General features: G+C 35.2%; 53 protein-coding genes (1 of these 53 running past the window's edge). 27 read left to right on the top strand and 26 right to left on the bottom strand.

All coding sequences use genetic code 11. The features are described from left to right. The 5 genes from BUA89_RS21640 to BUA89_RS21625 all read right to left on the bottom strand — a co-directional run. A protein-coding gene (locus tag BUA89_RS21640; protein ID WP_143152419.1) for a hypothetical protein crosses the window boundary here: on the bottom strand, positions 1–459 show its 5' portion. The gene continues 72 nt to the left of window position 1, outside the view; only the first 459 of its 531 coding nucleotides appear in the window; it begins with the start codon at positions 457–459; the stop codon falls past the left edge of the window. 16 nt (positions 460–475) lie between these two features. Next, a complete protein-coding gene (locus BUA89_RS23240; RefSeq protein ID WP_178362491.1) occupies positions 476–649 on the bottom strand; it encodes a hypothetical protein in 174 nt (57 codons plus the stop codon). Positions 650–985: 336 nt separating this feature from the next. After that, positions 986–1312, bottom strand: coding sequence for a hypothetical protein (locus tag BUA89_RS21635; protein ID WP_072963915.1), 327 nt, complete (start codon positions 1310–1312; stop codon positions 986–988). 53 nt (positions 1313–1365) lie between these two features. Then, positions 1366–1509 carry an AAA family ATPase gene (locus BUA89_RS23540; RefSeq protein WP_083531758.1) on the bottom strand — a complete coding sequence of 48 codons (144 nt, stop codon included), beginning with the start codon at positions 1507–1509 and terminating at the stop codon, positions 1366–1368. A gap of 68 nt (positions 1510–1577) precedes the next feature. Then, on the bottom strand, positions 1578–2951 hold the full coding sequence (locus BUA89_RS21625; RefSeq protein WP_072963947.1) for an RtcB family protein: 1374 nt from the start codon (positions 2949–2951) through the stop codon (positions 1578–1580). 414 nt (positions 2952–3365) lie between these two features. Here BUA89_RS21625 and BUA89_RS21620 point away from each other — a divergent pair, with 414 nt between their 5' ends. The 5 genes from BUA89_RS21620 (at position 3366) to BUA89_RS23235 (ending at position 9380) form a co-directional block, all read left to right on the top strand. Next, positions 3366–7370, top strand: coding sequence for an AAA domain-containing protein (locus BUA89_RS21620; RefSeq protein WP_317043412.1), 4005 nt, complete (start codon positions 3366–3368; stop codon positions 7368–7370). Beyond that, positions 7364–7696: a HopJ type III effector protein gene (locus BUA89_RS21615; protein ID WP_072963913.1), complete on the top strand. Its 333-nt coding sequence runs from the start codon at positions 7364–7366 to the stop codon at positions 7694–7696. Before BUA89_RS21620 ends, BUA89_RS21615 begins: the two co-directional genes overlap by 7 nt. 45 nt (positions 7697–7741) lie before the next feature. Further along, on the top strand, positions 7742–8074 hold the full coding sequence (locus BUA89_RS21610) for a hypothetical protein (RefSeq protein WP_072963912.1): 333 nt from the start codon (positions 7742–7744) through the stop codon (positions 8072–8074). Positions 8075–8172: 98 nt separating this feature from the next. Beyond that, positions 8173–9192, top strand: a complete 1020-nt coding sequence (locus tag BUA89_RS21605; RefSeq protein WP_072963942.1) for a helix-turn-helix transcriptional regulator — start codon at positions 8173–8175, stop codon at positions 9190–9192. 50 nt (positions 9193–9242) lie between these two features. Beyond that, complete coding sequence (locus BUA89_RS23235) at positions 9243–9380, top strand: hypothetical protein (RefSeq protein ID WP_178362490.1); 138 nt, start codon at positions 9243–9245, stop codon at positions 9378–9380. 59 nt (positions 9381–9439) lie between these two features. Here the strand turns inward: BUA89_RS23235 and BUA89_RS21600 are convergent, their stop codons facing one another. Further along, entirely contained in the window at positions 9440–10624 is a 1185-nt protein-coding gene (locus tag BUA89_RS21600; RefSeq protein ID WP_072963910.1) for a DUF1501 domain-containing protein, read from the bottom strand. A 72-nt stretch (positions 10625–10696) separates the two neighbouring features. Beyond that, positions 10697–12079 carry a DUF1800 domain-containing protein gene (locus BUA89_RS21595; protein ID WP_072963908.1) on the bottom strand — a complete coding sequence of 461 codons (1383 nt, stop codon included), beginning with the start codon at positions 12077–12079 and terminating at the stop codon, positions 10697–10699. A 286-nt stretch (positions 12080–12365) separates the two neighbouring features. Here BUA89_RS21595 and BUA89_RS21590 point away from each other — a divergent pair, with 286 nt between their 5' ends. The 7 genes from BUA89_RS21590 to BUA89_RS21560 all read left to right on the top strand — a co-directional run bounded on the left by BUA89_RS21590 (position 12366) and on the right by BUA89_RS21560 (position 19305). After that, positions 12366–12929, top strand: a complete 564-nt coding sequence (locus BUA89_RS21590) for a hypothetical protein (RefSeq protein ID WP_072963906.1) — start codon at positions 12366–12368, stop codon at positions 12927–12929. 114 nt (positions 12930–13043) lie between these two features. Then, the gene (locus BUA89_RS21585; RefSeq protein WP_072963905.1) at positions 13044–14093 is read left to right on the top strand and encodes a glucokinase; all 1050 of its coding nucleotides are present in this window, start codon (positions 13044–13046) and stop codon (positions 14091–14093) included. Positions 14094–14244: 151 nt separating this feature from the next. Beyond that, complete coding sequence (locus BUA89_RS21580; RefSeq protein WP_072963903.1) at positions 14245–14811, top strand: YceI family protein; 567 nt, start codon at positions 14245–14247, stop codon at positions 14809–14811. A 78-nt stretch (positions 14812–14889) separates the two neighbouring features. Further along, the gene (locus BUA89_RS21575) at positions 14890–15525 is read left to right on the top strand and encodes a YceI family protein (RefSeq protein ID WP_072963901.1); all 636 of its coding nucleotides are present in this window, start codon (positions 14890–14892) and stop codon (positions 15523–15525) included. Positions 15526–15606: 81 nt separating this feature from the next. Then, positions 15607–16248, top strand: coding sequence for a hypothetical protein (locus BUA89_RS21570; protein ID WP_072963899.1), 642 nt, complete (start codon positions 15607–15609; stop codon positions 16246–16248). A gap of 109 nt (positions 16249–16357) precedes the next feature. Then, complete coding sequence (locus BUA89_RS21565) at positions 16358–17701, top strand: ammonium transporter (protein ID WP_072963897.1); 1344 nt, start codon at positions 16358–16360, stop codon at positions 17699–17701. A gap of 185 nt (positions 17702–17886) precedes the next feature. After that, on the top strand, positions 17887–19305 hold the full coding sequence (locus BUA89_RS21560) for an L-serine ammonia-lyase (protein WP_072963895.1): 1419 nt from the start codon (positions 17887–17889) through the stop codon (positions 19303–19305). Positions 19306–19366: 61 nt separating this feature from the next. On the opposite strand, the gene BUA89_RS21555 is transcribed toward BUA89_RS21560, so the two are convergent. From BUA89_RS21555 to BUA89_RS21495, 13 genes are all read right to left on the bottom strand, one after another. Next, on the bottom strand, positions 19367–21019 hold the full coding sequence (locus BUA89_RS21555) for a serine hydrolase domain-containing protein (protein WP_072963892.1): 1653 nt from the start codon (positions 21017–21019) through the stop codon (positions 19367–19369). A 3-nt stretch (positions 21020–21022) separates the two neighbouring features. Next, the gene (locus tag BUA89_RS21550; protein ID WP_072963890.1) at positions 21023–21598 is read right to left on the bottom strand and encodes a YIP1 family protein; all 576 of its coding nucleotides are present in this window, start codon (positions 21596–21598) and stop codon (positions 21023–21025) included. A 12-nt stretch (positions 21599–21610) separates the two neighbouring features. Continuing rightward, positions 21611–21877, bottom strand: a complete 267-nt coding sequence (locus BUA89_RS21545; protein ID WP_072963887.1) for a DUF2089 family protein — start codon at positions 21875–21877, stop codon at positions 21611–21613. Between the two features lie 131 nt (positions 21878–22008). Beyond that, positions 22009–22854, bottom strand: a complete 846-nt coding sequence (locus BUA89_RS21540) for a prephenate dehydrogenase (RefSeq protein WP_072963885.1) — start codon at positions 22852–22854, stop codon at positions 22009–22011. A 269-nt stretch (positions 22855–23123) separates the two neighbouring features. Continuing rightward, a complete protein-coding gene (locus BUA89_RS21535) occupies positions 23124–25415 on the bottom strand; it encodes a cation:proton antiporter (RefSeq protein WP_072963883.1) in 2292 nt (763 codons plus the stop codon). A 95-nt stretch (positions 25416–25510) separates the two neighbouring features. Next, entirely contained in the window at positions 25511–25900 is a 390-nt protein-coding gene (locus BUA89_RS21530) for a hypothetical protein (protein WP_072963881.1), read from the bottom strand. A 109-nt stretch (positions 25901–26009) separates the two neighbouring features. Then, positions 26010–26720, bottom strand: a complete 711-nt coding sequence (locus BUA89_RS21525; RefSeq protein ID WP_072963879.1) for a LytR/AlgR family response regulator transcription factor — start codon at positions 26718–26720, stop codon at positions 26010–26012. Beyond that, positions 26698–27468: a sensor histidine kinase gene (locus tag BUA89_RS21520; protein ID WP_083531757.1), complete on the bottom strand. Its 771-nt coding sequence runs from the start codon at positions 27466–27468 to the stop codon at positions 26698–26700. Before BUA89_RS21520 ends, BUA89_RS21525 begins: the two co-directional genes overlap by 23 nt. A gap of 240 nt (positions 27469–27708) precedes the next feature. Then, complete coding sequence (locus BUA89_RS21515) at positions 27709–28080, bottom strand: hypothetical protein (protein WP_072963877.1); 372 nt, start codon at positions 28078–28080, stop codon at positions 27709–27711. Then, on the bottom strand, positions 28080–29273 hold the full coding sequence (locus tag BUA89_RS21510) for an alanine dehydrogenase (protein WP_072963875.1): 1194 nt from the start codon (positions 29271–29273) through the stop codon (positions 28080–28082). The genes BUA89_RS21515 and BUA89_RS21510 overlap by 1 nt, the downstream gene beginning before the upstream one ends. A gap of 71 nt (positions 29274–29344) precedes the next feature. After that, a complete protein-coding gene (gene tsaE / locus BUA89_RS21505) occupies positions 29345–29752 on the bottom strand; it encodes a tRNA (adenosine(37)-N6)-threonylcarbamoyltransferase complex ATPase subunit type 1 TsaE (RefSeq protein WP_072963873.1) in 408 nt (135 codons plus the stop codon). 104 nt (positions 29753–29856) lie between these two features. Then, positions 29857–32799, bottom strand: a complete 2943-nt coding sequence (locus tag BUA89_RS21500) for a T9SS type A sorting domain-containing protein (RefSeq protein WP_178362489.1) — start codon at positions 32797–32799, stop codon at positions 29857–29859. Between the two features lie 214 nt (positions 32800–33013). Then, positions 33014–33625: a transglycosylase domain-containing protein gene (locus tag BUA89_RS21495; protein WP_072963870.1), complete on the bottom strand. Its 612-nt coding sequence runs from the start codon at positions 33623–33625 to the stop codon at positions 33014–33016. Between the two features lie 140 nt (positions 33626–33765). Here BUA89_RS21495 and dnaG point away from each other — a divergent pair, with 140 nt between their 5' ends. Next, entirely contained in the window at positions 33766–35733 is a 1968-nt protein-coding gene (gene dnaG, locus BUA89_RS21490; protein WP_072963868.1) for a DNA primase, read from the top strand. A gap of 150 nt (positions 35734–35883) precedes the next feature. After that, positions 35884–36567, top strand: a complete 684-nt coding sequence (gene clpP, locus BUA89_RS21485) for an ATP-dependent Clp endopeptidase proteolytic subunit ClpP (RefSeq protein ID WP_072963866.1) — start codon at positions 35884–35886, stop codon at positions 36565–36567. 124 nt (positions 36568–36691) lie between these two features. Here the strand turns inward: clpP and BUA89_RS21480 are convergent, their stop codons facing one another. After that, positions 36692–37459 (bottom strand): methyltransferase domain-containing protein, encoded by a 768-nt coding sequence (locus BUA89_RS21480; protein WP_072963864.1) that lies wholly within the window; start codon positions 37457–37459, stop codon positions 36692–36694. 109 nt (positions 37460–37568) lie between these two features. Beyond that, entirely contained in the window at positions 37569–38039 is a 471-nt protein-coding gene (locus BUA89_RS21475) for an Lrp/AsnC family transcriptional regulator (protein ID WP_072963861.1), read from the bottom strand. 143 nt (positions 38040–38182) lie between these two features. On the opposite strand from BUA89_RS21475, the gene BUA89_RS21470 reads away from it, so the two are divergent. From BUA89_RS21470 to BUA89_RS21455, 4 genes are all read left to right on the top strand, one after another. Next, the gene (locus BUA89_RS21470) at positions 38183–39565 is read left to right on the top strand and encodes an MFS transporter (protein WP_072963859.1); all 1383 of its coding nucleotides are present in this window, start codon (positions 38183–38185) and stop codon (positions 39563–39565) included. Positions 39566–39646: 81 nt separating this feature from the next. Beyond that, on the top strand, positions 39647–40393 hold the full coding sequence (locus BUA89_RS21465; RefSeq protein ID WP_072963857.1) for a metallophosphoesterase: 747 nt from the start codon (positions 39647–39649) through the stop codon (positions 40391–40393). 84 nt (positions 40394–40477) lie between these two features. After that, positions 40478–41047 (top strand): DUF2652 domain-containing protein, encoded by a 570-nt coding sequence (locus BUA89_RS21460; protein ID WP_072963856.1) that lies wholly within the window; start codon positions 40478–40480, stop codon positions 41045–41047. A 437-nt stretch (positions 41048–41484) separates the two neighbouring features. Continuing rightward, positions 41485–42120, top strand: coding sequence for a hypothetical protein (locus BUA89_RS21455; RefSeq protein ID WP_072963854.1), 636 nt, complete (start codon positions 41485–41487; stop codon positions 42118–42120). Between the two features lie 17 nt (positions 42121–42137). Here BUA89_RS21455 and BUA89_RS21450 read toward each other — a convergent pair whose 3' ends face one another. From BUA89_RS21450 to BUA89_RS21435, 4 genes are all read right to left on the bottom strand, one after another. Further along, positions 42138–44402, bottom strand: a complete 2265-nt coding sequence (locus BUA89_RS21450; RefSeq protein ID WP_072963851.1) for a glycoside hydrolase family 3 C-terminal domain-containing protein — start codon at positions 44400–44402, stop codon at positions 42138–42140. A 448-nt stretch (positions 44403–44850) separates the two neighbouring features. Next, entirely contained in the window at positions 44851–45663 is an 813-nt protein-coding gene (gene metQ, locus BUA89_RS21445; protein ID WP_072963850.1) for a methionine ABC transporter substrate-binding lipoprotein MetQ, read from the bottom strand. A 216-nt stretch (positions 45664–45879) separates the two neighbouring features. Next, positions 45880–46536, bottom strand: coding sequence for a methionine ABC transporter permease MetI (gene metI, locus BUA89_RS21440; protein WP_072963848.1), 657 nt, complete (start codon positions 46534–46536; stop codon positions 45880–45882). After that, entirely contained in the window at positions 46529–47557 is a 1029-nt protein-coding gene (locus tag BUA89_RS21435) for a methionine ABC transporter ATP-binding protein (RefSeq protein WP_072963846.1), read from the bottom strand. The genes metI and BUA89_RS21435 overlap by 8 nt, the downstream gene beginning before the upstream one ends. Positions 47558–48142: 585 nt before the next feature. Here BUA89_RS21435 and BUA89_RS21430 point away from each other — a divergent pair. The 9 genes from BUA89_RS21430 to BUA89_RS21390 all read left to right on the top strand — a co-directional run bounded on the left by BUA89_RS21430 (position 48143) and on the right by BUA89_RS21390 (position 55767). Beyond that, the gene (locus BUA89_RS21430; RefSeq protein WP_072963844.1) at positions 48143–49075 is read left to right on the top strand and encodes a ring-cleaving dioxygenase; all 933 of its coding nucleotides are present in this window, start codon (positions 48143–48145) and stop codon (positions 49073–49075) included. 61 nt (positions 49076–49136) lie between these two features. Beyond that, complete coding sequence (locus BUA89_RS21425) at positions 49137–49433, top strand: GNAT family N-acetyltransferase (RefSeq protein WP_072963842.1); 297 nt, start codon at positions 49137–49139, stop codon at positions 49431–49433. Between the two features lie 266 nt (positions 49434–49699). After that, positions 49700–50653: a VOC family protein gene (locus BUA89_RS21420; RefSeq protein ID WP_072963840.1), complete on the top strand. Its 954-nt coding sequence runs from the start codon at positions 49700–49702 to the stop codon at positions 50651–50653. Between the two features lie 3 nt (positions 50654–50656). Next, positions 50657–51277: an alpha/beta hydrolase gene (locus BUA89_RS21415; RefSeq protein ID WP_072963838.1), complete on the top strand. Its 621-nt coding sequence runs from the start codon at positions 50657–50659 to the stop codon at positions 51275–51277. Positions 51278–51345: 68 nt separating this feature from the next. Then, complete coding sequence (locus tag BUA89_RS21410; RefSeq protein ID WP_072963835.1) at positions 51346–51693, top strand: cupin domain-containing protein; 348 nt, start codon at positions 51346–51348, stop codon at positions 51691–51693. 70 nt (positions 51694–51763) lie between these two features. Continuing rightward, a complete protein-coding gene (locus BUA89_RS21405) occupies positions 51764–53374 on the top strand; it encodes a Na+/H+ antiporter (protein ID WP_072963833.1) in 1611 nt (536 codons plus the stop codon). 135 nt (positions 53375–53509) lie between these two features. Then, the gene (locus tag BUA89_RS21400; protein WP_072963831.1) at positions 53510–53821 is read left to right on the top strand and encodes a hypothetical protein; all 312 of its coding nucleotides are present in this window, start codon (positions 53510–53512) and stop codon (positions 53819–53821) included. 9 nt (positions 53822–53830) lie between these two features. After that, positions 53831–54415: a Crp/Fnr family transcriptional regulator gene (locus BUA89_RS21395; protein WP_072963829.1), complete on the top strand. Its 585-nt coding sequence runs from the start codon at positions 53831–53833 to the stop codon at positions 54413–54415. A gap of 476 nt (positions 54416–54891) precedes the next feature. Next, positions 54892–55767, top strand: coding sequence for a pirin family protein (locus BUA89_RS21390; protein WP_072963827.1), 876 nt, complete (start codon positions 54892–54894; stop codon positions 55765–55767). The last annotated feature ends 1904 nt before the right edge of the window (positions 55768–57671 follow it).

The following is a 57671-nucleotide window of genomic DNA, read 5'->3' as shown; positions in this document are numbered from 1 at the left end:
CATACTTATATAGTTTTTAGATTCTTCATTAATATCCCCAACAACATATTTATAATCAACAAATTCAGATATTTTAAATATTAATTTTTCATGTCTATTGTCTTCATATATAGTATCTTTCGGTGCAAAAAATAAAACAAAACCATAAATATATTCATCATCCCAAGTTAGATAATTTATCCATACCTCATACTCAAAATCCTGGTGTCTATATGTAAGCAAGCCCAAACCTTTCCAAGAGCATACTAAATTTATTATGTGTTCATGTGTCATTGATTTATTTAGTTCAATTGGTTCTTTTTCTTCCTCATTTCTACTGTCATTAAAAATGATTGTTTCATAATTACTTTTTTGAAATAAGACATCTATAGATTTTAAATTTTCATTAAAGTCCAACATGAATAATTTTGGATCTTTTTTATCTTTTAATAATATTAATGTACCGTTAAAATAGCTCATTTTTTTTCTTTTTTTATTATTTACCTTCTCGTACTTCATCTACTCCTTTATCACGTAACCATTTTTTTAATCTAGGATCAAGATTTTTTTCTTTAAACTGGTAAATCCGCTTTTCAGGAAGAATAATTTTATTGCCATATTTATCCGCTGCGCAAAGTCTCCCGCCTTTGAACAAACTATTATTCATCATAGTTTATTATATTTCCAAAATTCATTCTTTTTGTTACATCAAATATAGGATTATCAGCCAGTTCAACTTTTAATAATCCTTTGTTGTCATTTGCATAATTGCTTGCTTAGGAATATATGTAATGTTACGGTTTTTCCTGATCTTTTATAGTATAGCCTTCTTTCATTATTATTGTTTTAATTTTTGCTCAAAGTGGAGAGATTCTCAAAACAGGATAAGTTTAAGAAAAATTGTTTAGGCTGATATTGCTCAAAGTCGGGAGACTTTGCGCAGCGGTGTAGAATAACATCATAATATTTATAAATCCGAGTACTGACAATTGCAGTTAAGAAATGATTACCCCCTGAAAAGACGATTTATTACTTTCTGCATTTTTTCATCACTTGGAACAACTTTTTTTAATAAATTCATTTCTCTTATAATGATTTCTAAATCTAAATCAGTTCCATCATACATCTTTTTTAAACCAATATCAATTCTTAACTCCATTAATTGATTTATTACATCTAAGGTAAAACTATAAAAAGGTTCTTGTCTTAATTCATTTGGAAAATCATTTAATAATACATCACATATATTTAATAATTGCATATAATTTTTAAAAGGATCATTTTCTTGAAATGATTGAAATTTTTTTACTAAGTTTTCGTAATTGTTATTCATAATAATTGATTTAGAGATTTTATTTAATTATTGGTAATGTGTTCGGAATTATTTCACCTATAGGAGTTGATGACTTTTGCCAATGAAGTTTTACCAATATTGTTTTTACCTAGAACTAAGGAAAGTGAATCTTCTAAATCTAATTTAAAATCTTTGAGTAGCCTAAAATTATTTATATAAATAGACTCTATTTTCATGGTTTTTTGTTTTTATAAATATATGATTTCTAAACAAAAAAAGATTACGGCAACCCGTAATCTTCTCACTATTTTCTAAACTTCTTCTTTTTCTTCCAGGGCGCATTCTTCTGCACATCCCCCGCCATAATACATCCGTAAGGCATCACTTCATCCAGAACCTCGCAAAGTCCGTATTCTTCAATTTGTGCTCTTACGTTTTTAGCACTTTTATAAGCGGTCGGAAGTTCGGAAATATCGATTTCATTCGAGAAGAAACGAACATCAAGTCCTTTTGTTTCTTCTTCAAAAATTTCCTCAATCGTTTTATGAGCCAAAGATTTTTTATGCTGACTTCTGCTGAAATTTCTTCCCGCTCCGTGTGGCGCAAAACCTAAATTTCTTTCGTTGGTGGTTCCTTTCACAATCAAAACAGGTTCTGACATATTCAAAGGAATCAATCTTGGTCCCGTAATATCCGACATAAATTTATCATCCAAAGGCGTTGCTCCTTTTGCGTGGTAAAACAAATCTCCGTCTTTGAAAACGAAATTATGTTCGTTCCAATATCGATCTTCTTTCTCGATTCCTAACTTATGTAAGGTCGCATCATGAATAGAAATATGGTTTTCTTTTGTCCATGTTCTTATCAATTGCAGCGCTTCCCAATATGATTTTCCTTCTTCGGAATCATACGGAATCCAGGCATTTTCTCTCAATGTTTCAGGAGAATTTTCTATTCTGAATTGGTTGGCAACCTTCATTCCTTTATCATACAAAGCAGCTCCGGGAGCTCTTGAACCGTGGTGAGTCACTAACATTGTATTTCCGGTATTCTTCGAAATTCCGACAAATAAGAAATGGTTTCCATCACCCTGCGTTCCCATATGAGAACGGGCGATGCTGATTAATTTCTCATCATTCAGGAAATCATTCGCTCTGAAAGCATCCATCAATTCCTGAGACATTTCCATTTGCTCACCTCTCGGTCTTCCTCCGTATCCGAAATGCGTGATGGAATGGGCGGCATCCAAAACTTCTTTAGGATCTGCTTTTCCAAAATCCGTCAACATCACCGAACAACAGATATCTGCACTATGGAATCCCGGATGAATCGCATTTTTCGCCACAACAACTCCACCAACCGGAATCTGACCCACCGGACCTGTAGGACAGGCATCAGGCATAATCGCTCCGGCAACCAAAGTCGGTGTTTTCATCAGAACTTTCATGGTGTTGATTACTTTTTCCACGTTATCGTTTTCACTTTCATGTTCAGCTCGGATGTTGATGACAAAATCTTTTGCTGTTTCATGAAGCGGAATCAGTTCCGGTTGTTTGAATTGTTCTAAATATGCAGTGATTTGATTTTCATCTAAATTATTTTCATTGATATGCGCAATCGCTTCAGCAAACCATTTTGCTGGTCTATATCCTAAAGCAATTAAATCGTTTCCGTTCATTGTATTCATTTTTATTTTGTTATTTGGGCAGCTGTTAACCGCCTTCCACTCCCGCTTTTTTGCTCCACTTCGTTACTCAAAAAGAGCTCCGTTCAAGTCGGGCTGCGAAGAGTGGACGTTATTCATTTTGTAACCTTGATGAGATTCGAACTCACATTCCAGATTGGCATTGAGGCTGTAAATACGCTTCCCTACTTTTTCCCTAAGAAGTTTCGGTGCTTCTGTAAACTCTACCCATTAGTCCGCGCAGGTCTAACCGGAATATCCTCAAACTCTACGAATACGAAATTTTTCCGCAGGCTTTTCCTTTTAAGCTACAAGGTTATTTTGTTGATGCAAAGTAAGAACTAAAGTGTGCAGTGTTTTTGCGTATTAGAAAAATTTTATATTTTTATTCAAAAATTATTTTTACGCATGATGGAAAACTTAAATCCGGAAATATTTCAGGCATTTCAAAACAAACTGAAAACAGGAAATAGAAGAGGTGTTCATTTAAATGCTATTCCCGGAAGTTCAAGATATAAATTTGATCTTGCCCGACTTTCAGAAATTCATAAAAGTCTTCCCGAGCATTTTATTATTAATCTTTTAACGCAGAAAAATGTTAATTTTAAATTCTCCATCCACGATAAAATTTCCGATGAGGTTCCAAAAGAAGCGGTAAATGACAGTATTTATTTATCGCATGATGAGAATACAGAAATTGAAAAAAATACGACCGAAATTTCTCTTGTTAAAGATAAAACCAAGAATGCAGCGTTAGAAAAACTGTCTGCCAGTCTGGAAAATCTCATTTTCCAAAATGATGTGATACAATCGGAGAAAGGAATTAATTCTTTGGGTTTCGGTTTTCCGATTCTGATTAGAAAAGATATGGACGGGCAGATTTCCGCGTCGCCTGTTTTGATCTGGTCTGTTACGATCAAACCTGTCAACGAACTGAATACCTGGGAAATCAGCCGAACGGAAGATGATCCGATTTATGTGAATGAAGTTTTAATCAATCATTTACAAAGTGATTCAGGAATTACGCTGGAGCAGATTCCTGAGGAAATGCTTGCCGACGGAAAAATAGATAAGTCTGAACTACTGGAGATCTGTCAAACATTATTAGGTCAGCTTAAAATCACGCAGAATCTTGATTTTATCTTAAATAATTATGAGGAAATTCCATTAATTAAATCTAAAGCTTCTTATGAAGACCAGCTTCAGAATAAAGGTGACGCAATTATCATTAAATCCGGTGTTTTCTCCATTTTTGAAGTCCAGAAACAGAATATCATCAATGATTATGAATCGTTAAAAAGAGAATTTAAACCTCTTGAAAACGCCATAAAAGCTGATTTCCAATCCATAACATCCATTGAAACCGATCCTTCGCAGCAGGGAATTTTAGAATCATTAAAATCGCAGACGAAAATCCTGATTCAGGGGCCTCCGGGAACAGGAAAAAGTCAGACCCTAACGGCCGTTTTGGTGAATGCGCTGGAAAATAAGCAGAAAACGATTGTGGTCTGTGAGAAGCAAACGGCATTGGAAGTTTTGTATAGTGCGCTTCATAAACTGGGTTTGGAACGATACTGTATTATGATTAAAGACAGTGTTTCAGACAGAAAACCTGTGGTGGATGCGGTTCGAAATACCATTGATCCTGCTGACTTTAGAAAAGCTGGGCAGCCTTATTCAATTCAGTCTTTACAAGATCAATTGACAGGAATTCTGCAACATAAAATAACGATCAACGAAGTTCATGAATTATTAAACTCAGATTTGATTCCCGGAAAAAACCTGACTGAAATTGTAGGTGATCTGTTGAAATTCAATGAAACAAAAGAAAATATTAACCTTCAGGATCTTCAGTTTTCTTTTTCGGAAGAGGAGTTTAAAGATATTGAATATGTATTGGAAAAAGGAAAAGAAGTGTATGAAGAATACAAACCTTTTGAAAAATCATCTTTTCTTACTCCTGAAAAACTGATTAGCGAGAATTTTCATAACAGTTTACAAAATTTAGATACTTCTTTTCAGAATTATGAAAAAATGTGGGATGAAATTCAATCTTTAATAATCGATTTTAAGCCTGTTTATGAAGAAAAAAGAAAACTGGATTTTGCTCAGAATTTTCAAAAATTATCTTTGTTAATCAACGAAACGGAAGTCATTACCTCCGTTTTGAATCAAAATTCTGAAGAATTTCATCAGGAAATTACCAATGGATTTTTCTATAAATTCATGGCTTTGTTTTCTTCTGCTAAGAAAAAGAAAATCAGCAATCAGAAAAGATTACTGGAAATCAGTTCGACCATTAAACAGATCAGTTTAAGCGAATTTTTCCCGTCAATTGAGCTATCTGATAATCGCTGGAACAATAAAAATGAAATCCTGAATTACCGTCAGAAAACACAAAATCTACAAGCGGAGTTTTCTGCTAAGCTGGAAGAGCAGTTCAATACGATAGATTTCCTGAATGTATTTGATCCTGTGATTTCAGGAAAAGAAACGGAAATGATCTCTCAGCGCATTCAGCAATTGAAGAAAAGTATTTCGAATGATCAATGGATCAAAGATCTGAATTTTGGAAATACCTATCAAAGCTTTGATAACTATTTAATTTCTGTTTTAGACCGATACAGATCGTACAGAAATCATCCTGAAAATCCTTTGCTAAAGGAATTTAACTGGTTTTATTTTAGTCAGCCACTGACTATTTTTCAGAAAAAAATATTGGAAAAATTGTATTCAGTTAATGATTGGAAAGCTACTTTTTATTCTGCTTACTTTCCGCTATTGTTGAGCAAATATTCTGATACTAAACTTAATTTTAGCGAAAGAAATTACGAAGAAATTACAAGGAAAATCAAGCAATACGGAGCTTCTCAGCAGAATTTTATTCAGTATTTCTGGAATGATTCTCAGCAGAATGCAGTAAAGAAATTTGAGCAGACGAATAAAGACATTACGGTTGCCAATCTTTATAATAAAAGAAGCAGTATCAACCACAAAAGATTGACGTTGAGACAAATTGTTCAGAAAGATATTGATCTTTTCACTAATTTTTTTCCGATTATTCTGACCACTCCGGATGCGTGCAGCAATCTTTTTCAGGGGAAGAATTTTTATTTTGATCATGTGGTTTTTGATGAAGCCAGTCAGTTGAAACTGGAAGATAACCTTCCGGCGATGCTGAAAGGAAAAAATATCATTATTGCCGGAGATGAACATCAGATGCCGCCATCGAATTATTTCAGTAAGGTTTTCGATGGAGTGATTGAAGATGAAGACGATATTGAATCTGAAAATGAGGTCATCACTTATAAAAATTCTTTGTTGAATATCGAATCATTGCTGGATTTTGCCACTGAAAGCCAGTTTGAAAAGAATCATCTGGATTTTCATTACCGTTCCAAGCATCCTTATCTGATTGATTTTTCGAATCATGCGTTCTATAATTCACGTTTGAAGCCTCTTCCGACAAAATCTGAAACGTTACCGATTGAATTCTTTCAGGTAGATGGAATTTTTGATGATCATACAAATAAAGAAGAAGCGGAAAAAGTACTGGAGATTTTACAAAATATTCAGCCTTTGAAAGATGGAAATTATCCTTCGGTAGGCATTGCGACCTTTAATATTTCTCAACGAAATTATATAAAAAGACAAATTGTTCAGCAGATCAATCTTCCCGGAAATGAAATTTTTAAAGAAAAAATTCAGGGATTGGAAGCGGCAGGGCTATTCATCAAAAATCTTGAAAATATTCAGGGTGATGAAAGGGATATTATCATCATGTCGACGACTTACGGAAGAAAGCCCGGCGGAAAATTTATCCAGAGTTTCGGACCGATCAATCATACGAAAGGTTATAAACTGCTGAATGTAATTATCACCAGAGCAAAGGAAAAAATCTATGTGTGTAATTCGATTCCCGAAGAGATTTTCTCAAATTATAAAGAAGCTTTGCAACAGGAAGGTTCCAATAACAGAAAGGCAGTATTGTATGCTTATTTGGCGTATTGTAAATCAGTAAGCGATAAAAATGAAAGCCAGAGATTGGAAATTCTGGATACTTTGGATCAATTAGGATATGTTGATCATTCGAAGAGAAATACAGTTTCCAATGGTTTTATTGATGTTATTTATGATCGATTACAGCAAGATTTTCCTCAATTAAATATGTTAAAAAAACATCATTTCGGAGGGTATGAATTTGATATTCTGATTGAAAACGAAAACGGAAAGTCAATTATTGTTGAAGCGATGAGCAAAGAGAAATATTCCGGGAATCTTGGATATCTGGAAGATTTACATAAAGAAAAAATAGTCCGAAATGCAGGTTTTGAATACGTCAGAATCTGGAGCCAGAACTGCTGGCAAAATCTGGACGCAGAAATACAGAAAATACATAAAAAAATATCATGACAGAACAGTTAAAAAATTCACCTGAAACGATTCAATTTAAAGACGTAATTGCTCATATTGACGAGAATTACGACTTTACCCCAACGAAATTTACGAATGGAAATACGGTCAATGAAGAAAATCAGAATAATGGTTCTTGTAAAGTTTTCAGTTACGCTCAACTGAATAATTTGTCGAAAGAAGATACGTTGAATCTTTTTGGAGAATTTTACAGAGAAGATGTTTTGAAAAATCCTGACGGAACGGATCATCAGAATATCAGAAATTTTATCAAATTCGGTTGGGACGGGATTTCTTTTGAAGGAAAGGCTTTGAAAAGAAAATAAATTGAGATTCGCCTGCTTTTCAGGAGAAAAACTAAAGCTTTAATAATGGAATACAGACAGGAAAAAATATTTTGCAATGGGAAAATCAAACTCATTACGGAACTCAATGAATTCAGGATGTCTTTATGGATTAATGGTTTCGGATTGGAAAATGTAATGACGGGTGAGGAAATTATTCCTGTGATTTCAATCTTCAATCTCGATGGTATTGAGGAAATTGATGAAGAAGTTTTGAAAATAAAGTTCAGAATTTATCCAAATGGCTTAGAACATTATGAGGTCGAAATAAATCCGTTTTTGAAAAGCTTTGTATATGAGGGGCAAATTTATTCAACCGACCATTTTTTTAAAACGATTACAGGAGAAGAGTGGAAATAATTGTTTTTAGAAAAAGTCACAGTGATTAACCTTTTTTTAGGGTGAAGTGCAGACCTTAAATGTATTTTACCCTTGATGCTAATTTAAAATTCAACAAAATGTCATCCAATAAAAATGCTTTAATCCGATACAAAACATTGGATAAATGCCTTAAAAATAAATACAGGAAATACACTTTGGAAGATCTGATCGACGAATGTTCCGAAGCACTGTTTGAGTTTGAAGGTAAAGAATCTTTCGTAAGCAAACGTACGGTACAGCTGGATTTGCAGAATATGCGGAGCGAAAAATTCGGGTATGAAGCGCCGATTGAAGTTTATGAAAGAAAATATTATCGATACAGCGATCCTGAGTACAGTATTCATAATATTTCGGTGAATGAAAGCGACCTGAAGGCGATGAATAATGCCGTACAGATCTTAAAACAGTTCAAGGATTTTTCAATGTTTAAAGAGATGAACGGGGTGATCCAGAAACTGGAGGATTCTATTCATTCGACCAACCAGAAATCAATCATTCATCTGGATAAAAATGAACAGCTGAAGGGATTGGAGCATATTGATGCCCTGTATGATGCGATTTTGCATAAGAAAGTTTTAAACATAACATATAAAAGTTTTAAAGCCAGACAATCAGATTCTTATATTGTTCATCCGCAGCTGTTGAAGGAATTTAATAACCGTTGGTTTTTAATATGTTCTAATAAGCAATACGTTTACAATCTGGCTTTGGATAGAATGGAAAACATTCAGACTGAAGAAAAGATTGATTATATTGATATGAACCTTGATGGCGACGAATATTTTAAAGATATTGTGGGGGTAAGCGTTTCGCCAACAATGGCTCCAAGAAATGTGGTGTTTTTCGTGGATTCCTCTAATGCACCGTACGTAAAAACGAAACCCTTCCATGCAAGTCAGGAAATTGTGAGCGAATCTAATGAGGGAACCATTTTTAAAATTTGTGTGCAGCTCAATTATGAATTAGAAAGACTTCTGCTCGGTTTTGGAGAATGTCTGGTTGTTCATAAACCCAGAAAATTAAGGCTTCGGCTACAGGAAAAATTTAAGGCAGCCGGAAAAAACTATGAAAATCTGGTGATTGACGATGAAGACTAAAATTATTATGGCTCAGAAATTGTATTTCTTGAAATATAAAAAATAACGTTATGAAATCAAGAATATTAAAAGCCGTCATCGCAATAGTAGCCCCTTTGGTGATAGAATATGTTGTCAAGAAAATATCAGAAAAAATAGATAAAAAACAACAGGCAGCAGAGCCCAAACAGCTTCCTGCATCAACGTAAAAGTAGTTTAAATTTGAAATTAAAAAAATAGACTGTTCATTTTGCAACAGTCTATTTTTTTAGATAAAATCGTAAATCCCGTTTTTCCAGCCCAGCACTTTCGAAGAATCTGCTTTCAGCCAGTTTTTAAGAATCGTAGCATAGACTTTTCTGAAATCTTCGGAATAAATTAAATCTCCTTCATTCAATTTTGTTAAATCGGGAAGAGCGTTTAAAAGTCCTTTTTTCTTTAGTCCGCCACTGATGAAAAACATTTGGTTTGCCGTTCCGTGGTCGGTTCCGTTACTTGCATTCTGGGCAACGCGGCGGCCAAATTCAGAGAACGTCATTAATAAAATATTGTCGAAAAGTCCATCGCTTTTCATATCAGCAACGAAAGATTTTACAGCTTCGTTGATGTCTCCGAACAATTTTTGCTGTCTTTCATTTTGATTCACGTGCGTATCGAAACTTCCGATGGATAAATAATAAACTCTCGTGTTAATATCAGATTTAATCAATGAGGCAACGGTTTTGAAATCTTTTCCTAATTGTGAATTGGGATACGTCTGTTCTGTTTTCTTTGCTTTACTTTTATCAAAAATATATCCTGCATTATTGATGGTCGAGCCTAAAGTCTGATATAAATAGGAAACCGTTTCGTCATCATGATGATGATCGTATAACGACTTAAAATATTTTTCCTGGCTTGTCTGATACAATCTTTTTGGATCTTTAAAGGCAAATGCTTTGTTATTTTCACCTTTTAAAGCTAAACTCAGCATATCGTCAACCTCCAAAGCCTGAGTAGGATGGTCGCATTTGTAGCATTCTTCATCCAAAAATCTTCCCAGCCAGCCTGTTTCCAGATATTCGTCGCTTTTACTTGCGGAATGCCAGATATCCATGCTTCTAAAATGGGATTTATCGGGATTGGGATACCCGACATTATTCATCACGGAGAGCTGGCCATTGTCATACAATTCCTTAAAATAGGAGAGGGCAGGATTGATTCCTGCTTCGTCCGTCAATTGCAGTGAATTCTGAATCGCAATATAGTTTCTTTCTTTGAAATAAATATCGTTTTTTGTCGGAATAATTGTATTCAGACCATCATTTCCGCCTGTGAATTGTAGTACAACTAATATTTTTTGATTCGGTTCCAAGGCGTCATTAAATGTCATTGCTTTCAGGAAATTAGGCATCAACAATGATGCGGTAGCCAATGAACTTATTTTTAGAAATTCTCTTCTTTTGATTAACATAAACGTTAGGTTTTAGGTTAAAGATGATAGGTTGCAGGTAAAGCTAATAGCTAAAATCTGCAACTTGTTACCTTACATTAATTGATATTCAGGGGTTGACATGAGATTGATGACATTCATTTTCACGGTGTTGTCGGAGAAATTTTTCACCGAACTCATGTCCAAAGATTTTGGATTTTGAATTAGATAATCCTCCACATTTTTACCGTTGAAAGTCTTCTCTACTCTTGCCCAATCGATTGTGATATTCGGGTTTTTAAAGCTTTTTGCTAAAATATTAGGATTGTTTTTTAACCCCATATCTATATCGTCATCTTCTTTCGGTCGATAATCGAGCGGACGCAAACCCGACCAAATTTGAGGGATCTGTAATCTCAACATTAAGGTTGAGCTGTCGATCCACGATCTTCCGTTTGGCCATCCTGCGACGTTCGGCGGATTTAAAAGAGTCTGCCCTAATAGTTTCTGATAAACAATCAAATTTTCAGGATTCTGAATATTCATCGGAAGCGTTCTCATCATTCCGGCCATCAATTCTATGGGAGATTTTATTCTGTTTCCTATGTTTTTTTGATCGTAAAACCATGAACTCGAAAAAATATCTTTCATGAGCTTTTTGATGTCATAACTGGATTGATAAAAACTCTCGCTTAGCTTATTGACGATCGTTTCATCCACATTTTCGTTCACGAAGAATTTGTAAATTTTTGTGGTGATGAATTTTGAAGTGGCTTTTTGTTCAAGAATAATATTCAAAGCGTCCGTTCCTGTGAAATTTCCTGTTTTTCCGAGAAAGGTTTTTATGCCTTCATCATGCTGTTTGGGTCTTTCAATAAAATTTCCATCTTTATCATACCCCCATCCGGTAAACGCTCTTGCGCCTTCCCGAATGTCTTTTTCAGTATAATTTCCCCTTCCCATCGTGAAAAGCTCCATCACTTCACGGGCAAAGTTTTCATTGGGATGACCTTTTTTATTTTGTTGATTATTTAAAAAGTTCAGCATGGCAGGAGCCTGACTTATTTCAAATAAAAGGTCTTTGAAATTTCCCAGCGCATTTTTACGGATGACATTTAAAATCTGTCGGTTGAATTTCGGATTCTGAACTCTTGAAGCAAAATGTCCGTGCCAGAAAAATGCCATCTTTTCTCTCATCTGTTCTTTGCTGTTAACCATCTTATCAAGAAAATTCAGATTAAGTTCTTCGTTTTGCTCACGATTGATTTTCTGTATTTCCTTTTTCTTTTCCGCTGGAGATTTATCGTTCATATAATCGCCGTTTTCAGCGATATCAGGCGTATTATAATTAATGTAAAGAAAAGTTTCTTCCTTAAATAAATCATTGATTAAATCTTTAATATCCTTTTTATGAAGATCTTCAAACTGGCTGATTCCTGCGCCAAAACCGGCACGCCAAAGAAGATGTTTATTATGCATGAATGATAATGGTATCATAGTAATACTTTGTTTTTTGATGATTTTGGTGTAATAAGGTTAAAATAATAACGGATTAAGAATTGTTAATATTGCTTCAAACATTATGTACAGTGTAGAGAGAGCTGCTGAATAAAGATCATAGCTGATTCTCTATTTTCTTAAACGTTTATTTAATTTTAATTCAATTTTAATTTATTGAGACTCATTATTTTGTGATTCAGATCAATGTTAAAGTTAAACACGCAGTCTTTGTTGGCACGATTTTTACATCTTCCAGCTTAGTAAAATTTAAAAAATCAGAGTTATGAAAATGTTTAAACAAGCAATTTTATTTGCCGGAATTTTGACTGCAGGAGCACTGAGTGCTCAGGATGCACAGATGAATAATATGATTAAGGTAGGAGCAAATGTTGGTTTAGCAGTTCCTTCTGACAATACTTCTATGGCAGTAGGAGTGGATGTTGCTTACCAAAACCTTATCACTCCGGGATTCGGATTGGGTATTGCAACAGGATATACTCACTATTTTGGTAAAGATAATAACGGATATAATAATAATGATGTTGGGGTAGTACCAGTAGGAGCTTTGATCAGAATTTATCCTAAACAGACTGGTTTCTATTTCGGTACCGATTTAGGATACGGATTTTTGGTAGGTGATGAAAAAGTAGCTTCAAATACTACACTTGACAGACCGGACGGAGGTTTCTATATTAAACCAGAGATCGGTTATCACAACCAGGACTGGAATTTCTTTGTTCAGTATCAGAAAGTATTTGTAGGAAGCAAAGGCGATTTGCCGAATCAGGACTACAATGTGGGAAACATTGGAGTAGGGTTTTCTTACAATATTCCATTAGGGAAGTAGTTAGATTAAAATATAAGCAATTATTAACCAAACCTTTTCGATTTTTTGAAAAGGTTTTTTATTTACAACGAAAATTTACGAAAAGTATTATTATATTTGATAAAATTTGAGGTTATGATTTTAAATCCAAAATTTCCGCTTTATTTACCAGGAGTAAAAAACGGCAGCAATGATAACGTTTCTATCATTGGCGCAAACCTTCGCGAAGATAGTACAACTTTAGGCTATTTTGTTTCCAGTAACGGAGGTCTTGAGATTAAAATCCAAAATAATTATCCTACCAAAGTATATGCTTCTTTTACTGATATTCTTAAGAAGTTTATTCAGGATAACCAATTGGAAAATGTGAAAAGGCTGGGAATGGCAGTTCCCGGACCTGTAATCAACGGGAAAAGCAGTCCTGCAAGACTGGGATGGAATCTTGATGTAGAAGATTTTACACGGGATTTCGATTTTGAAAAAGTGGATATGCTGAATGATCAGGAATCCTCAGCGTACGGAATGGCGCTTTTGGAAGACAACGATCTTGATGCGATCTACACAAGCGGACATCTTGAAAAAGGAAATGTAGCCATCCTGGCGCCAGGAAACGGTTTAGGAGAAGCAGGATATTTCTTTGACGGAAAATATCTAAGACCTTTTGCAACGGAAGGTGGACATTCAGAATTTTCCCCTAGAACAAACGTTGAGGTAGAATTTTATCAGTTTTTAAATAACCTTTACGGAATCGTGAGCTGGGAAAATGTCCTGTCTAAAGCAGGATTATTCAATATCTACAGATTTTTGAGAGATGTGAAAAGACATCCGGAGCCGGAATGGCTTGCAGACCGTCTTGCGAACGGAAATTTTGTTGAAGAGCTATACAAAGCTGCGATAGAAGAAGATGTCCTGATCTGTAAAATAGCGCTTGATACCTTTCTGGAATTCCTGGCAAGAGAAGCGAATAACCTAACCTTAAAGCTGAAAGCTACAGGAGGTTTATTTATTTCAGGAGATATTCCTCAGGCAATTGCAGAATATATCAATAAAGATAAGTTCTATGAAAAATATAAAATCAGTGATAAGATGGAAGAAATGTTGAGAAACATTCCGATTTATCTGAATAAAAATAAAAATACAGCCTTGAATGGTGCGGCACTGTATACCGCTTATTATCAAGATTAAGATTGAGCTCCGAAGAAATTCGGAGTTTTTTATTGGCAATATTATTTATGTGTGTAATTGTTTTTATTGATGTACATCAACAAAATCTATCAAACAAGTTGATTACATTTGCATCAGTAAATAACAAACAAGTAAATAACTTTTTATTCAAATGAAAAAAATATTTTTATTAGCAGTTTTAGCTAGTGGTTTAGCATTCGGACAGACAAAAAAAGTAGCAACTTCTGATGTTCAGTGGTGGGGATACAAGATTGCAAAATCTGAAGCAAGCTCTCACAATGGAACTGTAAAAGTGAAGTCTGGTGAAATGGTGATGAAAGGAAATCAATTGGTAGGCGGTTCTTTCGTATTGGATATGACTTCTATCAATGCTACAGACCTTTCCGGTGAATATCAGCAAAAACTGAACGGTCACCTTAAAAACGGAGACTTCTTTGAGGTTGAAAAGTTCCCTACTGCAACTTTCAAAATTACTGGTGTAAAGAAAAACAACGATAAAGTGTATTCTTCTTTAGTTACCGGTAACCTTACAGTAAAAGGAAAAACCAATGCAATCTCTTTCCCGGCTAAGATTTCTTATGCAAACGGAACAGTTAGCTTGGTTTCAAACAAATTCTCTATCGACAGACAGAAATTCGATGTTGCTTACAAGTCTACAATGCAAGATGTTCTTGTGAAAGATGATATGGATTTGCTTGTAAAAGTAACAGCAAAATAATTTAATCAAAAAAAGATTGTTAAAAGTGTAGAAGTTCTACACTTTTTTTTATTTTTGTTGAATTGTAAATAAAAAAGAATGAAAAGATTACTATTGTTTGCTATGATGTGCGTAAGCATGTCATTTGTTTTCGCTCAGAAGAAAGGAGATAAAGTGGTAAAGGTAACGTCATCAGAAATCAGATGGTGGGGTTACAAGATTGTAAAAACAGTACCTACAACACACTCCGGAACGGTAAAACTGAAAAGTGGAAAGTTCACTTTCGATAAAACAGTTTTGGTGGACGGTGAATTTGTGATTGATATGAAGTCGCTCATGGCGGGAGATGTCTCCAATCAGGATGAAGATATGGTGAAGCTTACGAACGATCTTAAAAGCACCAACTTCTTCGAGGTTAAAAAATTTCCTCTGGCGAAATTCCATTTAACAAAGATTATCCCTTTGGCAAACAGTGAGTATAACTCTACAGTGTATGGAGATGTTACCATTAAAGGGGTAAGAAAAACGATTACTTTCCCTGCAAATGTTTATATCACTCAGTTTACGGTAGTAATCGAGTCTGCAAAATTCTCATTAAACAGAAGAGACTTCAAAGTATTCTATCAGTCTTCTCTAAAGGATTATTTCATCAAGAACGAAATGGATATTCAGTTCAAGATTTCAACAGCAGTACTGGATAACGAAAACAGAACTCCTGTTAAAAAGAAAAAATAAGATATAAATCTTTAATACATTAAATGAGCGGTTTCTTTGGAAGCTGCTCTTTTTTTGTCCGGATTTTTTTATTTTAGTGATATGAAAATTTATGTAGTAAGCGGCTTGGGTGCAGATTTTAAAGTGTTGGAAAAAATTCAGTTTCCGGAACATCATGAAATTGTTTTTATTGATTGGCTGATACCTTATCAGAACGAAGAATTTTCCCACTATGTGATAAGAATGGCTGAGAAGATTGATGTTTCAGAACCCTTTTACCTTTTGGGGTATTCTTTTGGAGGAATTATGGTTCAGGAAATCAATAAACTGAAACCTGCGCAGAAAATAGTGATTCTTGGCAGTATAAAATCCGATAAAGAAAAATCACGACTGATTAAAACCGGAGAAGTAACAGGAATTCCAAGGATACTTCCCGTAAGACTTTTTAACCAGAGAACCGCCGAAATGTATGGGGTCATTCGGAAGTTTTTCGATTCCAAAAATCCGAAAATTCTACAGTATTTTACGGTTAGAGATTCTTATTATCTTAAATGGTCTGTTGAAAAAATATCAGCTTGGAAGTTTGATGAAAATCCCGACGTTATTCAGATTTTGGGAGATCGGGATATTGTTTTTCCGATAAAGAACTCAAAACCCGATTTTATTATTAAAGGGGGAACGCATTTATTTCCTTTGATGAAATTTAAAGAAGTGTCCTATATTTTAAAGGGTGTTTTTGCTTAAATACATATTAATTTTAAATTCACCCTTTAAATAATTGGGGGTTATTTAATTTTTTTTATTTTTATTTTAAAATTTATGCTTACTTTTGAAGGGTAAAATATAAATTTTTATGACAGTAGGACTGAAATGGATAGTTTCATTCATTATTATTTCTCTCGTAGCCGTTGGTGGACTGTTTTGGAGCCCCATTGTAGACTTTCCGAATACCGGAGAATTTTTAAACGAAGATAAAATTGTTGGAGCAGATGTTGCCTGGATTTTGGCTGCAGCCGGCCTAGTGCTTTTAATGACTCCCGGGTTATCTTTTTTCTATGGCGGAATGGTCGGGAAGAAAAATGTAATTTCTACCATGCTTCAGAGTTTTATAGCTTTAGGTGTGATCTCTATTTTGTGGGTTGTGGTGGGCTTTTCTCTTTCTTTCGGAGATTCTATCGGTTTTACGATAAACGGTGAACATTACGGGATTATAGGAAATCCTTTGAGTTATCCGTTTTTCAGCAGGGTGGGAGTTTTGCCGCATAAAGCGATGGCTTCTACAATTCCATTCATTCTGTTTGCCTTGTTTCAGATGAAGTTTGCAGTAATTACTCCTGCTTTGATTACCGGCTCATTTGCCGAGCGTGTACGATTCATCTCGTATCTTTTATTTATGGTGCTTTTCAGCCTTTGTATTTATACACCGCTTTGTCACATGGTTTGGCATCCGGACGGCCTTTTGAATAAATATTTCGGTGTGAAAGATTTTGCCGGAGGAACAGTAGTTCACATGAGTGCAGGATTTGCCGCATTAGCAGGAGCTTTGGTGGTAGGTAACAGGAAAAAGCCTCATCATGAGCCGTCCAATATTTCTTACGTCATGTTAGGAACTGGAATGCTTTGGTTTGGCTGGTTTGGTTTTAATGCAGGATCGGCTTTAAGTGCAAATGCAACGGCAGCCACTGCATTCGGAACAACAACAATCGCTTCGGCTTCTGCCATGATGACCTGGATATTTTTTGACAGGATCAACAGACGAAAGGTTTCAGCTTTGGGAGCGTGTATCGGTGCAGTTGTAGGATTGGTTGCGATTACTCCTGCATGTGGATTTGTTTCTGTTTCCGAGAGTCTTTTCATCGGGTTTATTTCAGCTATTGTTTCCAATATGATGCTTAATTGGAAAGCATTAAAGAAAATTGATGATACATTGGATGTATTCGCCTGTCACGGGGTCGGCGGAATTATGGGGATGATCTTAACGGCTATTTTTGCCCACGGAGAAAATGCAAGTTTGCTTCACGGTGGTTTTGAGGTTTTTGCACACCACATGATCGCTTTGGTTCTTGTTTCTGTATTTACTTTTTTTGGATCCTTATTTTTATATAAAGTTACCAATAGGATTATTACTCTAAGAGTTTCCGAAGAATCCGAAAATATGGGACTCGATATGTCTCAGCATGAAGAAAGTCTTTGTTAAAAGTAAAATTTATAGCAAAACGAATTAATAATTTATAAATCATAATTTATAATTATAAAAATAGGTTATCTACAAGTGTTCATATAGTTTTAATTAGAAAGCCGGAGCTGATTTTTCATCTCCGGCTTTTGCATCTCGATTTATCGTGTATCTTTGCGATTAGGAAAAAATGATGCATTTTCTATATGGAATCAATATCGGTTTTTGAGATTATTAAAGTAGGAATAGGCCCCTCCAGTTCACATACAATGGGACCTTGGAATGCAGCGTCTGCATTCATCAGAATTATAAAAAGAGAAAGAACAATAGATGAGGTAAAGGAAGTTTTCCTGGAATTTTTCGGTTCACTGGCAAAAACGGGGATCGGGCACGGAACGGATATTGCCGGAATGCTTGGTTTGAATGGTGAAGATTTTAAAACAATCGATACAACAAAAATCGATGAGAAAATCGAGAAGATAAAAACATCGCAGATCCTTAATCTGGGGGGTGAAAAAGAAATTCCTTTTATCTACGGACATCATTTGGTATTAAATATGCAAAAATCTCTTGATTATCATCCGAACGGAATGATCTTCAAAGCTGTTTTTGAAGACGGAACCGAACTTGTTCAGGATTTTTATTCTGTAGGAGGAGGTTTTATCATGAGCCAGGAAAAAAAATCAATAGAAAAACAGTGTGTCCGTACTTTATATCCTTGTCATAAATCTTCAGACATTGCGAGATATTGTGAAAAATTGGGATTAAGCAGGATTTCAGATTTAATTTTAATGAATGAAGAAAGCTGGAGAACTCAAGAGGAAACGCGGGCGGAAGCATTATACATCTGGGAACAGATTAAAGAATGTATTTACAAAGGCGTCAATAAAGAAGGTGTTCTTCCCGGCGGACTGAATGTTACCCGAAGAGCAGCCGGAATCAACAGAAAATTATTAGGCGACAAAATCTATAAAAATAAAGACCAGTGGTTTCAGCAGGTTGTTGATGCGGAAGAGAATTTCACCAATATCAATAAATGGATTGCCTGTTTCGCATTGGCTGTTAATGAAGAAAATGCGAGTTTCGGAAGAATTATCACGGCTCCGACTAATGGGGCGAGTGGTGTGATTCCGGCTGTTTTGATGTATTCTCAGGCCTTTACAGATTCAATCAGTGAAGATGATATCATCAGATTTATTTTAGTGGCAGGAGAAATTGGTACTTTATTCAAAAAAAATGCAACTATTTCTGCAGCGATGGGTGGCTGTCAGGCAGAAGTAGGAGTTTCTTCGGCTATGGCGGCAGCGGGTCTTACTGAGATTTTGGGAGGAAGTGTCGGTCAGGTTTTAATGGCTGCTGAAATCGCAATGGAACATCATTTAGGTTTAACTTGTGACCCGATCAAAGGTTTGGTGCAGATTCCTTGTATTGAAAGAAATACGATGGGAGCGATCAAAGCAATCACGGCGGCAAATATCGCCTTGGAAAGTGATCCAGCAAAGGCAAAAGTGAGTCTGGATGAAGTTATTCAGACGATGTGGGAAACGGCGCTTTCCATGAGCGACCGATTTAAGGAAACTTCCGAAGGCGGTTTGGCTATTGCGGTAAACGTCCCTGAATGTTAATTTTTGAAATTTATTTAAAATAAAAATCCTTAGATCATCTGTTCTAAGGATTTTTGTTGATTTATTTCTTTTTATCGAATAAAAACTTTCCACCGTTTTGTTCCAGCTGCATTTGTTGCTTTTCGGGGTAAAAAGTGATTTTTAATCCGGCATTATCGAATTTAAACTGATGATCTCCGGCAAATTCTAATGGAAATTCGGGCTGCCCTGTTCCCTGAGCGAATAATCCGTCATTTTTCACAAAAATTTTTATTCCCAACGGGGCTTCTTTCGATGTGTAGTCTCCTTCGTATTTCTGAAGTTCAGCACTACTTACTTTTTTATTGGTGAAATCAGGCATTTCAAATTCCGTATTGTATAAAATACTTAAAATATCGATCACGAAATTATTAGAGCCGATGCGGTCTGCATTTAAAGAATAAGAAATAGAAAGATCATCTTCGCCGTTGTATACCATTAAAGAATTGGTTCCGTACGTTCCTCCGCTATGTCCGACAAATATTTTAGAATGAAAAGGAATAATAGACATTCCTCTCCCGAATTTATCCTCTGCAGGCATTATTGTGGACTGGCTTTCTTTAGAAACCAATTTTCCGCTGAAGAATGCATTGATGATGATGTTAAGATTGGTCGGAGTGGTCGCAATATCGCCAACACCTACTACATTGTTGAAGTCAAAATCTTTAACGGATTCCCATTTATTGGCATAATTGTACGGAAGAAAAACATTGGAAGGTTTTTGGCTGGCTGTGTAAAAATTCTTTAGCTGTAAAGGATCAATAAAAGTTTCTTTCAGATTGTCAGTATACGACTTCTTAGTGATTTTTTCTAATATTTTCGTTAAAAGATAATATCCTGAATTAGAATATTGTTGCTTCATATCCGGCTCAAACAGAGTTCCCTGCTCGATGATACGATTCATGATCTGCTCTTCGGAAGTTTTTGCTGTAAGCCATTTCATGTCATCTTTTCCGGTTACGTAATCTCCAAGTCCGGATTTGTGATTCAGTAATTGGGAAATTGTGATCTTTCCTGCATTAGGAATTTTTGGGTAGAATTTCGACAGTTTATCATTAAGGTCAAGCTGTTTTTTCTCAATTAGTTTAAAAATCATGATGGCAGTCATTGATTTTGTGATAGAACCGATCTGAAATGTTTCTTTCCCTTTCTGAGAGTCCGGAAGGCTGTTTTCTCCAAAGTTTCTTTTGTAAATTTCTTTTCCGTCTTTAAAGATCGAAATTTCACCGGCCTCGGCATTATTTTTTTCAAGATAAGAAAGAAAATCGTCAATTTTTTTCAGGCTTCCGTTGATGTCACTTGTGAGTTTAAGAACTTCAAGGCTTTTATCCTTGTTATTTTTTTTATCAAAACGTTCCAGGACCAATGGGAAAGTATTGCCTCTCTGAATAAAATTCCCTGAGAATTTTTCTTTTTCAAATTTACCTTTATAGGTTGCGCCGGCACTTGTGATTTCTAAAGCCAATTCATTATTTGTAAAAGTAATTTTATCAACAGGAATTCCTTCGACACCCTGAAGCGGGCTGTCCATGGTTGCTGAATAAACATTCTTTTCCTGGCTGATATTCATAATAACTGGAAGCTTAGTTCCCTGAATGTCTAATTCTCCTTTCCATGATCCTGTAATCTGCTGTGCAAAAATCTGCTGCGAAATTATGATTAGAAATAAAAAAATAAATAGTGATTTAGTTTTCATAGGTTAAAATGTATAAAATTGTGAAGTAATGCATGTTGCTAAAAGAATGAACGCAAATAATACGATCTGCTTCCAATCCTTGAAATTGGTAGCGGTTTTAAAACCATTATAAAACAGTGTCATTCCGTAAACGATTAGGATAAGAAGCGAAAAACTGTAGATACACATGGTGATCAGGTCGAAAGCTAAAATGCCTTCAGGATTTTTCTGGGCAGTCGCTGCAATAGAATCCATCGTACTTTTTACCAATGGAATTTCGCTTAACAATATGATTAAAATCCCGGGGATCTGAGAAATCAATACCGTATTGATGATATCGATAAGCCTTGTTCTTTTGTTGTAAATTTTCCCAAGAATAAAAAAGATAACGGTTGGGATGGCGTAGCTCAGTATACTTAGACCAATGCTTGTTATAATCGAAGTCTTTTCATCAGTATACCTGTAGTGAAAAATACTGTCGACCTGAAACCCGAACAACTGGCAAAGACCTAAAGTTATGATTAAGCCGATAATTCCGGCAAGCAGCAATTGCTTTTCATTGTATTTTGAGAAAGGGTTGAAAATCGTTCTCCAGTTCATGGTTGTAGTTTTTTATTTTTTTAGCTGATTAATTTTTTCAATAAGATCATCCATTTTGTTTCTCATGGTAGGATAGGAGAGGTCTGCCTGTTTCGCCATTTCTTTAATGCTTCCGCTGGAAAGGAAAAAGTTGAGGATAAAATCCTGCTCATCACGGTTTAGCTTCAGGATGACGGGAAGTTCGTAATCTCCGCTGACCTCGGTTTTACAGTTGGGACATTTCATCTGGCTTACATTAAGCGTATTGTCGCAACTCGGGCAAACTATGGGTAGTTTCATTGATTTTGTTTTTGTAAAAGTAATATAAATTTTAATAAAGTTAAAGTATTTTTTAATTTTATTAAATATTTAGTCTGATTTTACAAATAAAAAAACTCTCGAAATGAGAGTTTATATCTTGATAGAATCCTCTATTTATCGAGAATTCCCCGTATTTTGTTGGCGTTAGAAATCAATTCCCCCAAATACTCAAAGTTTTCTTTTTCTAAAGCAGATTTGAATTTTCTTAATTGAGCAATGTGTTCATTCAAAACATCGAGAACATTTTCTTTGTTTTGCTTAAAAATCGGAACCCACATTTCAGGATGAGATTTTGCTAAACGAACCGTGCTCGAAAAACCAGAACTCGCCAATTGAAAGATCGTTTCCTCTTCTCGTTCTTTTTCCAAAACAGTATTTGCTAAAGCATAAGAAGTGATATGTGAAATATGTGAAATATAAGCTGTATGAACATCATGATCTTCCGCATTCATATAAATTAAATGCATATCAAGACTTTCAACGATTTTTTTGACTGATGCTAAGGCATCTTCTGCGGATTCTTCTTTATTACAAATCACGCCCGCCTTTCCTGAAAAACTGTCTGAAACAGCCGATTTCGGACCATTATTTTCCGTTCCCCACATTGGGTGAAACGCTACAAATCTTGATCTTTTCGGATGATCTTTCACCGCATTTACAATTCCGGCTTTTGTCGATCCTGCATCCATTACTGTTTGATTTTCAGAAATTAAATCTAAAATATTGGGTAATAATTTTCTCGCCGCATCCACCGGAATGGCAAGAATGACCAGATCAGAGTTTTTGATTCCGTATTCGAGATCAACTTTGGCGTCGATTATTTTTAGTTCTAATGCTTCGTTGAGGTGTTCGTTGCTGTTGTCAATTCCGTAGATAAAATCAGCAATTCCTTTTTGTCTTAATTTTAAAGCCATCGAGCCTCCGATTAATCCTACACCTATAATACTTATCTTCATCTTTTAAATTTTAAAAATAAAAAACCCCGCCCAAGGACGAGGTTTATGTCTATATATAAGAAATCCTTATCCCAGATCTGAGGTAAAAATTTCGTAATAATATGTTTTGTTGTTTGTAATCACAATACGAAGGTAGACAATTTTTTTTAATCAAGTGAGTAAAAAAGTGAATTTTGCTCTGCAAATCAATTTTTTCAAAGTCAATTAATTTTATTGTGAATTTTAAAATTAACAATTGACTGACGAAGCAAAATTCACCATTCATATCATTAGGGGTTTGATATGATCAATGTCGAAGGAATATCCGATAACCAAAGACTTTTCGTGTCAATCAGGTTTTTCCAGCTTTTGCTGCTGATCAGCATTAAGTTTTGAGAATTCAGAAATTCTTTCTCTATTTTCTTCTCGTTATATAGGGTGATATGATTGGGTGCAACCTGTTCTATACTTCTGATGAGTTCTTTTACCTCAATATTATTACGGATTTGTCCTGCAACGTCCAAAATGATAATTTGAGAATTGTTGTTATTGATCAGTCTTTTCGCGTATTCAAGCAAATAAAAATCGCTTAAATTAAAGATTGGGACAAAAACTTTATCGGCAGAAGTGAATTCTTTTTCAACCAAAACTCCCACCGGAATCGTCGCTTTATCCAGCAATTGAAGCGTTAAATCGTCAAATGGCGAATTGTTGAAAATATTTCCTTTTCCTTTTACGGTATTTAATAATTTTTCGGGATTAATAATTTTCGTCGTAAATCCTAAAAGCCTTCCCAGCAAACTTCCCTCATACATTGATTTTCCAAGCATAATCAGAAGAAGGTCGTAATTTCCTTTATTCGTAATGTTTGTTAAATCATTTTCAACATCGGTTGAAGCCTTGAAAAGAGTAGTGACTTCCAGTTTTAAATCTTGTGAAGTTTCGATTACATTTTTAAACTGTTCTTTTTCAAAATCATTGATGTCGAAAGCGTGGAGTTCATCTACCGGAGCGATGTTCATTGCGGTGATGCTTTTATTTCCATTCATTTTATGCGTGAAATTATCGGCAAGCTTCAGCAATGTGCTTCCTGATTTTGGTGTTTCAAAAGAGAGAAGAACTCTGTATTTGGCATCATTTTGCTCCTCTTCAAAATCGTCATCCAATGATGATTTTTTTCCTTTAAACAAATAATTAATAAGATCCAGACAAGGTCCCGTCATGAAAGTCGTAAACAGTGCCATGATCACCAACATTGCGAACAATTCAGGGCCCAAAACGCCTAAATCATAACCAATGTTTAATACAATAAGTTCTGTTAAACCTCTCGTATTCATCAAAGCACCGATAGTGAGGCTGTCTTTCCAGCTTATGTTGAGGAATTTTGCCGTTAATGCGCTTCCTACGAATTTTCCGACTACGGCAGTCAGGATAATGAAACCTCCGATTTTCCAAAGATGAGGATCGTTTAATAACCCGATTTGCGTTCTTAATCCCGTGAAAACGAAAAATAATGGAAGTAATAAAACCAAGGCGACATCTTCTACTTTTTCAATGAAAAGGCTTCTGAATTTCACATTTTCAGGCATGATCGCTCCCGCCATAAATGCGCCGAAGAGTGCGTGAATTCCGATAACTTCCGTTGCGTAGGATGAAATAATTAAGATCAGAAAAAATACAGCAACCAACGCTTTGCTGATAAAACCTTTTCCTTTTTGTGCTTCCGCAATTCTGGTTAAGAAAGGTCTTACCGCTTTAATCATAATGAAAACATAAAGAATTGCCATCAAAATAACGAAAACCGATCCTGAGAAAGATCCTGCTTTTACAATAGCAATTACCGCTGCCAAAATACACCAGGCCGTAATATCGTCGGCTGCGGCGCAGGTAATCACAACAGTTCCTATTTTTGTTTTATGTAAATTTCTCTCCTGAACAATTCTCGCCAAAACCGGGAATGCGGTGATGCTCATGGCAATCGCGATAAAAAGGGCAAAAGAACTGAACTGAATTCCATCCGGAGCAAATTCCTTATAGATGAAATAAGAAAGTCCAACTCCCAAAGCAAACGGAATAATGATACTTGCATGGCTGATTACCACTGCATCATGTGCTTTTTTTCTTAAAACGCTTAGATCCAGCTCCATACCGACGATATACATAAACAGAATTAAACCAATCTGGCTTAAAAACTGTAAGTTTGGCAACGATTCTTTAGGGAAAATGAATGCTGAAAGTTCAGGGAAATATAATCCAAAAAGGGATGGTCCTAAAACGATACCCGCAATCATTTCACCGATTACGGAAGGTTGTTTTAGTTTAACACAAATCCAACCAAATAATTTTGCGACCATAATAATGGTAACAATCTGAGCCAAAAGAAGCGCTAAGGGATGATGAAGATTTACCAGGAAAGAATCTGTAAAATTCTCCCACATGGTTGCTCCTGTAGCTTTGCTCGGAGCAATGTTTTCTCCGATTTCCAATGTTTTTCCCTCAACAAAAAACCAGTACATAAGACATGAGAAAAATGCGATGGTTGTAATGTAAAAGATAATATTTCTATATTTTCCCAAATTCATGGATTTATTTTTTTTGTAAAGTTGATAAGATATAATGATAATTCATCATTGTATGTTTCAAAATGTAATCAATGTCACGAATAATGTAATGAAATCTATTTAAAGGAATACCCCAAACCGACTCCTATTCTCCATACTCCGTCCTGCGTAGTGGTTTTGGCATTGTAATAGACAGGGATTTGCAGAGCAATCTTATTGTAAACCGCCGTTAAACCCGCTCCCAAAGTTGGCATAATCGGGCTGTTCTTTGTTCCTTCCGATTTGTCTTCTTTGATTCTGAGTGAGGGAAGCATTCCTAAAATGAGTTTTAATTCTTTGTTTTTAAAGCTGACATTCGGTCCTGTAAAATTGATGAAGGCTCCATGATCTACATATCCCGCCACTGCGATTCCGTCGAAAAATGATGCTTTAATTTTAGAGTCAGACTCTTGAGAAAAGCAAAGGCCGGATATGAGAATTCCAACTGCATAGAGAAGTTTTTGCATTACATAATTATTTAATCGGGCGCAAAAATACATCGACTAAACAGTCTGAAAAGGGTAAATGTAATGAAATTAGTGAATTCTGCAGTAAAAGTATGAATGTTTGAAAAATCTACTTTCCAAACATTTCCATTAATGAATTTTTGTAAGCTTCCCCGATTTGCAGCTTTAAAAAATGCTCTCCTTCTGAGGAAATGGTTGTAATAATTTCGTTGGTCGAGAAAACTTTAATAGAAGATAAAGCAATGATTTCTTTTTTGTTAACCTGTGCAAAATCTTTTGAAGGAAGCATTTCCAGAAGACTTTTAAAACTGAGATTTTTTAAAACAATCGTTGTTCCGTCATTCAGCATGATATCTTTGTCGCGACTATCAATTTCTGAGGTTTTGATATATGCGATCTGGTCTGTAAAAATCACGGTTTTACCGATGTTTGTGTTCCACTCGATAAAGTCCTTTTTGTGAGATTTCTGAAGCAATTCTGCAGCTTTTTCGAAAGCTTGGGTTAATCTTTCTTTTTTGATGGGCTTTCTTACGTAATCGACAACATTCAAGTCAAAAGCTTCGGCCGCGTATTCTTTGTAAGCGGTTGTGAAGATGATTTTTTTGGAACCTGAGATTAGTTCTGCAACCTGCAGCCCGTTCATTCCTGGCATTTCGATGTCTAGGATACAGACGTTACAATCTATATTTTCAATTTCGTTTAAAAACAGTTTAGGATCGTTGAATGCTTTCACAACTTCCACGTTTTCAATTTGTTCGCATAGAAGTTTTAAATAACTGATGGCCAGTAGTTCATCATCAAGAATAACGCATTTTATCATAGAATTCTCCTAAATTGATTGTTAATTCTGCCGTGAAGATACCGTTTTTTGAATTTTTATGAAGCGAATAATGATTACTGTAAATCATTTTTAATCGTTGATCTAAAGACTGACTTCCGAAACCGCTTTTTTCTTTTTCCAAAACATTTTTTAAAGAAGCTTTATTGCTGACTTTCATGATGAAAACTCCGCCTTCAAGCTCCATATGAATCGAGATAAATGAATCCTGAGCGAGAAAATCGGTGTGTTTAAAAGCATTTTCGATTAAATCAACAGAAATCAGCGGCGCAAAAACTTTCTCTTCGTAAATTTCATCTGATTTGTCAATTTTAGATTTAATTCTGAAATCAAAAAGCGGATTTACCTTGATTTTATTGATCTCAATTAAGCTTAATGCGAAATTTAATTCTTCTTTCGGGCTTACAAATTTGTTGTTGCTTTCGTATAAAATATAGTCCAAAACATTTGCCAGTTTATCCAGCGACATGTACGTTTGATAAGCGTGTGACTGAACAGAATTCAGGATGTTTTTAAATAAATGAGGATTCAGTTTTGTACCAATATGTTCAAGCTGGACTTCATTCAATCTTTGCTGGATTATTTTGTTGGACTCAGAAAGTTTAGCATTTTTTATCTTAAATTTCTGATTTTGGCTAAATAAATAAATGCTTACCGTTAAAAAAAAGAAAATAGCGAATACTCCAATGAATATCAGGTAATCATGAATCATGTAGTAATTGCCTTCCATGGTTTAAAATGTTTTTTACTTTTTAAACGTTTTTAGTATTACCGAAATGACATTTTGAGCCTTTCGAAGTATTTATTTTAACATGAAGTTTTTTAACCATTAAGAACATCTAAATTATTAAGATGAATTAAGAAAAATATCAAAGATATTTTTAAAGCTTATGGCTCATCATTTACCTTGCCAAATTCTTAATCTTTCTTTTTGAATGAATTTCTAAACTTCTTACTATTTCAATAAAATTTATTTCAATTTCTTCAAAGAATTCACCGTCACGGTTTCCTCACATTTTTCGTAAGTAATTTCGTAGACCGGTTTTTCTTCCGGATAAGTTAAAACGTAGTCCGGGCAAGGCTTTTTCTGAGCATGACTTCTATCGAAATCAATTTTTCCTTTCGTAATAATACTGTCCTTCAGGAATTTTTCATCAATTTTCAATGTACTCATTTCTGTTTTGGCAGCTTCAGAATATTTGAAATCCTTAGATAATGTTTCGGCGATAACACGGCTGTTGGGAAGATAGCCGCTGCAGCTTGCGCCTTTTTTGTTTAATATAAAAAATACAATAATACATCCGGGAATAAGCCCGATTGCATAGAATTTCAGTTTTTTCATTAGAAAATTAAAAGATTGATATCGTGATAAGTAAGTCCGAAACGGTCGCAGATGATTTTTTTCGTGTGTCTGCCTTTGTACATGTAAAGGCTCTGTTTCATTTCATTTTTGCGAACCAGCATGTTTTCGAAACCGCCTTCTTCGTCGTAATTTAAAATGTAGGAAAGGAAGAAATTGGAGATGGCTTTTGTTGTAGTTCTCGGCATTCTTGAAGTAAGATTCGGAAGCCCGCAATGGATTACACCGTGTTTGATGATGTAAGGATCTTCCATAGTGGTAAGTTCAGAAGTTTCGATTACTTTTCCGTTATCGATGGTAATATCGATGATGACACTGCCTTTTTTCATATTCATCACCATGTCTTCGGTTACGATAGGAGTCATATTCAATCTTGGTAACGCTCCGATCACAACATCTGCTCGTCTTAATGCTTTTTTAAGCTCTTTTGGATCGATAATGGATGTAGGAACTCTGCTGTCAACCAACGTATGAAGCCTTCTTAATTTTGAAAGTGAATTGTCGAAAACTCTTACGCTTGCTCCCAAACCGATAGCTGCTTTTGTGGCAAATTCTCCAACGATTCCTGCTCCTAAAATAACTACTTCTGCAGGTCTTACTCCTGTAATTCCTCCAAGCATTAATCCGTTTGATAAGGCTAATAATTCGGATGCATAAAGAATAGAAACTGTTCCTGCAATTTCGCCTACCAATCGTACTAAAGCCAATTGTTTGTATTCATCAACAATAAATTCAAAAGCAATGGCATTTACTTTTTTCTCGGCAAGTTTTAAGAAATAATCTTTATCTCTTAAATTGATCTGAAGCGCTGAAACCAGATAGGTGTTCGGCCTCATATAATCGATTTCTTCTTCGGTCGGAGGATTAACTTTTAAGATTAAATCCTGTCCGAAAGCTTCTTTTGGGTCGTTGGTAATTTTTGCGCCCGACTCAGAATATTGTAAGTCTGTAAAAAACGAACCTTGTCCGGCTCCTGATTCTATGATAATTTCATGACCACTTTCTACTAAAACCTGCACGGCATCCGGTGTGATGCAAGTTCTTCTTTCATTCAGAGAAGTTTCTTTGGGAATTCCTATGCTGAATTGTCTTCCTTTTTTAATGACCTCCAGTTTTTCTTCTTTCGGCATCAGTTCCTCTTCGGTAAAAGGAGTAAAAATATTTGTAGTACTCATCCTTACATTTAAATTAGGTTTTTACGGATCGTTATTTTACATTCAAATTCAATAGCAAAGATACACAATATTTACTCGAATGAAATTTCTCTGTTATCTCCTGTATTCAGGATGCTCATTTCATGGTATTTAAGTCCGTAGAGATCTTCCTCATAGACTTCCGGCCACTCAATAATGCAAAGAAAAGCGTTGTCCAGATATTCTTCAATACCAATATCGTAAACTTCTTCGATGTTTTTTAAGCGGTACAAATCGAAATGATAAACTTTTCCTTTTTGGGTATTGTATTCATTTACAATAGAGTAGGTGGGTGAATTAACTTCATCTGTACTGCCCAGGTTTTTAAGTAAAAACTGGGTAAAAGTGGTTTTTCCTGCTCCTAAATTTCCTTTTAACAAAAGAATATTGTGCTGTAATGTTGAAACGACAGTATCTGCAATATTTTGCCAATCGTCGATATGGTGAATAGTGAACTGCATATTTTTAAACAAAGATAATTATTTACATTAAATTTTTATATTAATTAAAAACCGGCTGAAGAAAATTTCTCCGGCCGGTTTTCATCATAGATTATGATAGAAGATTATTTTTTAATCACCTTTTGGATAAAAGTCTGATTAGTTTCTAAAGTTATTTTTAAAATGTAAAGTCCTGTATTAAAGCTGTCCAAAGAAATTTCGTGTGCCCGTCCACCTTTATTGATTAACTGTCCTGAAACATTATAAAGTTCATAAGATTTTACTTTTTCTTTAGAATCTATTTTTATCAGTGAAGTTGTCGGGTTCGGATATATTTTAACGGTATTTTTTGAAACTTCCTGAGTAGCAAGAGTCTGGTTTTCTTTAATTTCGAAGTCATCAAATGAAAGGTCAAAATCTCCGGCTGTTCTGTTGGCCACAATTTTTACCTGTACAAATTGTCCCTGATATCCTGCAAGGGAATATGTTTTTTTGATGTAATTTCCTGTTCCTGCTTCATTATTCACGGTTCCGATGGTTGTCCACGATGCTCCGAAGTTTGTTGAAATCTGCACATCAAAATTTCCCCAATTTGTTAAAGGATTGAAAGGGCTCTCATAATCAGTTTGTTTGTAGTAGAAGCTTAATTCATAATTGTTGGTTGCTAAAGGCCCTACAGCAATGGTGTTGAATGATCCTGTGGGAATTCCCAGATATAAATTCTTATTTAAATTCCTTGCTGAATTTCCAATTCCGGTTGCTCCTCTTTGCGTTCCCAATTCAAATGGATTTGCTCCGTTTGTCCAGCCTTGAGGATATGTGGATGTTAAAAATTCTTCTTTCCAAGGTGCCGGAGTGGTAGGAATTGTTGTAAATGTTACCGATTTCCAAGGACTTTTTTCTGCTGAAGAACAGATTCTTCTGATCCAGAAATAATAGGTTCCGTTAGCCAATGACGAGAGATTTATTGAGTTTGTTCCTGAGGCTAAATTTGTAAATGTCTCTGTGTCAGCTGGTGGAGTGTTTGTTGTTGTAACAATATATTCGTATCCGTTTGCAGGCTGTTGATTGCCGGCGTTTGCCCATGAAATATTGGCTCCGTTGTAAGAAACCGAGTTCACATTTACCACAGAAAGCTCAGAGCAAGATGGGGTTGGTTCCCAAATCACATCATCTATATACATGTAGGAATATGTGCTTCCGTCAACTCTTCTGATTCCTAAGTAATTACCTGAACCTGTATAACTGGTTAGATAAACCGTATATTCCTGATATGTTGTGGTCAAAGGAATGGTTTCTATAACATCTACGGCTGCTGAAGCTGTATTTCCTGTGAGTGCAACGATCTGGAGCTTTATATCTGCGGAAGTTCTTCTTGCCTTGATTCTGAGTCTGTGTGTTCCTGCATTTAAGTTGGTTAACTGAGGGCTTACAAGGATTGCTTTTGTAGCGGCGTTGGTCATGGTTGCTCCGTTTCCGTAAAAGCTGATATTGTTCGGAGACGAAAATGTATCTGTTGTTGTTACACTGATTGTCGGTATCGATCCATTATTTGAAGTCAAAATTTTACTCCAGCAGTTAGGAAGATTGTTTCCCGTTACTGTATCAAAATTTTCATTAAGCGTGGTTGTCGGAACACATGCCGTATACAGGTTTGCTGTGCTTGAATATGAACTCTGGCATTGTGTGCTTACGTTTTTCCCTCTGATAAAATACTGTGTATTGGGCAGTACTCCTGTAATATTTTGAGAAGTCGAGGAGGCACTTAAGGTAAATGGAGAGCCTGTAATCTGATTCGTAAAATTACTATCTGTAGCGACTTCAATAACCGTATTCATTGGGCTGGCATTTCCATTTTCAGAAGTTGGCCAGTTTACTGTAAAAGAATTAGCGGTAATGTTTGACGTCGTAATTCCGTTAACCGTGATCGGACAATTTGTTATTGTGCCTGTTAAAGGATTTTGAACATTGTACACAGGTCCGTTTGTACAGTTTGAATTAACCGAATAAACAGTGTATGTATATTGATTATTCCCTCTGATCCCGTGGTTGTAATTGTTTTCAAAAGTCGTATTCGGACCGTAATAAGCTACGTAACTGTTAAGAGAAGTATTTTCTCCGGTTGAATAAACAGTTCCGTTGACAGGAGCATTTGGCGTTGCTCCGTTCAGATTTCTTACAATTAAATATCGGTCTGCAGCTGGAGAACTTGCGGTAAAATTTCCATTAATGATAATTCCGTTATTTGTTAAATTTAAACTGGAAGGTTGAGCAGTGGGTATAATACAAGCTGAAGGCGGAATCCATGTAAATGTTAATCCTTGTGAAGGCAGATAATTATAGTTCGTTGCAATTCCGTTGGAAGAATTTGTTCCCGGTGTAGAATTGTTCCAGTTGCTTGTGGAATTTCCGGCAGCGGTTCTGTTGATGTAATCACTGCTTGATGTTCCTCTTAAACCTACTTTTGCATTGCCAGCGCTTGGATTTCCTACTGAGGTCATGCTGTAAACGTATCTGATACTACCGTTTTCATGTAGTCTTGCCTGAAAATTCCAGTCATGATATGCTGAAGAATTCTGGGAAGAAGCATACGGTCTGAAATGACTCCATTGCACGACAAATTCACGGTTGGGAGCAGTTCCGACAACAGCATAGTCTATAGAGCTCGAGTTACCGTTGATATTATAAAAAGAAGAAAGATCCGCAGCCAAAGGGGAAATTACTCCGGAATAAGAGTATCCTGAGCCTATAGGATCTGAAGAGGACGTCGTTTCTGTCCCGAAGCTTAGAAATCCGTTAACGTGAATTTTTACGGAGCTGAAGTTGGTTCCGTTAAAAGGAAAAGAAAATGGAATGACATTATCCAGTGTATATACATTTTCATCTAAAAATCCTGTTCCTGAAGCTGCGCCTGCCGTTACAATGTTGGTTGGGTTAGAAAGTGCCGTATACGTTTCCTGGGTTTGTGCAAAAGAATAGTAAGAAACGGTTTGTGCATTAGAAAAACTCCCGAAGGATAGTAGTATTGCTGTAATTAAACTTAACCTCGTCTTGGTCAAATTTTTCAAAAATCGATTTGAGTTCATGCTTAGTGGATATATTTTATCGCACAAACTTATTATTTTTAATTAGAATTAATAAAAATAATAATATGATTTAAATCAACACCACAAAGGTAATATTTATTGTTTAATAATGAATGTTTAATATAGTTTGTGAATGAAAATTAAAACTGAATTTATATTGATTAAAGTATATGAAATGGTTATTTTTCGTGAAGAATTAATTCTTGCTATTTGAATTTTTAATATATAGATTATACAAGTAAGCAGTTCTTTTTTTAGCGTTTTCCGGATTTCTGTTTCTATTATTTCTAACCGGGTTTTCGTACAATGCCAAAATTTCTGCCATTTCCAACGGTTGAAGATCTTTTATTTCTTTATTAAATAAGGACTTTGAAATTTTCGTTAATCCTTTTCTGTTTTCTAAAAAATCAAAATGATTAAAATTAAATTGCAAACATTCTTTTTGGCTAAACTTGTTTTCTATAAATCTTGCTGTAAGAAATTGATCTATCCCTTTTTTATGATTGATTTCTAAAATAGGAAAAAATCTGTAAGCCATTTGATTACAATGGCATTCTTTTCGTGGAGCCTTTTGGTCGATTAATGCACTAAATATATAATTCCAGGAATTTTCGGATAATGAATTTGGATAAATGGTGTTATAAAAATTTGTAAAGTTATCAGGAATTTCTTCGCTGCTTCTTATTTCATAGGCAATCATTTGCTTATCAGAATCATTCAGAATGAATTTTCCTCCAAACTCACAATACAAAAGGAATACAATAAAAGCTGTAGCTGTTACAATAAAAATCCGTCTGAAATATTTCATAAATAAAAGAAATGGTGATCGTTTCGTCTCAAAAATAATTAAATTAAATTGGTTTTAAATCATGAAATTTATGTGGAGGGATAAAAATATGCTTATTTATTGTATGGCAGAAACATCATAATTTTGTATATTTTTGCAGCATGATTTCCAAGCAGACCATAGATAAAATATTTTCAACGATTAGAGTAGAAGAAATCGTTGGAGAATATGTGCAGTTGAAGAGGGCAGGGTCTAATTATAAAGGGCTCAGCCCGTTTCATGATGAAAAGACGCCGAGTTTTGTAGTGTCTGCCAGCAAACAGATTTGGAAAGATTTCTCTACAGGAAAAGGAGGAACGGCTATCTCTTTCTTAATGGAAATCGAAAACTTCACTTATCCCGAAGCATTGCGTCATGCCGCAAAAAAGTACGGTATTGAGATAGAGGAAGACCAGAAAGATTTTTCCGAAGAAGCAAAAAATGCACAGTCTGAAAGAGATTTACTGTACAAAATCCATGAAATTGCAAACGATTTTTATCAAAATTTTCTTTGGGAAGTTGAAGAAGGAAAAGCAATTGGGCTTTCCTATTTCAAAGAGCGTGAGCTTCGCGATGATATCATCAGAAAGTTCCAGTTGGGCTATTCGCCCGAAAAGAAAAATGCTTTCACGGAATTTGCTTTAGAAAAAGGATATTCAAAAGAAATCTTAGAAAAATCAGGACTTTCTATTTTCCCTGAAAATTCACCTGCGGGAATAGACCGTTTTCGTGAAAGGGTAATTTTCCCGATTCATAGTTTTTCGGGAAGGGTTTTGGGCTTTGGAGCCAGGATTTTAAAGAATAATGTCAAAACGGCAAAATATCTTAATTCTCCGGAAACAGAAATTTATCATAAATCCAATGTTCTTTACGGATTAAACCAAAGTAAACAGGCTATTTCCAGAAAAAATGTATGCCTTTTGGTGGAAGGATATATGGACGTTATTTCGCTTCACATGTCAGGAATTGAAAATGTGGTGGCGAGTTCCGGAACTTCTTTAACGACGGAGCAGATTAAACTTATTAAAAGACTTACGGAAAACGTTACGATTCTTTTCGATGGCGATAATGCAGGTATCAAAGCCAGTTTCCGAAGCATCGATATGTTGCTGACGGAGGGAATGAACATTCGCGTAATGTTGTTTCCGGACGGTGATGATCCAGATTCTTTTGCCAGAAAACATCCGCAGGAATACGTTGAAAAGTTCATCGAAAATGAAGCGATGGATTTTATTGATTTTAAAGCGGAAATTCTTTTCAGAGAAATTGGGGACGACCCGATAAAAAGAGCAGAAGCCATCCGTGATATTGTAAAATCAGTTTCTTTTGTTCAGAATGCTTTAAAAAGAGAAGTTTATCTGAAACAGGTGTCTACAAAATTTGGACTTTCAGAGCAGAGCTTGTTTAATGAATTGGATGTGCAGAAGCAGATTACGCAAAATCAAACGCAGCATATTCAGCAAAGGGAAACTCATAAGCCTGCCAAGCTGGAAGTTGTTCCCAAACAATCCGAACTTGAAATCGATTCGGTTCAATTTAATATTCTTCATCAGGAAAACAAGCTGATTGATACGATGTTGATGTTCGGTGACATGGTTCTTCAACGAAAAAATGATGCTCACGAACAATACGAAGTAACAGTGATTGAAGAGATTTTGCATCATTTTGAGGAGGAAGGATATGAATTTCAGATAGAAACCAATAAAAAGATTATTCAGAATATTAAAGAAGGGATCGAGCATGATGAGCTCCGTGCCGGAAATTTTTTTATTACCTTAATGGATGAGGACATTACTTCCAAAGTTGCCGACGCATTAATGATACCCGATGAACTGAGCGATTGGTCTACACGAAATATTTTCCCTCCGAACCTAGGAGATCATATTGCCGATGAGGTAGAAGCCAATATTCTGATTCATAAATATTATTATATTCATTTTCTGATTAAAAAAGTAACGGCTGAATTAGAAGAATACCGTGATACCGATACAGAAAAGTATTTTGAATCCATAAAAAAAATTATGATGCTGAATCAGTTTTCGATAAAGCTGGTAGATAAATTGGGTTGGTCTCCGATTACTAAAATATAATTTCATTATTTTTTACTTCCTAAAATTTGCTTAAAAAGGAAAAAATTACAATCTTTATTGGTACAAATAATAGAACTTCTGCCATTATGTCCTTACATTTGTTTGGAATGATATTAGTAAAAAGTAAACTATAAAAAAGATATAATCAATATGGACATTAAAAAAGAATTCAGAGATTTCTCTGTAAAGCATTTAGGAAATAGCGGTCTTGCTACCGATCAGTATATGGGAATGTATGGTCCAACGAATCTTACACCGTACATCATGGAAGAAAGAAGATTAAACGTTGCTCAGATGGACGTTTTCTCTCGTTTGATGATGGACAGAATTATTTTCTTGGGAACCGGAATAGACGATCAGGTGGCAAACATCGTGACTGCGCAGCTTCTATTCTTAGAAAGTGCAGATCCTTCAAAAGATATTCAGATTTATATTAACTCTCCTGGTGGAAGCGTTTACGCGGGATTAGGAATTTATGACACAATGCAGATCATCAAGCCGGATGTGGCTACAATCTGTACTGGGATCGCTGCCTCAATGGGCGCTGTATTGCTTGTTGCAGGTGAAAAAGGAAAACGTTCTGCCTTGAAGCATTCAAGAGTGATGATTCACCAGCCTTCTGGTGGTGCACAGGGTGTTGCTTCTGACATGGAGATCAACTTGAGAGAGATGTTGAAACTGAAAAAAGAATTGTATGACATCATTTCAGATCACTCAGGACAAACATATGAATGGGTAGAAAAAGCATCTGACAGAGATTATTGGATGACTTCTACCGAAGCGAAAGATTTCGGAATGGTAGACGAAGTTTTACAGAGATCTAAAGAAAAATAAAACATTATCTACGGATAAAATAAATCGCAGCAAAATCAATTGATTTTGCTGCGATTTTTATTTGAAATTGAGAGTAAGAGTCAATTATTAAATGCGTTAAAATTTAAGCTCTTTCTAATAAGTATTATCTTTTACGACCGTACATCAAAATTCTCTTGAAAGAATAAATCGCGGGAAGTTTTGGAAATTTCTCTGCAATCCTTTGCTTAAATTCTGTGGTGAAAACTTCTTGCTGATCTTCCGTAAGCCTTTCCAAATAAGGAATCAGTGCCGATCCGGAAATGAAATTAAACAAAGTTTCATGATCTTCTGCGATGATTGGATACACTTTTTGAAATAAATTCAATTCCTCAATTCCATTTTCAAATAAAATCTGTGCATATTCATCAATTGTCAAAACTGCAGAAGGACGATTCCATTCATTTAATTGACTTTTAAAAGGTTCTTCATCCGCTAAATCCGATAAAATTTGGTTCAAAATGTTTCCCGGCTGATAAGGCATTTGTATTGCTAATTGACCATTTGTTTTCAGCTTTGAAATTAATTTTGGAAATAATTCTTTATGATGATCAGACCATTGTAACGCTGCATTACTGAAAATAAGATCCCAGCTTTCATCACCGCTTAAAAGTTCTTCCGTTGTTGCCCGGCGAAAATGAAGTTTTTCATTTTCAAGAACTTTCGATTTTTCTAGCATTTCTGCAGAAGAGTCAATTCCGACAAAAGTTGCGTTGGAAAATTTTTCAGCAAGAATTGACGTTTGCTCACCTGTTCCGCATCCTAAATCGATAGCTTTCATTTTGTTTTCATCTTTAATCAAATCTGAAAGATCAAAGAAAGGTTGAAAGCGAATATTTTTAAACTGATTATAAATTTTGGGATTCCAAGGCATGATTTGTAATTTAATCTAGTTTCAATTTACAAAATTATAATAGATTACCCATAAAGTAGTCCTTCCGGTTGTTATTCTGACGAAGCTGTTTCATTCAGAATTTCGAAAATCAAAGAATCTGCGGACTTTCCTTAATGCTATTCATCACAAAAATACTTTTCGTCTGCCCGATGCCTTCAATTTCAGATAATTTATTCACAAAAAATTCATGAAATTCATCCATGTTCGGAGCTAAAATTTTTATCATAAAATCGAAATCCCCACTGATATTATAAAACTCAACGACCTCCTTTAGTTTTCCGACTTCTTCAATAAATTGTCCTGCTATTTTTTTATTGTGAACATTCAAAGCGATCATACAGATTACCATCATTCCTTTATTCACTTTCTTCCGATCAACAATAGTCGTGTATTGTCTGATGATTCCTAATTTTTCCATTCTCTTAATTCTTTCATGAGTTGGAGTAGGGCTCAGGTTAATTTTATTCGCAATGTCGCGAACACTTAATTTGGCATCTTTTTGCAAGATTCTAAGGATGGAAAGGTCTTTTTCATCGGGTATATAATTTTCCGTTGCCATTTGTTCTGTTTTTAAGGATTAAAATTTCAATAAAAGGATATTTGTTCTTTTAAATATTGGTTTAATTAAAATATGTTCCAAATTTAAATCATAATTTTTACATATGTTCTATTAATTTTAATTTTGCAGCATAATTGAACTATATGGACAGGAAGAATTTAATACTAATTTTAGCATCGGTAGGAACATTTGTGGAGGCTTTGGATATTGCCATTATTAATTTGACGATTCCTTCTATTCAGGAGCAATTTGGCATTAGAGCGGAAACGGTACAGTGGCTACAGACCTTATACGTATTGTTTTTTGGCGGTTTTCTTATTATTGGCGGAAAACTTTCAGATCAAATCGGGCGAAAGAAAATTTTTCTTTTGGGATCATTAATTTTCATGCTGACTTCTTTAGGAGCAGGTTTGTCAATACATTTTGAAACATTGGCAATTTTCCGCGCTTTACAGGGACTGGGTGCAGCCTTCATCATGCCCTCCGCGATGTCTATCGTTACTAATACTTTTCAAGAAGATCAGGAAAGAAACCATGCAATTGGGATTTTCAGTTCCTTTGCAGCGATCGGATCAGGAAGTGGACTTTCGTTGGGAGGGATCATCAGTACGTACCTGAGTTGGCATTGGGTTTTTCTGATCAATGTTCCGATTTTATTATGTACGCTAATTTTTGCTTATCGATTTTTACCAAAAGATGAAGCCGGAATCTCTAAGAAAACGGATCTTTTATCGGGTGTTTTATTGGTGTTAGGATTGTTGAGTTTAACATATGGAACCCATGAACTGATTCATATTAAAGAACAGCCTTTTATCGTTATTGGTTCATTGATGATGGCGGCTTTATTACTGGTTTTTGTATTTAACCGTCTAAAATCTGTTTCTCAGCCTTTAATTGATTTAAAATTGTTTAAGTATAAATCTTTAGCTGTTTCTAACTTAACTTTTGTTGCATTGGGAGCATTTTTCATCGGATTTTTATTTCTGATTTCTTTAATGCTACAGAAAGATATGGGGAAGAGTGCGGCTTCGGCAGGATTGATGTTAGTCCCGTTCAGCGTAATGTCTGCTTTGGTGGCCAAGTTCATTCTTCCTCACGTTTCAAAGAAATTAAATTCTACACAAATGGGAATTTTGGGTTGGATTTTCATGCTAAGTGGTGCTTCAGCTTTGCTGATTTCAGTATACTTTAATCATCCTTTATCATTAGTCTTAATCGGTGCAGCATGTATTTCAGGAATCGGAATGACGTTTTGTTTTACGGCTTTATCCGTGCTGGGAATCCAGGATGTCAACGCTTCAAACTATGGTGTTGCATCCAGTCTAGGCTCTACAAGTTACTTTTTAGGAGCAGGAATTGGTTTATCATTCATGACTTTAATGAGCCAGATTTTTCCTTCAGAATTAGCCGTCGGAAATTTAAGTTTACTAATTTTGATTGGATATGCAGTCTTTGCATTAGCAATGTTGTTATATTTTACCATTAAAAATATAAAGATCAAACAGGCTGGAATGGCCGTTTCGTAATCCATTGGATTTATGTAGATAAAATCAATATCTGTAAGGGATCGACATGGAGTTTACCGGTTCTTTTTTTATTTTAGCAAAATGAAAATACAGATCATCAGCGACCTGCATCAGGAGTTCGGAATTACAGATTTATCTTTTGATAAGGCGGATCTTGTTATTCTGGCAGGTGATACAAATTTGGGAACGAAAGGAATAGAATGGATAAAAACAAAAATTCCAGATAAGCCCGTTATTTATATTCTTGGCAATCACGAATATTATAAAGGTTCTTATCCAAAAACGCTGAACAAAATAAAAGATGCTGCACAAGGAACAAATATTATTGTTCTTGAAAATTCTTTTGTTGATATAGGGGACATTCGTTTTCACGGAACAACTTTATGGGCGGATTTCTCCATTTTTGGAGATCCAAGACAATATGGTTTTATTTGTCAAAGCCAAATGAATGATTATAAATATATCAGAAGAGATCCATCATATTCAAAAATGAGAACGATAGATACTTTTAAAATTCATCAAATATCAAGAGTATGGTTAAAGGAAAGTTTGGAAAACTCAAAAAAAGTAAAAAATATTGTCATTACCCATCATGCGCCAAGCATTCAATCTGTTCCAGATTACTTCAAACAAGATCCGGTAACATCTGCCTATGCTTCAAATCTTGAAGATTTTATTATAGAATATCAGCCGCTGTACTGGATTCACGGGCATATTCATACCCCGAAAAGATATAAAATCAGTGAGACAGAAATTATCTGCAATCCACATGGTTATATTGATGAAAAATATAACGGATATGATAAAGAATTGATTATTGAAGTTTAATTTATTTCCAATTAAATAGAAAATCATAAAGTAAAATAAGCCTTTCTCCGTCTATACCAAAAAAGGTTTTAACCCTAAACTATTATGGAGAATACAAATATTAAAGAGGGCATTATTCTTATTCCGGATTTTAGCGGGTTTACGGAATTTGTATTCAATACAAAACTTTATACAGGAGAATATATAGTAAGACAACTACTTTCTACGCTCATTGACATGAATAATGAATATTTTGAAATTTCGGAAATTGAAGGTGATGCCATTTTATTTTACCGTTATGATAAAAATCCTTCGTATAAAAAAATTTCAGGAATGTTGAGAAGTATGCTGAATGCTTTTACCAGAAAAGTAGAAGAATTAAGTAAATCATTGAGTACAGCAATCGATTTATCTTTAAAATTTATCGTTCATTACGGAAAATTTTCGCAGTATAAAATCGGAAATTTCCAGAAATTATACGGAAAGCCCATTGTGGAAGCCCATCAAATGCTGAAAAACGGTTTAGCAGAATATCCATCTTATGTTTTGTTCAGCAATTCGTTTCTGGAAAACAGTCAGAATGAAGAAGATGAATTTAATGAAGAGAAAAAACGCCATCCGGAAGTTGGTGTGATTCATTATTTTGAGAACCAAAGAGACTCTATTATATTTTAATCCTTGTAATTTTGCTAATGCAGACGTGCGGAGAAATTCGGGCGCTTTTTTTGTGATAGTATCATTTGATACTATGGATTTTAAATATTTATAATTTTTTAGAAGCTATTTCCAGCTCTCCGCACTCGCTGTTTATCAGGCTTCGTCTCGGCGTGGCAGAGCCACGCCGAGACGAAGCCTGATAAATGAGCTCAAACAAACGCTGCGATTTGGGTTAATGTATCCGTCATCAAATTAAATATTTGGAATAATTGTCATTCTGGTAGGATCTAAGCTAAAATCTGTCCGGTAGAATCCTTGTCAGGGTTTTAAACCTTGACAAGGATGACAGCATACTCAAAAAGATAATAAATGTCCGAATAAAAATTCAGGCATTTCGTTTTAAATCTTGATTAGATTTGTCTATTTTTAAAAGTATTATTAAGTAAGAGAATATTTTGAAAACAAAAACAGATAAGATTTTTGATCATATAGATGAGATGTATGAGGTTATTTCTAATCACAATTATGATTATGAAAAATCCCGCTCTGAATTATTTAATCTTTTGAAAATAGTGGAAGACGAAGAGCTTGATAAAGATTTTTCGTATTATCAACTAATAGGAACTTTGGAATATTTTATTTGTAAATCAACTGTGAAAAATGCTCCTTATAAATGTTTACTTTTGAAAAATGAAAAATTAGAAAAATATTTTAATGCTTCATTAGCGCTTGATAAAAACAATCCTCCTTTACAATATTTATACGGGTTGTATTTGTATGAGATTGGAGATTTTGTAAATGCAAAATATGAGTTTTCAAAAATAAATATTCAGTATTTTGAAGAGCTTGAAATTTTTGAAAGAATTTTTAAAATAGAAGAGATGATTATATGTTGCAAAATCTTTTTAAAAGAAGCTTGTGAGTATAATATCATTAATTTCATTAAAGAAATAGAGAAAACAGAAGATAGATTTTATCCAACTGACTTAATTGAAACATTAAAATATAACGAAGATTATTTTACTGGAAAAATTCGTTCTGAATTAGAAATTATAAAAAAAGAGCCCAAAACTTTGGACTCTTCGCTTTAGAAATATATAAGTAAAAATTACTTCAAAGTAAACTTCACCTTCGTTTTAATAGCATCAGAAGAATTTCCGATCTGTGCTTCGAAATCTCCCGGTTCAGCCATCCAGTCGTGCTTTTGAGCATCGAAGAAACTTAATGCTGACTTATCAATTGTGAAAGTCACTTCTTTTTCTTCTCCGGGATTTAAAAATACTTTTTCGAAACCTTTCAGTTCCTTGGTTGGTCTTTCAACAGAAGATTTTAAATCGGAAATATACAATTGCGCAACTTCCGCTCCGGCTCTTTTACCTATATTTTTTACAGAAACGGTAAATGTAATTTTATCGTCCTGAGCCATCGTTGTTTTATCAGCTTTAGCTTTTCCAAACTCGAAGGTTGTATAGCTCAAACCATGTCCAAAACTGAATAACGGCTTAATTTTTTTTGTATCATGCCATCTGTACCCTACAAAAATTCCTTCGTTATAAGTAATGTTGATCGGGTTTTTTTGATCTTTTCCTTTATCTACTGCCAATTCCGCTTTATTCCCGGGATATTCTCCCAATGTATGAGCTGCATTATCTTCCAATTTCACAGGGAAAGTAAACGGTAATTTTCCTGATGGATTCGCGTCTCCAGCAAGGATCGAGGCAATTGAATTTCCTGCTTCAGAACCTAGATACCATCCCTGAACAACAGTCGGAACCTCTTTGATCCAAGGCATAGCAACCGCATTTCCTGAAACCAGAACTACGGCAAGATTTTTATTCGCCTTTGCCAACGCAGCAATAACATTATCCTGATTGTAAGGTAATCCATAGCTTTTTCTGTCGTTTCCTTCGCTATCCTGGAAGTCGGCTTTGTTTAAACCTCCAACGAAAATTACATAATCAGATTTTTTTGCCAGTTCCACCGCTTCGTTTAATAATTCTTCTGGAGAACGGGTATCTTTCAAATCTTGTCCGGATTTTACACCGTTGTATTCTCCACTGATATCTCCGACATAACCTCTCGCATATTGTACATCAGACTGTTTTCCGAATCTTGCTTTAATTCCGTCCAAAGGAAGCGTTTCATATTTTACTTTTAATGAAGATGAACCACCACCAACAGTCATGATTTTGATAGCATTTTCACCAATGACAGCGATTTTTTTAGCTTTATTAATATCAATCGGAAGTACATTTCCCTGGTTTTTCAACAGTACAATTCCTTCTTCACCGATTTCTTTGGCAACAGCTTTGTGTTCCTCAGAAGCGATGTTTCCGAAAGGTTTGTTTCTGTTCATCGTCGTTTTATAAGCTAAATTCAAAAGCCTTGAAACTTTGTCATCAAGCTCTGTTGTTCCTACTTTTCCTGATTTTATTAAATCTAAGTAAGGTTTTGCTAAATAATAATTATCATAAGCATTTTTCGTTCCTGCAGAAAGTCCGTTGGTCCAGCTTCCGAATTCAAGATCCAATCCGTTGTGGATGGCTTGTTCAGTGTTATTTACAGCGCCCCAGTCGGAAACAACAACCCCTTTATATTTCCATTCACCTTTCAGAATATCATTTAAAAGATATTGATTCTGACTGGCATACTGACCTTTGTACATGTCATAAGCTCCCATGATTGTCCATGAATCTCCTTCTGTCACAGCCGCTTTGAAAGCAGGAAGATAAATTTCGTATAGTGTTCTATCATCAACTTTTACATTGCTTGTATGACGGAACATTTCCTGATTATTCAACGCAAAATGTTTTACAGAAGTTGCTACACCATTTGATTGAACACCTTTGATGTAAGGAACCACCATTTTCGATGTCAAATAAGGATCTTCACCCATATATTCGAAGTTTCTTCCGTTCAGTGGAGTTCTGTAAATGTTCACTCCAGGTCCCAGAAGAATATCTTTTTTTCTGTAACGGGCTTCTTCTCCCAATGCTTTACCATAATTCCAAGACATTTTTTTGTTCCAGGTCGCAGAAAGTGCCGTTAATGCAGGGTAAGCAATAATTGAGTCGTTTGTCCAACCTGCCTGATTCCACTCGTCCCACATTACTTCCGGACGAACGCCGTGAGGGCCGTCTGTGGTCCAGAATTCAGGAATTCCCAGTCTTGGAACGCCTGGCGAACTGAACTTTGACTGTGCGTGAAGCATCGCCACTTTTTCTTCCAAAGTCATTCTGGAAAGGGCATCTTTTACACGTTGCTCAACGGGTTTTGATTCATCTAAATAAACAGGTAAACTAGTATTTGTTTGAGCCATATAAGAAGCAGAAATAAGGGTGAATAAACTTACAATGGCGGTTTTCTTTAACATAAAAAGCCTTTTTAATGATTGGTAACAAAAATAGCAAAAATATTTATTATCTCAAATTGAGAAAATGTGATTTTTGAATAAATGGTTATTAATAACCAGCTTTTTGCCAAAGTATTAATTTCATTAAGCGACATAGGAAGCTGATGCGTTAAGAAAATTTCAATTTAATTCGTTAAAAAATTCCCATTGTTTGAAGCGCGAGACCAGTTCAGAACCGAAGAACAAATCTTCAATTCGCGCAAGTTTTGGGAATTTTAGAATTAAATTGAAATTTTTAGCATTCAGATTCCAAGTCTTGAATTTTTGTTTCTTTTGTTTCAAGACAAAAGATATTGATTAAAAAAAAGACATCATCCCAAAAAAAATTGAGACAATGTCTAAATATATAATAATAGAATTTTTAAGTCAATGGGAAATTCACAACTCACAATTGACCATTCACCAACAATCAGTTCCAGCCTTTAATCGCTCCACCTTTAAAAATTTCATCTGCTTTTTTAACAACTTCATCAGATTCGTAAGCTTTTACAAAATTCTTTACTTTTTCAGAATTTTTGTTGTCTTCTCTTGAAACGATGACATTAACATAAGGAGAGTTTTTATCTTCTTTAAAAATTCCCTGTTTGTCGGCATCTAATCCTGCTTGTGCTGCAAAATTGTTATTAATAATCGCAATCACAACTTCTTTATCATCCAAAACTCTAGGCAATTGCGGTGCTTCAATTTCGAGGATTTTCAATTGTTTCGGATTATCAACAATATCAGTGACTTTCGGTAATAAACCGATACCATCTTTTAATTTTAATAAACCGTTTTTCTGTAATAAAAGTAACGAACGACCACCATTTGTAGGATCATTTGGAATGACAATCGTGCTCCCATTTTGAAGTTCACTGATACTTTTAATTTTCTTTGAATAAGCAACAATCGGGTACACAAAAGTATTTCCGACAACTGCCAGTTTGTACCCTCGCTGTTTTGATTGTTCGTTTAAATAAGGTACATGTTGAAAGGCATTGGCATCAATATCTCCATTATTCAAAGCCTCGTTGGGAACAACATAATCGTTGAACGAAACCAGTTCAACTTCAAGATTGTATTTTTCTCTGGCTACTTTTTTTGCTACTTCGGCAATTTCTTGTTCCGGACCTGAAGTGATTCCGACTTTAATAAAATTTGAATCTTCTTTTTTTGATGAATTACAAGCGGTGAATAACAGCAAACCCGCCGTTAACAAACTTAAAATCTTTATTTTTTTCATTGTAAATTATTTTCTTTTATAAAAATTGGCGAAAAGCAAAAAGGTAATCTTTAATAAAATTGTTAGATAAAAAATAAAATATGGCTTTATACCTTTTTGCTGAATTTTTCGCCGAATCGATGGCTGAAATTCTCATGCCACCACACTATTTCACATTCACACTATATTTTTAAATCGGTAAAACTCGATCTCACCAAAACACTCCAACTCTTAAGTTTAGCGATGATCAAACCTCTTCGCCAATCTATCTCCGGAAAATTGGATGATAAAAACTATGGCAACCAACAGACCTAACACAAGATTCATAATCACGGCATCATATCCAATATAACCGTACTGATATCCGATTTGTCCCAATCCGCCGGCTCCGACAGCACCACCCATCGCGGAATATCCGACCAAAGTGATGAGTGTAATCGTCGCATTATTAATCAATGATGGAAGCGCTTCGGGCAGCAAAACCTTTTGTATAATTTGGAGTGGAGTAGCACCCAAAGCTCTCGCTGTTTCTATTAATCCGTGAGGAACTTCCAATAAACTATTTTCTACTAATCTCGCAATAAAAGGAGCAGCCCCAATACTTAAAGGAACCAAAGCAGCATTAACGCCAATCGAGGTTCCAACCAGACTTCTTGTAAAAGGAATCATCCATACAATCAGAATAATGAAAGGGATAGAACGAAAAATATTAACCAAAACAGATAAAATCTTATTATAAATTACATTTTCCAAAAGCTGATCTTTTCTTGTCAAAAACAATAATATCCCCACGGGTAAACCCAAAACAAATCCGAAAAACCCAGAAACAAATGTCATGTAAATCGTTTCCCAAAGCCCCTTCGATAAAAGAGAAATCACTGTATCATTAAGCATATCCTCTTACCGTATTTTGAATTTTATTTTGATTGAAATAATAAATGGCCTGTTGATTTTTCTCGTCCTCACCTTGAAGCTGCAACAACAGTTTTCCGAAGTTGGAATCTCCTAAATATTCAACATCAGCCTTTAAAAGCTTGTAAGGAATTTTATATTTATCATACACTATGGAAAGCAATTCTTCAACAGAGATTTGTTCATTAAGTTCAACTTCAACCAAAGGAAATAATCCGTCTTTTGGTTCTTTTTGCAGTTTTTTATTCAGTTCTTGTGGTATAGTCATAACACCGGATTTTAAAAATTGTTTGATAATAGGATTCTCTTTATTGGAGACAATCTCGCTTAAAGTTCCCTTAATTAATAGTTGTCCTTTGTCGATCACCGCAACGTGGTTACAGACTGTTTTGATGACTTCCATTTCATGGGTAATCAACAGAATTGTAATTCCCAGCCTTTGATTGATATCCCTCAATAATTGTAAAATCGATTGAGTGGTTGCCGGATCGAGCGCACTTGTCGCTTCGTCGCAAAGCAGGAGATAAGGATCATTTGCCAAAGCTCTTGCAATCGCGACCCTTTGTTTTTGTCCGCCCGAAAGGCTTTTAGGATAATCATTGGCTTTTTCTTCCAAGCCGACAATTTTCAAAAGTTCATTAACTTTTTTATTGATTTCCGCTTTATTAACGCTGTCTAACTCCAGTGGAAGCGCAATATTATCAAAAACTGTTCTTGAAGACAAAAGATTAAAATGCTGGAAAATCATTCCGATTTTTTTTCTTTCGTTGGCTAATTGTTTAGAATTTAATGTTGTAAAATCTTTTCCGTTAATAATGATTTCGCCATTATCCGGTTTTTCAAGAAGATTGACAGTTCGGATTAAAGTGCTTTTTCCGGCTCCTGAAAACCCGATGATTCCGACGATATCACCTTTTTCAATAGTCAGACTTACATTATCGAGTGCCTTGAAAGACTGCTTTTTCTGGTGAAAAGTCTTTGAAATATTCTTTATCTCTATCATTTTTGATGCTAATTCTTATTAAACAAAAAAGGCTCTACAACGTGGTAAAGCCTTTAAAAATATGTCATATAAAAGTAAGGTCAACCACAGCAATATTGTAATCTTGGCATACAGCAATACATCATCATCGTATTGATGGTGTGCTTTTTCATCGAATTATATTTAAATACAGATTTCATTCTAATTTTCTTTACTGATTACGGTTGCAAATATAAAGCATAATTTTTTATTAGTCCACTAAAAAAGTAGACTTTTTGTAAATTAATTTTGTAATTAATATTTAAATATTTGATTTTTAATTGATTATGTTTTTGTGTTTTGATGTGACAATTTTATGCTTGCTTGTCATTCTAAATGGAACGAAGTGGAGTGAAGAATCTTTTAATGATTTTGGATCTTTACTCACAGAGATCTTCCTTCGTCAGAATAACAAATATGCTGTTTTAAAATGAATATTTCTTTTCCTTTTAGTTTTTAAGTCATATTCGTTAGTAAAATCAAAAATCATCATTTATTAAACTAGTTAAATGCACAGCATTCCCAATCATCCTAAATTTGTCATATCAAAATTAAACAAATAGCAAAATGGAAAATAGAATTTTAGGATTGCACCACATTACAGCAATCGCAGATAATGCACAAAGAAATTTAGATTTTTATACAAAAGTTTTAGGAGTAAGACTGGTTAAGAAAACCGTAAACTTCGATGATCCGGGAACGTATCACTTTTATTTCGGAAACGAAGAAGGAACTCCGGGAACTATCTTAACATTCTTTCCGTGGGAAGGGATCGGAAAAGGAACAAACGGTTCAGGTTTGGCAACACACATTGGATATTCTGTTCCAAAAGGAAGCCTGGAATTCTGGAAAAACAGATTACAGCAATTTAATGTAAACGTGGAAGAAGGTGAAATTTTCGGTGAAAAACTGGTTTCATTTCAGGATCCGGACGGTTTACAGCTGCAATTCATCGAATCATCAACTCCCGATGACAGAAAAGTTTGGACAATCGATGATATTAAAGACGAAAATGCTTTGAAAGGTTTTCATAACATCACGCTGACATTGAGAAAAGCAGATCCGACAATCAAAGTCTTGACAGATATTTTCGGATATGATTTACAAAAACAGGAAGGTGAAAGATACCGTTTTGCAACCGATGCGATTGAAACAGCAAATCTTGTTGATATTATTGAAAACGATAAGATTTTAGCAGGAAGAAATGCGGCAGGAACCAATCACCACGTGGCTTTCCGCGTGAAAGACGATAATGTTTTAATGGAATTCCGCGAAAAAGTTTTATCTGCCGGATTGAATATTACTCCGAAAATCGACAGAGATTACTTCTATTCATTGTATTTCCGCGAACCGGGTGGCGTTTTATTTGAAATTGCAACCGACAACCCCGGCTTTACTGTAGATGAGCCTTTGAATGAATTGGGAACAAGCCTTAAACTTCCAAAACAACACGAAGGTTTAAGAGAAAAAATCGAGGAAGTATTACCGAAATTATCATAGGTTATCACTCAATTTTTGGAAAGGTCTTATCTTTAAATTATTAATTAAAAAAATCAAAACAATGGAAACAACAAAAGTAGTTTTAGGAAATGCAAGAGGAGAAATTCAGCTTTTCTCAGACGATAAAAAAGCTGGGAAAATGGATATTTCTGTAATCAAAAATAAATTGACGGTTTATCACACCGAAGTTGATGAAGAATATGCAGGAAAGGGTTTTGCGAAAATATTATTAGACAAACTGGTATCTTATGCAAGAGAAAACGATTTGAAGATTGTACCGTTGTGTCCTTATGTTCATGCACAGTTCAAACGCAATCCGGAAGAATATAAGGATGTTTGGTTTAAAGAAGAAGAGTAATTTGAAAGCAAAGAAAAAACAATTATAAAACAGCATATGTGTCATTCTGACGAAGGAAGAATCTCTTTAAAGATGATTCAGAAGAGGATTCTTCACTCCACTTTGTTCCATTCAGAATGACAACTAACTGCTCATTTGCTGAGTGAAACGCCTTTGCGAACAAAAAATATTCACAATAATTTCAAAGAAAATCTTTGCAACCTTTGCGTTAAAAATAAAAAACAATCAATAACCAACAACAAAAACCAACAACAAAAACCAAAACAATGTCACTCATTACAGGACTTCACCACGTCACAGCCATTACAGGCGACGCACAGGAAAATATAGACTTTTACACCGGAGTTTTAGGGCTTCGGTTGGTAAAGAAAACCGTAAACTTTGATTATTCCGATGTTTATCACTTTTATTTCGGGGACGAATTCGGAACCCCTGGAACAATCATGACAACTTTCCCGTATGGAAAAGGCTTGGTCAATGGAAGACACGGAAAAGGAATGCTGAACACCACAGCTTTTTCAGTATCTATCGATGCTTTAGATTATTGGACTAACCGTTTAGAACAGTTTAATATCGCATTCAAGCAGCCACAACAGAGATTTTCGGGCGAAGTTTTTATTTATCTTGAAGATTTTGACGGGCTGGGTTTAGAGTTGGTTTTTAATGATAAAGATTCCAGAAAAGGATATTACAACGGATTTATTCCAAAAGATTTTGCCATAAAAGGAATTCATCATGTGGAAATCTGGTTAGATGCTTACGAAAGAACAGCAGCCTTGCTGACGACACAGATGGATCATAAATTAATTGCTGAAAGTTCAGACAGGATGAGGCTAGCCGTAGAAGACGTTCCCGGAAAATATGTTGACTTGCTTTGCACGCCAAATGCTTTGAAAGGATTAGCAGGAAGAGGAACAGTTCATCATGTCGCTTTTGCAACTCCTGATGCAGAAACCCAGCTTGAAATGGTTGAAAAATTAAACAAATTCGGCTTGGAACATACCGAGGTGAAGGATAGAAAATATTTCACTTCTGTATATTTTAAAGAACCGGGAGGTGTTTTGTTTGAAATCGCGACTTCAGGTCCCGGATTCGATGTGGATGAGGAATTAGCATCTTTGGGTGAACATCTAAATCTTCCAAAACAATTTGAGGAAAAAAGAGAACATTTAGTTGAAGTTTTACCAAAAATAAATTATCCAACAGAAAAATTTAGATAAAAAATGAGTCATATTTTAGATATAAAAACAGGGGGGGAATCATTGAAAGAAGCTGAAAAAGCTTTAATTATGATTCATGGAAGAGGGGGAAGTGCACAGGATATTTTGAGTTTATCACAGCATTTAAATGTAAAAGACTATGCGTTACTAGCCCCACAGGCAACAAACGGAACCTGGTATCCATTTTCGTTCATCGCTCCGGTTGAACAAAACGAGCCGTGGTTGTCTTCCGCAATTGAAACCATTGGGAAAACTGTTCAAACAGCTTTGGATGCAGGAATAAGAGCGGAAAATATTTACTTTTTCGGATTTTCGCAAGGCGCATGTCTGACTTTGGAATTTTTAGCAAGAAATGCACAGAAATTTGGTGGAGCAGCTGCAATTATCGGTGGAGTGATCGGTGAAAAGATCAACCGTGAAAATTATAAAGGTGATTTTGTGCAGACTCCGATCTTTTTGGGAACAAGCAATCCTGATTTCCACGTTCCGGTGGAAAGAGTCTATGCAACAGCCAATATTTTAAAAGAAATGAATGCTGAGGTTACCGAAAAAGTCTACGCAAACTTCGGGCATTCCATCAATCAGGAGGAAATCGAGCTCGCAAATGAATTAATTTTTAAATAATAGTTGTCACGAATGCACGAATTAAATTATTAGTGCATTTGTAGCAAAAAAAAAAATAAAAAAACAGAATGAAAATCACAAAAATATTCAGCGATGAAAAAGGAGAATCTCACTTCGAAGACATTGAAATTCCATTAATTGATCAGGGTGAAATAGGGTTTTTATCGGAAAATATTAACGTTAAAAAATTACAATTCAGAAAAGTCTCTGCCGATTACGATTACGACTTTCATCATGCTCCTCAGAGACAATATATTGTCTTGTTGGATGGTGGGGTGGAAATTCAAACTTCATTGGGAGAAATCAGACAGTTTCAGACCGGGGAAATTCTTTTAGTAGAGGATGTTTCCGGTAAAGGTCACAAAACCAAAAATCTTGAAAAGAAAGAGAGAACTTCACTTTTTATTCATTTGTAAAAAGATAAAAGATTTCAGATATTAGTCACCTTATAGATTTATAATTTGATTTCAGCTTAAAAAAATAACGATGCACGAAAAACTACTTTTGATACTCGGTCTTTTAATTATTGTCATGCTGTTGGTAATGCTAGCTCAGCGTATCAAAATTGCCTATCCGATATTTCTGGTACTGGCGGGATTAGGAATCAGTTTAATTCCCGGAGTTCCGGTCCTGAAGCTCGATCCGGAAATTATTTTCCTTATTTTTCTGCCTCCGTTGCTGTATGAAGCAGCTTGGTACACGTCATGGAATGATTTCTGGAAATGGAAAAGAACCATCGGATTATTGGCTTTCGGGCTGGTATTTTTAACTTCTTTAGTGGTAGCATATGCTTCGCAGGCGTTAATTCCCGGTTTCACATTAGCATTAGGGTTTTTATTGGGCGGAATTGTGTCTCCACCGGATGCAGTAGCTGCAACAACCGTTTTGAAAGGATTGAAAGTTCCGAAACGTACCATCGCAATGCTGGAAGGAGAGAGCTTAATTAATGATGCATCATCGTTAATTGTATTCAGATTTGCTTTGGCGGCGGTAATGACCGGGATGTTTTCCATGCAGGAAGCAACAGGGCAATTTTTTCTGGTAGCAGGAATGGGTGTAGTGGTTGGTATTGCAGGGGCACATATTTTCTATGCAATTCACAGGTTTTTACCGACAACTCCGGCGATTGATGCGGCACTTACGGTAATGACGCCCTATGTATTGTTTCTGGCAGCAGAGCATTTTCACTTCTCGGGAGTAATGGCAGTCGTGAGCGGAGGATTATTTATGTCTTTCCGTTCGCATGAGATGTTTAAAACTGGAACGACCAGAATTAATATGACCGGAGTATGGACGACTTTAATTTTCGTAATGAATGCCCTGGTTTTTGTTTTAATAGGATTACAGCTTCCCGATATTATCAGCGGATTAGGCGAAACATCTTTAATGGAAGGGATCAAATATGGCTTAGTCATCAGCTTAATTGTAATAGTTGTTCGTTTGTTGTGGATCTATCCGGTGGCTCATATCCCAAGATTGCTGAGTAAAAATATAAGAAAAGATCCAAGCCCGGGTTGGAAAAATCCTTTAATCATAGGATGGGCAGGGATGAGGGGAGTGGTTTCGCTGGCCACAGCACTGTCAATCCCCGTAATGATGAACGATCAGTTAGAATTTCCAATGCGGAACCTGATTATTTTTATTACGTTTGTCGTAATTTTTGTGACATTGGTTTTTCAGGGATTAACTCTTCCTTTAATCATTAAACTAACCAAAATCGGGGAAATAGATCCTATTTTGCCTTCTCATGAACAGCAGGCAGGAATCCAGATCAGGCTTGATACGCTTGCGGTGAACAGGCTGAATGAAAAATATACATCGAATATGCAAAACAACAGTCTGGTAGAAAGTTTCAAAAATACCATTGAAAACGATATATCACTGCAGCAAAGCCATTTGGAATCGTTGGAAATGTGTACCAACAGGAGGAATGATTTGGATGAGTATCATCAGATTATGCTTGATATTTTCGCATTGCAGAGAAAAGAATTGTTTAAAATGAAACGTGAAAAGCAATACAGCGACGAAGAAATCAGGAAAGCAGAGTCTCAATTAGACTTAAACGAATTGAAAGTCACTGGAAACAGACATATGTAAATTGGAATAACTGTTATCTGAAGATATATATATCCCATTATTAGGAAACGAAAGCTTAGTAAATAGATTTTTCTAAATTAAAGTGGTAGCTCCAATAAGAAGAATTTGACTTTAAACATCAAACTGTAAATACTTATGAAAACATTAAATTTCTTAGTCATAGGAAAAAATCAGGAAATTTTAGAAACATTAAAAAGAATTATAGAAAATAACGAAGGCTGGAAAGCTGAAATCCAAAATGACGAAAACATTTGCCCGGATTATATTAAAGATAATCAAGTAGATATTGTATTATTAAGCTCAGGATTGGATGAGCAGTTTGAAAAAGATATCAAAGTTTTCTGCGAAAATTTAGATAAAGATGTTAAAGTTATTGACCATTACGGAGGCGGAAGCGGATTATTAAAGAACGAAGTTTACGCACTTTTTCCTAATTTGCAGCCTTAAACTGCAAGTATGTCCCAAAATATCATCGAAAATATCACACGATTTATCAGCCTTACCGAAAAAGAAGAAAAATTTTTCACCGATTCACTCACGCTTCAGACCATTCCTAAAAAGACAGTTCTGTTGAGGGAAGGTGAAGTCTGCCAGTTTGAAGGGTATATTCAAAAAGGCTGTGTACGAGTTTATTACCTTGATGATAACGGTTTTGAAGTTACTATTTTATTTGCCATCGAAGATTGGTGGATCAGCGATATTGCCTCATTTCAGGATCAGAAACCATCACGGTTATACATCGAAACTCTGGAGGATTCAGAAATTTTTATGCTGAATCCGGCAACAAAAGAGAAATTATTGGCTGAAATTCCAAAATTCGAAAGAGTTTTCAGAATGTTGGTACAGAGAAACCTGTCTACTTTACAAAACCGTTTGGTAAATACCATTTCCAAAACAGCATCCGACCGATATTTAGAGTTTGTAAAAGTATATCCGTCAATTCCGCAAAGAGTTCCCCAATATTATATTGCATCTTATCTCGGTGTATCTAAGGAATTTGTTAGCACCATCAGAAAACGTCTGGCTTCGAAAGAAAAATAACTTTCTACAAATAAAAACATACGCAAGATTCCCCTTCCTTGGAGGGTGGGGATAAGTCAAAGAATTTTTGACGAGGGGGGTAGATTATTTAGATATTAAATATTTCAAACTACCCCGTCTTTTCCTTTCACAAAAATCCACCCCTTCAGAGAAAGGGAATTTCACACCGCGAATCGACTTAGGAAACTGAAGCGTTAAGAAAGTTAAAAATTAATCCGTTAAAAAATTCCCACTGTTCGAAGCGCGAGACAAATTTAGAACCGAAGAAGAAACTTTGAATTCGCTCAAGTTTTGGGATTTTTAGGAGTAATTTTTAATTTTTAACATTCAGTTTCCGAGTCTTGAACTTTTGTTTCTTTTGTTTCAAGACAAAAGGATTTAATTATTAAAAAAAAGAATTTATTAAACTAGTTAAATGTCCAGCAATTTCAATCTCCCGAAATTTGTCGTATCAAAACGAATAAATAACTAAAGATATGGACAGAAAAGATTTTTTAAAGAAAGGATTATTGGGAACAGGGATGTTTGTAGCATCTGCTTCTATGGGAAGTGCAATGAAAAACGAGATCGACGAAATCGAACCGCTGGAACCGATAGGTTATAATCATCTTCCGAATACAAATTCAAAGATTAAAGAAAATTCTGTAATTCATAAAGCAGATTCCAGAGGTAAGGCAGATCATGGCTGGTTGGTGAGCAATCATACCTTTAGTTTTGCCAATTATCATAATCCGGAAAGAATGCATTTTGGGGTATTGAGAGTATTAAACGATGATAAAGTTGAGGGCGGAAGAGGTTTCGGAACGCATCCACACGACAATATGGAAATTATCAGTATTCCGTTGGAAGGCGATTTGGAACATAAAGACAGTATGGGAAATTCTGCCATTATCAAAAGTGGAGATATTCAGGTGATGAGTGCCGGAACGGGAATCATGCACAGCGAGTTTAATAAAAATCAGGATAGCTTAGTGAAATTCCTTCAAATTTGGGTGTATCCTAATAAAAGAAATGTCACGCCCAGATATGACCAGATTACTTTAGACAAAGCAAAAAGCAAAAATAAATTCCAGCAAATCCTTTCTCCAAATGCCAATGACGACGGAGTTTGGATTCATCAGGATGCATGGTTTCATTTAGGAAATTTTGAAAATAATACCGTAATCGATTATCAGATCAAGAAAAAAGGAAACGGAGTCTATGCTTTTATTTTGAAAGGAAGCGCAGAAATCGAAGGCCAGAAGCTGGAAGAAAGAGATGGTTTTGGTGTTTGGGATATTTCAGCTCTACAGATTAAAGCAATATCTGAAAACACAGAAATCCTTTTAATGGATGTTCCTATGACGATGTAAAAAAATATAAGTTAATGAACTTAGTTTCATAATTATTGTTGGTTGGCTCTCTTTTTTAAGAGAGCTTTTATTATATATTATAACGAATCTTTTTTCCACCCCCTTTTCCCTTTCCAACTCTCTTTCTAATTTTTTCAGGAGCTTATTCCAGCTTTCACTACTCGCTTTTTTATGCCTAGGCTTTTCCCTTGGCTTATAAAAAGAGCTCAGACAGGCCGTTCAATCTGGGCTATGGGTTTGGTCTTCGGTTGTATAATGGTCTTTACGACAGAATTAGTGAGCAATCTGAATAAAAAATAAACTTCTTGAGTCATTGCGAGGAGCGTAGCGACGAAGCAAGCCAAAATTTACCGACAGAAATTTTTTATTGTTGAATATCCATTTTCTGCTTCAAATATTTTTTATCTAATGGCTAATTTTAGGAGAAGAAAGCTCCGTTGAAGCCCTCTGTTAATAGCTCCGGATTATGTGATTTTTAACAGACCTGTGTAATACCAGTGCATATAAATGTAGCACAGTTATTTTTAAATGATAGCACTCCAGTCCATCCTCCATAAAGCCGCCACTTCGTGGCTTCAACGCCTCAATTTATTTAAAGGTAGGAGCTGAATAAAAAAAGATAAAGCTCAATTTCATTTGTTTTAAATACCAAGTCCGCCAATCTTTTCCCTGCTACTACATGTTTAAATCCCACCATGCCGTTTCACTTAAACGAGTTTATTCAAGAGCAGAATAAATGAACACCAAGATTTTTCAAAATTCGTGTATTCGTGGCCGTAAAAAAGTCAAAAGTATCCTCTGTGAACATCCGTGTGATCTGTGGGAAATAAAATAAGTTTGCTATTTTTAACGCTTAGAGTCTGTTTAAATTTTTTCAAATCGAAATTGTAATGGAATTTTTGTTTATCCCCAACCTAAAGGATGAAAAGTCACATTGAAATTAAGCAAATTACCTCTTTACGGTCGGGAAAAATAATTTTGGTTAATTTTTAAACAGGTTCTTAATCCCTCTCCCGGATTTTACACTTAAGCCACGATCACCGGTAATATAGGAATGTAGGTCCGAAGGAGAGGTCTGTTAGTAGCCTCGATATTATTTTTATGATCAAGCCCCGTAGATGGCGGCCTGTTCATGATCCTAATAAGAACCTTTAAAAGAAATAATTTATTGGGGAAAAAATAAAAAAACGTTCTGGAAATTACTTCTTCCTTATTTTTGCTAAATGCTAAATGCTAAATGCTAAATGCTAAATGCTAAATGCTAAATGCTAAATGCTAAATGCTAAATGCTAAATGCTAAATGCTAAATGCTAAATGCTAAATGCTAAATGCTAAATGCTAAAATTATAGCCCCTAAATACTTCTCAGCGTTATAAAATCTACTCTACAATATGATCCTTCATATAAATCAGTTAATGTGGATAACTACAAATGTGTTTTTAAGTTGAATAATATCAATAAGTTATATGTAAAAGTTTCCCACAAAACGCTTTCAATATAAATTTTACATTAAATAAATTAGGATGGTATACCCATAAAGTTCTACTTTTGCCCCACTGAAAACGAAAGCAGATCAGTAAGCGCAGGAGAGCCTTTCATAGGCAGTAATTTAACAATCACTTTACAAGAGATAACATTAAACGGGAGCAAATTTTATTGAAGTTAATTAATAAATTAAAGTAAATAAAAGTTGCGAAGTTAAAAAAGATTTGTATCTTTGCAGTCCGGTAAAACGGAGAGCAGGAGTGAGATTGGCAAAATGAAAAACAAAGGAATTAAGGTCATCAAAAAAACTTTAAAAATTCTTTAAAAAACATTTGGTCAATTAGAAATAAGTTATTACTTTTGCACACGCAAATACGGAGCGAAACTGACAGAAAAGTAGCGACGTAAGAAAAGCGGAA

Origin of the sequence: Chryseobacterium arachidis (assembly GCF_900129245.1) — a bacterium.
GTDB lineage: Bacteria > Bacteroidota > Bacteroidia > Flavobacteriales > Weeksellaceae > Chryseobacterium > Chryseobacterium arachidis.
This window is presented reverse-complemented; position numbering and strand designations above follow the sequence as displayed.

Coding starts and splice junctions, on each gene's coding strand:
- BUA89_RS23240 (WP_178362491.1), bottom strand. CDS start 649: ATGATGAATAATAGTTTGTTCAAAGGCGGGAGACTTTGCGCAGCGGAT.
- BUA89_RS21635 (WP_072963915.1), bottom strand. CDS start 1,312: ATGAATAACAATTACGAAAACTTAGTAAAAAAATTTCAATCATTTCAA.
- BUA89_RS23540 (WP_083531758.1), bottom strand. CDS start 1,509: ATGAAAATAGAGTCTATTTATATAAATAATTTTAGGCTACTCAAAGAT.
- BUA89_RS21625 (WP_072963947.1), bottom strand. CDS start 2,951: ATGAACGGAAACGATTTAATTGCTTTAGGATATAGACCAGCAAAATGG.
- BUA89_RS21620 (WP_317043412.1), top strand. CDS start 3,366: ATGATGGAAAACTTAAATCCGGAAATATTTCAGGCATTTCAAAACAAA.
- BUA89_RS21610 (WP_072963912.1), top strand. CDS start 7,742: ATGGAATACAGACAGGAAAAAATATTTTGCAATGGGAAAATCAAACTC.
- BUA89_RS21605 (WP_072963942.1), top strand. CDS start 8,173: ATGTCATCCAATAAAAATGCTTTAATCCGATACAAAACATTGGATAAA.
- BUA89_RS23235 (WP_178362490.1), top strand. CDS start 9,243: ATGAAATCAAGAATATTAAAAGCCGTCATCGCAATAGTAGCCCCTTTG.
- BUA89_RS21600 (WP_072963910.1), bottom strand. CDS start 10,624: ATGTTAATCAAAAGAAGAGAATTTCTAAAAATAAGTTCATTGGCTACC.
- BUA89_RS21595 (WP_072963908.1), bottom strand. CDS start 12,079: ATGATACCATTATCATTCATGCATAATAAACATCTTCTTTGGCGTGCC.
- BUA89_RS21590 (WP_072963906.1), top strand. CDS start 12,366: ATGAAAATGTTTAAACAAGCAATTTTATTTGCCGGAATTTTGACTGCA.
- BUA89_RS21585 (WP_072963905.1), top strand. CDS start 13,044: ATGATTTTAAATCCAAAATTTCCGCTTTATTTACCAGGAGTAAAAAAC.
- BUA89_RS21580 (WP_072963903.1), top strand. CDS start 14,245: ATGAAAAAAATATTTTTATTAGCAGTTTTAGCTAGTGGTTTAGCATTC.
- BUA89_RS21575 (WP_072963901.1), top strand. CDS start 14,890: ATGAAAAGATTACTATTGTTTGCTATGATGTGCGTAAGCATGTCATTT.
- BUA89_RS21570 (WP_072963899.1), top strand. CDS start 15,607: ATGAAAATTTATGTAGTAAGCGGCTTGGGTGCAGATTTTAAAGTGTTG.
- BUA89_RS21565 (WP_072963897.1), top strand. CDS start 16,358: ATGACAGTAGGACTGAAATGGATAGTTTCATTCATTATTATTTCTCTC.
- BUA89_RS21560 (WP_072963895.1), top strand. CDS start 17,887: ATGGAATCAATATCGGTTTTTGAGATTATTAAAGTAGGAATAGGCCCC.
- BUA89_RS21555 (WP_072963892.1), bottom strand. CDS start 21,019: ATGAAAACTAAATCACTATTTATTTTTTTATTTCTAATCATAATTTCG.
- BUA89_RS21550 (WP_072963890.1), bottom strand. CDS start 21,598: ATGAACTGGAGAACGATTTTCAACCCTTTCTCAAAATACAATGAAAAG.
- BUA89_RS21545 (WP_072963887.1), bottom strand. CDS start 21,877: ATGAAACTACCCATAGTTTGCCCGAGTTGCGACAATACGCTTAATGTA.
- BUA89_RS21540 (WP_072963885.1), bottom strand. CDS start 22,854: ATGAAGATAAGTATTATAGGTGTAGGATTAATCGGAGGCTCGATGGCT.
- BUA89_RS21535 (WP_072963883.1), bottom strand. CDS start 25,415: ATGAATTTGGGAAAATATAGAAATATTATCTTTTACATTACAACCATC.
- BUA89_RS21530 (WP_072963881.1), bottom strand. CDS start 25,900: ATGCAAAAACTTCTCTATGCAGTTGGAATTCTCATATCCGGCCTTTGC.
- BUA89_RS21525 (WP_072963879.1), bottom strand. CDS start 26,720: ATGATAAAATGCGTTATTCTTGATGATGAACTACTGGCCATCAGTTAT.
- BUA89_RS21520 (WP_083531757.1), bottom strand. CDS start 27,468: ATGGAAGGCAATTACTACATGATTCATGATTACCTGATATTCATTGGA.
- BUA89_RS21515 (WP_072963877.1), bottom strand. CDS start 28,080: ATGAAAAAACTGAAATTCTATGCAATCGGGCTTATTCCCGGATGTATT.
- BUA89_RS21510 (WP_072963875.1), bottom strand. CDS start 29,273: ATGAGTACTACAAATATTTTTACTCCTTTTACCGAAGAGGAACTGATG.
- tsaE (WP_072963873.1), bottom strand. CDS start 29,752: ATGCAGTTCACTATTCACCATATCGACGATTGGCAAAATATTGCAGAT.
- BUA89_RS21495 (WP_072963870.1), bottom strand. CDS start 33,625: ATGAAATATTTCAGACGGATTTTTATTGTAACAGCTACAGCTTTTATT.
- dnaG (WP_072963868.1), top strand. CDS start 33,766: ATGATTTCCAAGCAGACCATAGATAAAATATTTTCAACGATTAGAGTA.
- clpP (WP_072963866.1), top strand. CDS start 35,884: ATGGACATTAAAAAAGAATTCAGAGATTTCTCTGTAAAGCATTTAGGA.
- BUA89_RS21480 (WP_072963864.1), bottom strand. CDS start 37,459: ATGCCTTGGAATCCCAAAATTTATAATCAGTTTAAAAATATTCGCTTT.
- BUA89_RS21475 (WP_072963861.1), bottom strand. CDS start 38,039: ATGGCAACGGAAAATTATATACCCGATGAAAAAGACCTTTCCATCCTT.
- BUA89_RS21470 (WP_072963859.1), top strand. CDS start 38,183: ATGGACAGGAAGAATTTAATACTAATTTTAGCATCGGTAGGAACATTT.
- BUA89_RS21465 (WP_072963857.1), top strand. CDS start 39,647: ATGAAAATACAGATCATCAGCGACCTGCATCAGGAGTTCGGAATTACA.
- BUA89_RS21460 (WP_072963856.1), top strand. CDS start 40,478: ATGGAGAATACAAATATTAAAGAGGGCATTATTCTTATTCCGGATTTT.
- BUA89_RS21450 (WP_072963851.1), bottom strand. CDS start 44,402: ATGTTAAAGAAAACCGCCATTGTAAGTTTATTCACCCTTATTTCTGCT.
- metQ (WP_072963850.1), bottom strand. CDS start 45,663: ATGAAAAAAATAAAGATTTTAAGTTTGTTAACGGCGGGTTTGCTGTTA.
- metI (WP_072963848.1), bottom strand. CDS start 46,536: ATGCTTAATGATACAGTGATTTCTCTTTTATCGAAGGGGCTTTGGGAA.
- BUA89_RS21435 (WP_072963846.1), bottom strand. CDS start 47,557: ATGATAGAGATAAAGAATATTTCAAAGACTTTTCACCAGAAAAAGCAG.
- BUA89_RS21430 (WP_072963844.1), top strand. CDS start 48,143: ATGGAAAATAGAATTTTAGGATTGCACCACATTACAGCAATCGCAGAT.
- BUA89_RS21425 (WP_072963842.1), top strand. CDS start 49,137: ATGGAAACAACAAAAGTAGTTTTAGGAAATGCAAGAGGAGAAATTCAG.
- BUA89_RS21420 (WP_072963840.1), top strand. CDS start 49,700: ATGTCACTCATTACAGGACTTCACCACGTCACAGCCATTACAGGCGAC.
- BUA89_RS21415 (WP_072963838.1), top strand. CDS start 50,657: ATGAGTCATATTTTAGATATAAAAACAGGGGGGGAATCATTGAAAGAA.
- BUA89_RS21410 (WP_072963835.1), top strand. CDS start 51,346: ATGAAAATCACAAAAATATTCAGCGATGAAAAAGGAGAATCTCACTTC.
- BUA89_RS21405 (WP_072963833.1), top strand. CDS start 51,764: ATGCACGAAAAACTACTTTTGATACTCGGTCTTTTAATTATTGTCATG.
- BUA89_RS21400 (WP_072963831.1), top strand. CDS start 53,510: ATGAAAACATTAAATTTCTTAGTCATAGGAAAAAATCAGGAAATTTTA.
- BUA89_RS21395 (WP_072963829.1), top strand. CDS start 53,831: ATGTCCCAAAATATCATCGAAAATATCACACGATTTATCAGCCTTACC.
- BUA89_RS21390 (WP_072963827.1), top strand. CDS start 54,892: ATGGACAGAAAAGATTTTTTAAAGAAAGGATTATTGGGAACAGGGATG.